The sequence below is a fragment of the Exiguobacterium sp. s26 genome, from assembly GCF_018618235.1.
Lineage (GTDB): Bacteria > Bacillota > Bacilli > Exiguobacteriales > Exiguobacteriaceae > Exiguobacterium > Exiguobacterium chiriqhucha.
This window is the reverse complement of sequence record NZ_JACSLS010000013.1, coordinates 1-43,672: the sequence shown is the minus strand read 5'-3', so window position 1 is coordinate 43,672 and position 43,672 is coordinate 1. Positions and strand designations below refer to the sequence as shown.

Here is a 43,672-nt window from a genome sequence, read left to right as displayed (position 1 = left end):
CACGGAAGTTAAGCGCTTCAGCGCCGAAAGTAGTTGGGGGTCTCCCCCTGTGAGGATAGGACGTTGCCAGGCCAACGCGAAAGACGATCAAGCATCCGCTTGATCGTCTCTTTTTGTATATAAGTCGCATCTATTTCGGATAGGAAGGTTGCCTATATGACTCGAAAACCTAAACATAATCCTTTCACATTTATGGAAACATTGGAGCAACATGTACGCGAAGATCGTGTCTCTTTTCATGTACCTGGTCATCACAATGGAACAGTAAGAGATGAGAAACTTCCGACTGTATTTCAAAAAATAATGCCGTACGATTTAACAGAACTCGGACACTTGGATGATTTACACCATGCTGAAGGTATTATTCTAGAAGGAGAGAGGGCGCTAGGATCTCTTTATCAAAGTAAAAGTAAATGGTTAGTGAATGGGTCAACGGCGGGAAACTGGAGTCTGTTGGCAGCAACTGTGAAACGGGGAGAACGAGTATATGTACAACGTAATTCCCACAAATCCGTGTGGAACGCCATTGAGTGGCTCGGTTTAGAACCCATTTTACTCACTCCTGAATTAGATAGAGGGAGCAGTTTACCGACTGTCGTCACATTAGAAACAATTCAAGATGCTGTCACGCAGTACCCAGGTGGGAAGGCCCTCCTACTGACGTCTCCTACTTATTACGGAGATATGGCAAACATCCCGGAGATCAGTGCTTATTTGCGTCCGTTGCATATTCCTCTCTTAGTTGATGAAGCACATGGCGCTCATTTGATTCATCCTACATTTCCAAAGCGATCCGCTATTTTCGAAGGAGCTAGCGCCGTTGTCCAGTCTGCTCATAAAACCCTTCCAGCGCTCACGATGGGTGCTTGGGTCCACTATAAGGAAGAGATTAATGAGAAACGTTTATTTCATGCACTCTCTTCTTTTCAAACGTCTAGTCCGTCTTATTTGATTATGGCTTCACTCGATTACGCTAGAGAGTATCTCGAAAATTTGAGTGAACGAGATTGGACACATATTCAAAAAAGTCATTTCGCATTCATCATGGAAATGAGACGAGCTGGCTTTTCAATCAAAGTGGGCGATGATTTTACCAAAATGACCGTACTGACATATCCGAAAAATGGTCTCATCTTTAGTCAACATTTGGCGTCAATCGGTATTGATGCGGAACTAGCTGCAGAAGATCATGTGTTATTCTGCCTGCCGTTAAGGGAATTAAAAAGCCAAGAGATTCAACATTGGGTAAAACTGATTAAAAATGCATCACAACATGTCCCGCTCATTGTCGAAGATGAAACAATTTATCCTTACCCGATGACAGAACGTGTTTCGGTGTTGCATGCTATTTCAGATGATGCAGATATCATTCGCAAATCGTTTGAACAAGCAATAGGAGCCGTCGCTGCAGAAACTGTTATCCCTTATCCACCAGGAATTCCGTGGATACTAAGAGGAGAAGTCATCACACACGAGAAAATTAGAGTATTGAATGAATGGATTTCACTAGGACGGAACCTGCAAGCGAGTAGGCATGTTATGATGAAACAAATTGATGTTATCGTAGAGGAGTTTTAATCGTGAAAGGTATGTTTATTACTGTAGAAGGTCCCGACGGTTCGGGGAAAACCACGCAGTTGCAATTGTTAGTTCGTTCATTGACTGAAAAAGGATACGAAGTAGTCGTCACTCGAGAACCAGGAGGGACCAAAGTCGGAAACAGTATTCGAGAGGTCTTATTATCACCAGAACATGATGAAATGACCCCACGCGTCGAGATGATGCTGTATGCCGCGTCCCGTGCCCAAAACATCGATCAAGTGATTCGACCTGCTCTTAAACGAGGGGCGATTGTTGTGTGTGATCGATTTGTCGATGCCTCGATTGCCTATCAAGGATATGGACTCCAATATGATTTGAATCAAATTCTATCACTGAACGAGTGGGCAACGGCCGGGATTAAACCCGATTTGACTTTCCTCTTTGATTTGACCCCTGATCAAGCGAGTCGTCGCATGAAAGATCGAGGTCAATTAGACCGTATCGAGAGCCGAGATGAGTCTTTCCATCAACGCGTATACGATGGGTTCAAAAAAATATTAGAACAACATCCGGATCGGATGGTTCGTATCGATGCGAACGCTACAATTGAAATGATTCAAGATGAAGTGTTAGACATTACGTTAGAACGATTAAATGAAAGAGGAGTGACGCAATGATGAAGATGGTAATCGCGATTGTACATGATAAGGACAGTGCTCGGTTGTCAGATGCTTTAATCGAAGAGGACTTCCGCGCAACAAAATTAGCCACAACGGGAGGCTTTTTGAAAGAAGGTAACACAACGTTCATGATTGGTGTACCAAAAGAACGGTTAGATGATTTGCTCGCGCTAATCAAATCGAATTGCTCGAGCCGAGATCAAATGATCACGCCGATTTCACCGATGGGCGGTCACGCTGATTCATATATTCCGTATCCGGTAGAAGTACAAGTTGGCGGAGCGACTGTGTTCGTCTTGCCGATTGAAGGATTCCATCAGTTTTAATGGGAACGGTCACGAATATGAGCTTTCAAGAGTTAGCGAAATCTCAAACGGTTATCGCCAAAGTGATTGAAAATTCGATTGTCGCTCAAAAGGTGGGTCACGCCTATATTTTCTCAGGAGATTATGAACCTTATTTAATTGAGACGGCGCAACTGTTTGCAAAATCCCTTTTTTGCGAGTCGCCTGACGGAGTAGAGCCGTGTGGCAGTTGTCGAAACTGTAGACGGATGGATTCGGGGAACCTCGTCGACTATATGGAAGTGGAACCGGATGGGGCCAGTATCAAAAAAGAACAAGTTCAACAATTGTTGAGCGACTTGTCGCTACGTGGAGCAGAAGGGGACCGTCAAATATATGTCATTCATCAAGCGCATAAAATGACACCTCAGGCGGCCAACAGTCTCTTAAAATTTTTCGAAGAACCGGGCGTTGGGAAACTGGCCATCTTGGTCACGACCCAGCCGCAACTCTTATTACCAACCATTCGCTCGCGGGCTCAGCATTTAGTGTTTCGACCGATTGATCGAGAACGGCTTGTGGAAACGTTGGTCGCAGACGTGCAATGTACGAGCGATTTAGCACGTCTTGCTTTAGAGACATATCCGAAATTCGAAGACGCCCGTGAGGCGCTTCACAACGACTGGTTTGTACAGGCGTATGGGCTAGTGGTACAATTAGTTGAAGTGTTGACAAAACGCCCGCAAGAATTGCTTTTATTCGCCCAAGAAAAATGGCTCGGTCATTTTAAAGGGCGGAATGAATTGCGAGTCGGTCTCGAGCTGTTCGGAAATTGGTTGGAGCAAGCGCTCCACTTCAAAGTGCGAACAGACTATGTTCCGGAGTTGTTTACGAAAGAACAAGCGCTATATACCGCGTTTGTAAAAGATCGTCCGGTTCATAAAATCGTCCATGCTATTGAATCTGTCCATGAGGCGATTCGACGGCTTGAGGCAAACGTCAATCCTCAATTAACGTTCGAACGGTTAACGTTCGATTTGCAGAAAGGATAGGAGAGCGTGCTTGAAGTAGTCGGAGTCCGTTTTAAAGAAGCGGGAAAAATCTATTACTTTTCACCAGGCGAAGCAACGCTTGAACGTGGAGACCATGTCATCGTAGAGACGGTACGAGGCATCGAATACGGTGAAGTCGTCCAAGTTGGTAAGCAACTGGGTGAAGACGAAGTAGTATTGCCGTTAAAGACAATCCTTCGTGTCGCCGATCAAAAAGATGCCGAAATCGTTCAAGACAATCGATTGGCAGCATTTGACGCTCACGCCGTCTGTGAAGAAAAAATTCGTGAACATCGACTTGAAATGAAGTTAGTAGATGTTGAGTATACATTTGATCGTAATAAAGTCATCTTTTATTTCACGGCAGAAGGGCGCGTTGATTTTCGGGAACTCGTCAAAGATTTAGCAAGTGTGTTTCGCACCCGAATCGAACTCCGTCAAATTGGAGTTCGGGACGAAGCGAAACTGCTGAGCGGAATCGGGCCTTGTGGTCGTGTGTTGTGCTGCTCCTCGTTTTTAGGGGAATTTGAGCCGGTATCGATTAAGATGGCCAAGGATCAGAACTTATCCTTGAATCCGAATAAAATCTCCGGTGTGTGTGGTCGTCTCATGTGCTGTCTGAAATACGAGAATGATACGTATGAAGAATTGAAGCGGGATTTACCAGACGTCGGAAAACGAATCAAAATTCCAGAAGGTGACGGACGTGTCATCGGTCTCAATATCTTGGATCAATTGATTCAAGTCGAGTTGAATGATCGGACCCGTGTTGTGACGTATACAATCGACGAGCTCGTCGAGGTCGGTGCAGTCAAACGAAAACCGTCGAAACAGTGATGGGGTGCTGAGCAGTGGAAAGAATGGATAAAAAGGAAGTCATGATGCGGGTCGATGCGATCGAGCAACAAATGCAATTGTTGACGGAGCATTTAGGGGTGCTCAAAGAGCAACTCGCCTATTTGCTCGAAGAAAACCAACACATGTATCTCGAAAACCATCATTTGCGTGAAAAAGTGGAGCAACTTGCAGAAGTCGAGACGCCTGATGGGAATCCCCAAATTGCGTTGTCCGGAAAAGGACAGAACAATCTGGCGGCGCTATACCAAGAAGGATTTCACATTTGTAATTTGCATTATGGACAAGTTAGAAAAGACGGAGACTGTCTCTTCTGCATGTCGATGCTAAATAAACATTAATAAGGGGCGATAGACGGGGGTATTCCCGTCCGTCGCCTTTGTACGTTATGTAGGAGGGAAATGGCGTGACTGTTAAACAAGGTGAACGTCTTGATGATTTGTTAGGGCGTCCCGGCAAGATCATTCAAAGTGATGACGTTTTTTCATTTTCATTGGATGCCGTATTACTCGCCGAATTTGTATGGGTGCCGATTCAAAAAGGGAAGCTCGTCGATTTGTGCGCCGGCACGGGGGCGATTCCGCTCTTTTTATCATATCGAACGAAAGGGACGGTCACGGGTGTTGAAATCCAGCCTCGCCTCGTCGACATGGCCAATCGCAGCATTGCCATCAATGAGTTGGACGAGAGGCTCCACATCGTTGAAGGGGACGTGAAAACCGCTGCCAGTCGATTAGGACATGCCCGTTACGATGTTGTCACGTGCAATCCCCCTTATTTTTTGGCGAACGAGACATCGTTACGCAATCAAAATGAACATCATACGATTGCACGCCATGAAGTCCTTTGCACTCTAGAAGATTGTATTCGTTCAGCCAGTCAACTCGTCAAACCGGGTGGGAAAGTGGCCTTCGTCCATCGTCCAGAACGATTACTCGACATTCTGACGCTCATGCGGGCGTATCGGATTGAACCAAAGCGAATGCAACTCGTTTATCCGAAGCAAGGTCGAGACGCGAACACATTGTTAATAGAGGGGTCGAAAGATGGAAAAGCAGGGCTCACAATCTTACCTCCGTTTATCGTTTATGAGGAAGATGACACGTATACGAGCGACATGCGGGCAATCCTCGATGCGTAAGCACTTTGCCTATATTCTCGAGTGCAACGATGGCACGTACTATACCGGATATACGACGGATGTGGATAAGCGGATGGAAGTGCATAACAACGGAAAAGGTGCGAAATATACACGGGCTCGTCTCCCGGTGACGTTGCGATATGTCAGGTCGTTTGCGACCAAACGCGAAGCCATGCAGTACGAATGGTCCATCAAACAACTCACGCGGGCTCAAAAACAGCAATTGATGGAGGGAACGAGTAATGAACTCACAGAAAAGTTACCAGACTGATGGGCCCACGCTCTATGTTGTGCCGACGCCGATTGGAAATTTAGAAGACATGACGTATCGGGCGGTTCGAATTTTAGGAGAAGTCGATTTGATTGCGGCTGAAGACACGCGCCAAACGATGAAACTCTGTCGCCATTTCGGCATTGAGACGAAACTGGTCAGCTACCATGAGCATAATAAGCACGTGAGTGGCCCTCGCTTAATCGAAGATATCGAGGCGGGCAAGTCGGTCGCCGTGGTCTCAGACGCTGGCATGCCGGGTATCTCAGACCCTGGGAGTGACCTCGTGAGGTTGGCCATTCAAGCGAGGCTCGCCGTCGTCGTACTCCCTGGAGCGAACGCAGCATTGACGGCTCTTATCGCCTCTGGTCTTGCGACCGAGCGGTTTTTGTATTATGGATTCTTGCCCCGTAAAAAGAAAGAGCGCCTCGATGTGTTGTCATCCTTACAATATGAACCGGGCACTATCATTTTTTATGAAGCGCCACATCGGTTAAAAGAGATGCTGACCGGGATTCAAGACGTGTTCGGCAACCGGCAACTCGTTCTCGGACGAGAGTTGACGAAAACGTTTGAAGAGTTTTTACGAGGGACGGTAGAAGAAGCGTTGGTCTGGTGCGAAGGCGAAGTACGCGGCGAATTCGTCGTCATGGTGGAAGGATCGACGGAAGCGGCACCGACACACGATTGGTGGGAGGCACTATCGCCCCTCGAGCACGTCGACCGTTACATTGAAGATGGCTTAAAACCGAACGCTGCCATTAAACAAGCCGCTAAAGAGCGGGGTCTGTCACGGAGTGAAGTGTATGACGCGTATCATCAAGTCGACAAAAAAGAGTAAGCAAGGAATCCCTTGCTTACTCTTCGCTATAGTAATTTTCGAGCATGTTTTTCAACTCGACGAGAACGCGTTGTGCGCCTTCTGGTGAAAGGATCAATTTACCGTCAGCCAACTTGAAGTTGTCATCCGATACTTCGCCCGTCACTTGGCAAGTCATGTTCGGTTTGTATTTTTTCAACACGATTTGATCGTTGTCGACGTAGATTTCAAGTGCATCTTTCTCAGCGATCCCGAGTGTGCGGCGCAATTCGATTGGAATGACGACACGACCGAGCTCATCAACTTTCCGTACGATACCTGTAGATTTCATTTTGTGTTTCCTCCTCCAATGGTGTCGAAATCTCTTGGTGACATGAGTCGTCAAAATTCGACAATGTTACTACAGCAAAAAGCATACTAAACTTTCCAATTGCAGTCAACTGCTTACTATTGGAAATCTACATTTTCGAAAAATGACGATGTAGGAGCGATATATACCTAAAATTCCCCGAAAGTTAGGACCTGAAACAAAGAAAGGGTTTTTTTGGAACATATTTTATGAGATAACAACAAAAAAATTCCAAACAATTGGTTTGGAAATTCTTTTGTCGAACCGTGTATAATGGAAATTGCAAATGTCGAAAGGATGGAGAACATACAATGGCGAAGCCTACTTTTTATATTACGACTCCGATTTACTATCCGAGTGCCAAACTACACATCGGTCACGCTTATACGACGGTGGCCGGCGATGCGATCGCGCGCTATAAGCGTTTGAAAGGTTTTGACGTTCGTTATTTGACTGGGACGGATGAACACGGTCAAAAAATTCAAGAAAAAGCGAAAGAAGCCGGTGTGACACCGCAAGCGTTCGTGGATGAAGTTGTCAAAGACATCAAAGTGTTATGGGACCGTCTCGAAATCTCATATGACGACTACATCCGTACAACAGACGCACGCCACAAAGCTGTCGTCGAGCATGTGTTCGAGACGCTTCTTAAAAATGATGATATTTATCTCGGAGAGTATGAAGGTTGGTACTCGATTCCTGATGAGACGTATTATACGGAGTCTCAGCTCATCGACGGGAAGAGCCCGGACAGCGGTCACCCAGTCGAACTCGTACGCGAAGAGTGTTACTTCTTCCGTCTCAGCAAGTATGCGGATCGTTTGATCGAGTACTTCGAGTCGCACCCTGACTTCATCTTGCCAGAATCGCGCAAAACGGAGATGATCAACAACTTCTTGAAGCCGGGTCTTCAAGACTTGGCTGTCTCACGGACGACGTTTGACTGGGGTGTACAAGTCCCATCGAACCCGAAGCATGTCGTATACGTATGGGTCGATGCCCTTACGAACTATATCTCTGCCCTCGGCTACGGGTCGGACAACGACGAGTTGTTCAACCGCTATTGGCCAGCCGACGTCCATTTGGTCGGAAAAGAGATCGTCCGGTTCCATACAATCATTTGGCCAGCGTTGCTCATGGCGCTTGACCTCCCGTTACCGAAACAAGTTTTCGCACATGGTTGGTTGCTCATGAAAGACGGCAAAATGTCGAAATCAAAAGGCAACGTGGTCGACCCGATTCCACTGATCGACCGATACGGACTCGACTCGCTCCGCTACTATCTTCTTCGTGAAGTTCCATTCGGGGCAGACGGCACGTTCACACCGGAAGCGTTCGTTGATCGCTTGAACTTTGATCTTGCGAACGACCTCGGGAACCTGCTCAACCGGACCGTGGCCATGATTAAGAAGTATTTTGATGGTGAAATTCCTGCTTATGCGGGCAATGTAACGGAATTCGATGCCTCATTGCTTCAAGTCGTCAACGAGACGAAAGCGAAGACGGAAGCGGCTATGGAACACATGGAGTTTTCGGTAGCGCTCACAAGCATTTGGCAACTCGTCAGCCGTGCCAACAAATACATTGATGAGACGCAACCGTGGGTTCTCGCGAAGGACGAAACGAAGCATGACGAACTGGCGTCGGTGATGACTCACCTCGCCGGCGTCCTCCGTCACGTCGCGGTGATGATTCAGCCGTTCATGACACGGGCGCCGAAAGAGATGTTCCGTCAGCTCGGTCTCGAAGGAAAAGATATGTCATGGGAAGCGCTCGATACGTTCGCAGCCTTCGATGGAGCCGTCGTCACAGACGGGACACCGATTTTCCCGCGTCGTGACGTCAAAGAAGAAGTCGATGCGATTCAAGAAATGATGCGTCAAGCGTCGCAAGCTCGTGTCGAAGAAGCCGAAGCGGAAGCGGGCGACGTCGAAGATGAGGACGTGCGTCCGGAAATCACGATTGACGTCTTTGACCAAGTCGAGTTCCGCGTCGGCCAAATCGTCGAAGCCGATAAAATCAAGAAGGCGAAGAAGTTGTTGAAACTTCAAGTCGATCTTGGCGGGGAGACGCGTCAAATCGTCTCGGGTATCGCGGAATGGTATACGCCGGAAGACTTGGTTGGCAAGAAAGTCATCGTTGTCGCCAACTTGAAGCCGGTCAAACTGCGTGGCGAATTGTCACAAGGGATGATTTTAGCGGCTGATAAAGACGGCAAGCTTGAACTTGCGACCGTATCTGAGAATATGCCGAACGGGGCCATCGTCAAATAATCGTTTGGGGGAGACTTCGGTCTCCCTCTTTGTCTATACAAGGAGGAACTATCATGTTGATTGATACACACACACATATCAATGCAGAACAGTTCAATGAAGACGTCGAAGCGACGATTGAACGAGCTCGTGCTGCGGGCGTTTCCCCGATGCTCGTCGTCGGGTTCGACAATCCGACCATCACGCGTGCCATCGAGCTCGCGGAAACGTATGAAGACATTTACGCGATCGTCGGCTGGCACCCGGTCGACGCCGTCGATTGCACGGAGGCCGACTTGGCAAGAATCGAGACGTTGATGGATCATCCGAAAGTGATGGCGCTCGGGGAGATCGGGCTCGACTATCATTGGGACAAATCACCTAAAGATGTTCAACAGCGCGTGTTCCGGCAACAAATCGCCATCGCGAAACGGACGAATATGCCGATCGTGATTCACAATCGGGAAGCGACCGCCGACGTGCTCGATATTTTAGAGGAAGAACACGCCGAAGAGGTCGGGGGTGTGTTCCATAGTTACAGCATGTCCGTCGAACTGTTGGAGCGCTGTCTGCGTTTGAACTTCTATATTTCTCTTGGGGGACCGGTGACGTTCAAGAATGCGAAAGTACCGAAAGCGGTGGCACAACAAGTCCCGCTCGATCGACTCCTCGTAGAGACAGACTGTCCGTATTTAACGCCGACGCCGTTCCGTGGCAAGCGGAACGAACCGGCTTACGTCACGTATGTCGCCGAAGAGATTGCATCGCTACGTGACATGTCTTACGACGCACTTGCTGAGGCGACGACCGCTAATGCGAAGCGCCTGTTCCGTCTCCCATGATGTTCAGACGGATCGTGTTAAGCGTCGGCGTCGTGGCCACCGCTGTGTTCGCCTATATGGCGATGCAACCAGAACCTGTCACCATCATCGATGACGGAGTGACGATGGTGCATGAGAGTCGGGGCGAGTCGGTGTTAGATGTGCTTGAAGAGACGGGGATTGTCGTTGACGAGTCAGACGTCGTGACGCCGGCTTTGAGTGCGGATATCCCGCTCGACCGAGTTATTCAGATTGAGCGGGCCCGTACCGTCTCGCTACAAATTGGTTACGGACAAATCGAAACGGTTGAGACGCGTGAACGGACTGTCGAAGACGTGTTGCTTCGTTATGGAGTGAGTGTCCGTGACGGGGACGATGTGTACCCGGGCGTCCGTACCCCGATTACATCGGGTATGACCATCCGGTATCAGCCTGTCGTCGCACTCGATGTCATTGTCGGCGCTGAGGCGAAGACGGTTCATACGATGGCTCAAACTGTCGAGCAGGCGCTACAGGAGGCGAATGTGACGGTTTCTGACAAGGATACTGTCGAACCGGCTCTGGCGACACCAGTGCGAGACGGGATGACAATCACGGTCAACGTGAGTCGAGACGTCGTGCAGTATGAGAATCGACTCATCCCATTTGAAATCGTCAGAGAAGAGGACGACACGCTTGCGCTCGGAGAAACCGAGGTTGTTCAAGTCGGTGTCCCTGGACTCGAACGGACGCGGTATGCACTGACAGTGGAAAATGGTACAATTACAAATCGGACCGAAACGAGCGTGGAAACGCTGCGAACCGTGCGCCCTCAAATCATAAAACTTGGAACGAGAATCGTAACTGAACCAGAGGCGAATCAAGAGACCGAGCAAGAACAAGAGGAGACGGCAACGACCGAACCGTCGAGCCCGTTTCGAGAGGAAGCAGAGATTAAAATCGAAGAGACGCCTCGAGCCGAGGACGTCTTAGATTTCACCTCTGCGAAACAGCTTCTCGTCGAGGCGACGGCGTATACGAACAATGCGGAAGATACGATCACGTTTGACGGCAGGGTACTGACGCGCAGCGGTTATGATGTGACGGACACGATTCTGTATGAAGGCATGCGAATCATTGCAGTCGATCCAGCCATCATCCCGCTCGGCACACGCGTGTACGTTGAAGGGTTTGGGATGGCGATTGCCTTAGATACAGGCAGTGCCATCAAAGGCAATAAAATCGATGTGATGATGGATTCGAAAGATGAGGCAGTGACGTTTGGGCGTCAGCCACTCACGATTTGGGTCATCCCCAAGCAAGAAGAGAAAGAAGGAACTGATGATGCGTGAAAAGATACAAGAAGTGATTGTCGTCGAAGGTCGAGACGACACGACGCGGCTACAAGAAGTGTATGACGTCGATACGATTGAGACGAACGGGTCGGCCGTTTCGAAGCAAACAATCGAGCGAATCAAACGTGCCCAAGAGACACGGGGCGTGATTATTTTGACGGACCCGGATTATCCGGGTGACCGAATCCGGGCCATCGTCGAGGAGCAAGTCAAAGGGTGCAAGCATGCCTATCTCCCTCGAGCCGAAGCGAAAGACAAGCGCGGTAAAATCGGGGTCGAGCATGCTTCTCCCGCGACGATTCGCCGTGTGCTCGAAGCGTTGTATGAACAGCGGGTTGAGATGGACATGCCGCTCGTCACCCGTCAGATGGTGCTCGAAGCCGATTTGATTGGCGGACCAGACGCGGCGCGGCGGCGCAAACGACTCGGGGTGTTACTTCGCATTGGTGAACCGAACGCGAAACAGTTTGTGAAACGTGTGGAAGCGTTACGGGTCACGATTGAAGAATGGGAACGAGCACTGGCTCAGTTAGAGGAGGAAAATCATTGAAAGACATCGCCACAATTCAACGCACGAAATCAATTCTAGAACGTCACGGCTTCTCGTTTAAAAAGTCGCTTGGGCAGAACTTTTTAATCGATTTAAATATTTTGAATAAAATCGTGGACGCCGCGGAGCTGGGAGAGGCGAGCGGGGTGCTCGAAATCGGTCCCGGTATCGGGTCATTGACGGAACAGTCTGCCAAGCGGGCTAAAAAGGTCGTCGCCCTCGAAATCGACCAACGTCTGCTTCCGATTTTGGAAGACACGATGTCTCCTTATCCACACGTGCATGTCATCCACGGCGATGCGCTCGAGCTCGATATTCAATCCATCGTCGAGCGTGAGTTTTTCAGTCAAGGTATCGAAGACATCTCGGTCGTGGCGAACTTGCCGTATTACGTGACGACGCCAATCATCATGCGTTTACTGGAAAGCCAAATCAAGTTCCGTTCACTCGTCATGATGATTCAAAAAGAAGTTGCCGAGCGGATCGGAGCGAAGCCTGGGACGAAAGCATACGGCTCTCTCTCGATTGCAATTCAGTATTACGCAGAGGCGAACGTGAGCTTTATCGTCCCGAAAAGTGTGTTCATGCCGGCGCCGAACGTCGATTCAGCGGTCATCACGTTGAAGATGCGCCCCAAACCGGCGGTCGACGTGAAGGATGAAGCCTTCTTCTTTGAGATTGCCCGTGCCAGTTTCGCGCAACGTCGGAAAACGATTTTGAATAACTTGACGAATCACCTGGGCAAAGATAAAAAAATGGAAATCGAACGTCTCTTGGGTGAGGCTGAAATCGATCCAAAACGGCGAGGCGAAACGCTTTCGCTTGAAGAGTTTGCACGGTTAGCGGACACAATTTTACCACTTAAAAACAGTTGACGACCGGATAGCGAATCGATATAATATTAATCTTTATTTTCATTTCTGAATGTGTTATACTTGTAACAGTGAGGTGAAGCGTATGCCAAAGACGTTGCAAGAAATCAGACAGAAACTCGAATCGCATGTTGGAGAACGATTGACGTTGAAAGCAAACGGCGGTCGTAAGAAAGTCGTTACTCGGTTTGGAACGCTCGTTGAGACGTATCCCGCGGTGTTCGTCGTCAAATTGGATGAAGACCATCATAACGTGGAACGTGTCTCATATAGCTACGCTGATGTCCTAACGGATACAGTTAAAATTGAATTCAGCAATTGAACGATAAATGAGAGGCGGATGCATTGGCAGCTGCTTCTTTTTTTGTGCGCTCGTTTACGGTACAATGGCGAACAGGAGATACATGGGAAGGGTGAACGATATGCGCACGATCAGTGTGAAAGCGCCGGCAAAAATCAATTTGACGCTTGACGTCCTTGGGAAGCGGGCAGATGGCTATCATGAAGTAGAAATGGTAATGACGACAGTAGATTTATCGGATCGACTGGAATTGACCGTCCTTGATACAGACGAGATTCGGATTCAATCTGAACATGCCTATGTGCCGAATGACCACCGGAACTTGGCGTATCGTGCAGCCGAGTTGTTGCGGAAGCGATTTGGCATCAAGCAAGGTGTCGAAATCGTATTGGATAAGCAGATTCCGGTCGCGGCAGGGCTAGCTGGCGGATCGAGTGACGCTGCCGCGACGCTTCGAGGTATGAACGACCTGTTCGATCTCGGCCTGTCGTTAGAAGAGTTGGCCGAACTTGGGGCCGCCGTCGGATCGGACGTATCGTTTTGTGTCATGGGGGGAACAGCCATCGCGCGCGGACGCGGTGAACAGTTAGAGACAATCCCGTCACCGCCACCGTGTTACGTCGTCTTGGCGAAACCGAAAATCGGGGTATCGACGGCCGACGTCTATCGCGCGGTAGAGATGGAGAAGATTGTGCATCCAAACACCGAGGCTATGGTCACGGCGATTCGTGATCGTGATTTTGACGGCATCTGTTCAAACTTAGGCAATGCCCTCGAGGCGGTCACGCTCGAACTTCATCCGGAAGTTCGCCAAATCAAAGAAACGATGCTCCACTGCGGAGCGGATGGGGTGCTCATGAGTGGAAGTGGTCCGACCGTATTCGCACTAATTGAGCATGAACAAAAAGCACATCGTGTCTATAACGGGCTGAAAGGATTTTGTCCTGAAGTGTTCGTCGTTCGGATTCTCGGCAAAAAACATTGAACAAAGACGAATGAGAATGATATATTCTGTTTAGAACATTCGTCTATTATTGAAGAAGTGAAGGGGAATCCGTATGAAAATTCGTAGAAGTGGTCGTCTCGTTGATATGACCCGTTATTTGCTGGACCATCCGCACCAGCTCGTCTCGTTATCGATGTTTTCGAGCCGTTATAAAGCAGCCAAGTCATCCATCAGTGAAGATTTGGTCATTGTCAGTGAAATGTTGGCCCACGATGGCACGGGTAAACTGGTCACGGTGCCAGGAGCGGCCGGTGGCGTCATGTTCATCCCAGGGTGGAGCAAAGACAAGTCGCTCTCGATGATCGACGGGCTATGTGAACAGTTGTCGAAGCCAGAACGGTTGCTCCCAGGAGGTTATCTCTATTTGACAGACGTCCTCGGTAACCCGCGTCAAGTGAAGCCGATGGGCCAAGTATTCGCCTCGGTGTTCGCTGATCGGAAAGTCGATGTCGTCATGACGATTGCGACGAAAGGGATTCCGCTCGCCTACGCTGTAGCCGAGCAACTCGGGGTACCGTTTGTCATCGTTCGGTCCGATAGTCGTGTCACCGAAGGTTCGACCGTGAGTATCAACTACGTCTCCGGTTCGTCGAAGGCGATTCGCACGATGGCGCTCGCGCGTCGCAGTTTGCCACGTGGCGCGAACGTGCTGTTGATTGACGATTTCATGAAAGCTGGCGGAACGATTCGCGGAATGATGAGTCTCTTGAACGAGTTCGAAGCGAACCTTGCCGGTGTCGGCGTACTTATGGAAGCAGAAGGCGCCGAGAAGAAAATGGTGAGCGAATACGTCAGTTTAATGAAATTGACGAACGTCGACTCGGATGAAGGTCTCGTCACGATTTCGCGTGGAAACGTCGAACAGTTCTTAAAGTGATTGGCAAAAAATTGATTTCGTTTTATGATGAAAGGGTATAAGATTCGTACGAATTCAATCGGTTCGCTTGGAATCATCTCAGCCTTTTAGAAAGTACACCACGGTCCAGACAACGATGAAAAGGGGATGCGAAACATGCAGATCACAGACGTAAAAATTCGCAAAGTCGCGACGGAAGGTAGAATGAAGGCACTGGCCTCCATTACACTCGACCACGAATTTGTGGTACACGACCTTCGAATCATTGAAGGGAGTACCGGTCTGTTCGTAGCGATGCCGAGCAAGCGGACGCCAGAAGGGATTTTCCGTGACATTGCTCACCCGATTAATGGAGATATGCGTCAGAAAGTCGAGGCTGCCGTTTTAGAGGCGTACGGTCAAGAGGACGTCGCCATCGCCGAGACGCAAGCCCAATATAATGCCATGAACGAGTAATATTTGACAGCGGATGGGGATCCTTCCGCTGCCTTTTTACGTTTCATTGGTTACGAATAGGTACAACGGTTGAAACCGCGTCATGGTTTCGATATAGTAGATACGGTGTAAATAAGGTTTGAATGTATAAAAAACCGAACATTTGAGTACATTACAGTCGATATGAGATAGGAGCGAATCAAGAATGGATCGTTTTGCAGTCATTTTGGCAGCAGGTAAAGGGACGCGCATGAAGTCGAAGCTTTATAAAGTACTTCATCCGGTCCTTGGAAAACCGATGGTCGAACACGTCGTCGATCAACTCGACAAAATCGGGGTCAGTCGTCAAATCGTCATCGTCGGCCATGGGGCTGAAGCGGTACAAGAGACGTTGGGCTCACGCGTGGAGTATGCGGTCCAAGAACAACAGCTCGGTACGGGCCATGCGGTACAGATGGCAGAAGCTGAACTCGCAGGCAAACCTGGCGCGACGCTCGTCGTTTGCGGCGATACACCGCTATTGACAGCGGAAACGCTCGAGGCGTTGTTGGCCCATCACGAGGCGCAACAGGCAAAAGTGACCGTGTTGACTGCGATTGCTGATGATGCGACTGGATATGGCCGCGTCATCCGCGGGGAAGACGGAAATGTCACAAAAGTCGTCGAGCATAAAGATGCGTCTGACACTGAACTAGAGATTCGTGAAATCAACACCGGAACGTACGTGTTCGATAACGAGCTCTTGTTTGATGCATTGAAGCAAGTCGGGAATAACAACGCTCAAGGCGAGTACTACTTGCCGGACGTCATCTCGATTGCGAAAGAAGCAGGCGAAGTCGTGGCAGCACACACGGCGCCGACATTCGATGAAACGATCGGCGTCAACGATCGTGTCGCTCTCTCACAAGCTGAAGCGGTCATGCGCAAGCGGACGAACGAACGCCTCATGCGTGAAGGTGTCACATTCATGGATGCAGCTTCGACATACATCTCACCAGATGCCGTCATCGGTTCGGATACGATCATCTATCCAGGGACGGTCATTCTCGGGAAAACGATTATCGGTTCAGAGTGCGTGATTGGTCCAAATTCAGATATCCGCAATAGCGTCATCGAAGACGGTGCGACGGTTCGTCAATCGGTCGTAAGTGACAGCCGTGTCGGAACTGAAGCACAGGTCGGGCCGTTCGCCCACCTTCGTCAACAAGCAGTCCTCGGCGCGAATACGCGCGTCGGTAACTTCGTGGAAATCAAAAAATCAACGTTCGGAGACGGTGCGAAAGCATCACATCTCAGCTATATCGGAGATGCTTCGATCGGGGAACGCGTCAACCTCGGCTGTGGCTCGATCACGGTCAACTATGACGGCAAGAACAAGTTCGAAACGGTCGTCGAAGCCGATGCATTCGTCGGCTGCAATGTGAACTTGATCGCTCCGGTGAAAGTCGGAAAAGGCTCAATCGTAGCAGCCGGTTCGACGATCACGGATGACGTTCCTGAAGAGGCGCTTGCGATTGCACGCGAACGCCAAACGAATAAAGAAGGTTACACGAAACGATAAGTTGCTGCCTATTATTATGGAAAACGATGGAGGAGAATCCTAAACATGTCTACTGTATATGAACGTGAAATTCGCCTATTTAGCTTAAACTCAAACCGCCCACTCGCCGAAGAGATTGCCAAGGAAATTGGCATCCCGCTCAGCGATTGCCAAGTGAAGCGGTTTAGCGACGGAGAACTTTACATCAACATCGAGGAGAGCGTGCGAGGCGATGATGTGTACATCATTCAATCGACGAGCTCACCGGTGAACGAAACGCTCATGGAGTTACTCGTCATGATCGATGCGTTGAAACGAGCATCGGTTCGGACGATTAACGTGGTCATGCCATACTACGGTTACGCTCGCCAAGACCGCAAGGCGCGCTCACGTGAGCCGATCACAGCGAAACTTGTCGCTGATTTATTGACGGTTGCAGGTGCCACGCGTTTAATCACGATGGACTTGCATGCTGCTCAAATCCAAGGTTTCTTCAATATCCCAGTAGACCAATTATTAGGTGTTCCACTCATCTCGACGTATTTTGAGACAGATGAATTTAAAGCGAAAGACATTGTCGTCGTTTCACCGGACCACGGTGGCGTCACGCGTGCCCGTAAGCTTGCCGAACGCTTGAAGGCTCCAATCGCCATCATCGACAAGCGTCGTCCTGAAGCGAACGTGGCTGAAGTCATGAACATCGTTGGCAGCGTTGAAGGCAAGACGGCCATCTTGATCGATGACATCATCGATACAGCTGGAACAATCACGCTCGCGGCCGATGCCATCGTCCAAGCTGGTGCAAAAGAAGTGTACGCCTCGTGTACACACCCAGTGTTATCTGGACCGGCAATGGAACGGATCGACAACTCGTCAATCAAGGAACTTGTTGTTTTGAACACGATCGATTTAGAAGGTCGCGAATGTTCAAGCAAAATCAAGCAGATGTCGGTTGCCCGTTTGCTTGGAGAAGCGATCATGCGTGTCCACGAGCACAAATCGGTGAGCACACTGTTCGATTAAAAAAACGAGGCCCGAAGGCGTTCGCCTTTGGGCTTTTTTGTTCAGGAGGAATAAGATGAAATGTATCGTCGGCCTCGGGAATCCAGGCAAAAAGTATGAGATGACCCGTCACAACGTCGGATTTTTGGCGATTGATCGCCTTGCAGACAAGCATGGGATCAAACTCGATGAAGCCAAGTTTAAAGCATTGATTGGAACGGGAAGAATCAATGGAGAACGTGTCGTCCTCGTCAAACCGCTCACGTATATGAATTTATCAGGCGAGTCGGTCCGTCCGATTTTAGATTATTATAAGATTGAGATTGACGACTTGCTCGTCATTTATGATGACTTGGACATGGTCCCAGGAAAGCTGCGGTTCCGTCCGAAAGGCAGTGCCGGCGGACATAATGGCATCAAGTCGTTGATTCAGCATTTAGGCACACAAGACTTTAAACGTCTGAAACTGGGGATTGGCCGTCCGCCGCATCCGATTAAAGTGGTCGATTGGGTGCTTATGAACTACCGTAAAGAAGACATGTCAGAATTAAAAGATACGCTCGATCAAGCTGTGTCCGCCGCAACCGATTTTGTGGATACTGAATGGATTGCGCTCATGAATCGATATAACTAAAGGGTCAACGTACCCTTTTTTGTCGTATGAGGTGGAGGAAAACAAATGAATGCTCTAGAGAAATTCATGGTGACGTTACCTGAGACGAACGTGATTCGGGAGCGGTTGCCAAAAGTCGATCGACAACTCGTCACCGGATTGACGACAAGTGCCAAGGCGCTTGTATTGGCGGGTTTGGCGAAAAATTCGCCAAGACGTCTCGTCGTCGTCACGCATAACATGTATCAAGCACAAAAAATGTACGATCAACTCGAGTCGCTCATCGGTCCGAGCAAAACGTTGCTTTATCCGATTGATGAGACGCTCGCTGGCGAACTATCCCTCACATCGAGCCCAGAATTGCTGGCCGCTCGGATTGAGGCTCGGACACGTCTCCTTGACGAAACGGGAGGCGTCATTGTCGTGCCGCTCGGTGGCTTGCGCCGTTATATCCCGAACCCGTCAGACTGGAAGATGAGCCATCATCACATCAAACCTGGACAAGAGCTCGATTTAAAGCCATTCGCCGAGACGCTCATTACGCTCGGTTATGAACGGACGGCCACCGTGACCGCACCGGGTGAATTCTCCGTCCGCGGCAGTATTTTAGACGTTTATCCGCTCACGGCAGCGCGCCCGTATCGTATCGATTTGTTCGACACCGAAGTCGATTCCATCTTTACGTTTGATGCCGAGACACAGCGTTCGCTAGGTGTCGTCGGCGAAGCGGTCATCCCACCCGCCACCGAGTTCATCGCCTCACGCGACCAGTTGCAGCAGGCCGGACAAGCACTCGAACGTCAATACGAGCGGACGCTCTCGCTCGTCGAGACCGAGACGATCCGGCAAGCGCTCGAAGATGGAATTGCCCGGGACATCGAACAGTTCGGTCGAGGCGAGGCTCCTGAAAAAGTTGGGAAGTACACACCGCTCCTGTATAGCTCGACGCTCCTCGATTATGTTGGGGCGGAAGCGGTGTTGATGTTAGATGAAGTGGCACGGATTGAAGATGCTGCCGACGTGCAAGACCGCGAAGAAGCGGAATGGTTCTCGTCGCTCATCGAACGAGGGGAGTCGGTCAGCAACTACACGCTCGCCGTCCCGATGCATAAAGTATTCCGTACGTTGAAGCAAGTCGCGTTCTCCTTGTTGCCGTCACGACGGTCCGGAATTCCGGAGACGAACACGGTCCACCTCAGCTGTCGCCCGCTCCCGGCGTTTCATGGCCAGATGCACTTATTGAAACAAGAAGTCGAACGGTGGCAACAAGGTGACCATCGCATCGTCTTCTTGGCAGGCGATCAAACACGGGCCGATAAAGTAGTGGAGTTGCTTGACGATTATGGAATCTCATCCACGTTCACAAATGTGGACGGTGAGCTGTTGCCGCGTCACGTCCATGTTATGATCGGCCAAATCGAAGGCGGCTTTGAACTCTCGACGAGCCGTCTCGTCGTCGTTTCCGAAGAAGAACTGTTCAAGCGCGTCACGAAGCGGAAACGTCAAACGAAGAATTTGACGAACGCCGAACGGATTAAAAGTTACCAAGAATTGAAGCCGAACGACCATGTCGTCCACATCCATCACGGAATCGGGAAGTACCTAGGCATCAAGACGATTGAAGTCGGCGGCATTCATCAAGACTACTTACATCTCGTCTATGCCGGCGACGATGCGCTGTACGTCCCCGTCGATCAAATCGATCTCGTTCAAAAGTATGTCGGGGCCGAAGGTAAAGAGCCGAAGATTTACAAACTCGGCGGAACCGAGTGGAAGAAGGTCAAATCGAAAGTCGCCAAATCGGTGGAAGACATCGCCGATGAACTGATCAAGCTGTACGCGGCGCGTGAAGCGTCCGTCGGCTATGCGTTCCCAGGTGATGACGAAGAGATGAGCCAGTTCGAAAGCTCGTTCCCGTACGCAGAGACAGAAGACCAAGTCCGCTCCATCGCCGAAATCAAAGCGGACATGGAACGGTCGCGGCCAATGGACCGTCTCCTTTGCGGCGATGTCGGTTACGGCAAGACGGAAGTGGCGATTCGAGCCGCGTTCAAAGCCGTGCTCGCCGGGAAGCAAGTCGCGTTCCTCGTGCCGACGACCGTGCTGGCGCAACAACATTACGAGACGATGCTCGAACGGTTCAGTGAATTTCCAATCAACGTCTCTGTCATGAGCCGCTTCCGCTCGAAAAGCGAGATGGCGGCGACGAAAAAAGGCTTGAAAGAAGGGACGATTGACGTCGTCGTCGGGACGCACCGCGTCTTGTCGAAAGATGTGACGTTCGCCGACCTCGGTCTCGTCATCATTGATGAAGAGCAGCGGTTCGGGGTCAAGCACAAGGAACGGCTCAAGCAGTTGAAGACGAATATCGACGTCTTGACGCTGACGGCGACACCGATTCCGCGGACACTCCACATGTCGATGATCGGCATCCGGGACTTGTCGGTACTCGAGACACCGCCGGAGAACCGCTACCCGGTGCAGACGTATGTCATGGAATACGATGGTATCGTCTTGCGGGAAGCACTTGAGCGCGAACTCGCGCGAGGCGGACAGGCATTCTTCCTCTACAACCGCGTCGAAGGCATCGAGCGGAAGGCAGAAGAGATTCGCGCTTTGTTACCGGAGGCACGCATTGCGACGGCACACGGTCGGATGACCGAGACAGAACTCGAGAGCCAGCTCATCAGTTTCCTAGAAGGGGAAGCGGATGTGCTCGTCTCGACGACGATCATCGAGACCGGCATCGATATCCCGAACGTGAACACACTCATCGTCCACGATGCGGACAAGATGGGGCTGTCACAGCTGTATCAGTTGCGCGGACGTGTCGGGCGTTCCAACCGGATTGCCTACGCCTACTTCACGTATCGGAAAGATAAGCGTTTGACCGAGGTCGCGGAGAGCCGGCTACAGGCCATTAAAGAATTCACGGAGCTCGGGAGCGGGTTCAAGATTGCGATGCGCGACTTATCGATTCGCGGCGCCGGCAATCTGCTCGGGGCCCAACAGTCCGGATTCATTGATTCGGTCGGATTCGACTTATACTCACAAATGTTGTCCGAAGCCATCGAGGAACGGAAAGACCGGATGCGCGGACAGGCGAAACAAGTCGTCTTCAAACCAGAAATCGCGTTCCAAGCGGATGCGTACATTCCGGACGATTATTTATCGGACAGCGAATTGAAAATCGAGATGTACAAACGCTTCAAGTACGTCGATACACCAGAAGCGTTGTTCGCCCTCCAGGACGAGTTGATTGAACGGTTCGGCGAATTCCCGGAACCGGTCGCGCTCCTCATCCAACTGACGCGTCTGCGCATCTATGGCGAGATGGCGAAAGTGGCACGCATCAAACAGTCTCCGGGCCGCATCGAGATGGTATTGTCGCTCGAATCGACGACGGCGCTCGACGTACCGTCATTCATGGAATGGACGATGCCGCTCGGTCGGAAACTCGGTGTCGGACAAGACAACGGTGCCCTCAAATTGTCGCTCAGTGGCCGCATGCCGGTCGTCGAACTGTTGAACGATGCCGATACGGTGCTTGAGGAGCTCGTGAAGAGGTTGGCGCATGCGGTCGCCAAGTAAGTTTGCGACCGGCGTCGTCTTATTTGCGCTCGCGGGCTATCTTTCAAAGTTCATCAGTTTCGCTTACCGAGTGCCTTACCAAAATATCGCCGGAGACTTCGGGTTGTATGCCTATCAGACGGTGTATCCATTTGCCGCGATCGTCGCTTCGCTCGGCATGTATGCGATGCCGGTCGTGATTGCCAAAATCGGTGTCGGGGCACATGGACCGAGGCGAAAGCTCGAAGTGTTATGGGGCAGTTTTTACGCCTTGCTCGGTTTAGCCGTCATCCTTGTCGTCACGATGTGGATGCTAGCACCTGTCATCGCCCGTCTCCTCGGGGACATGGAACTCGCACCGACGCTGCGGATCATCAGCCTGAGTTATTTACTCATGCCAGCTTTGGCGGTCCTCCGCGGTTCGTTTCAGTCCGTCGATGACTTGCGGCCGAGTGCGATTTCTCAAGTGCTCGAGAACCTCGTTCGCGTCACGGTATTGCTCGTCGCCTTGTTGATTGGCGTGCGCTTCGGTCAAGATGCCTATACACTCAGTCGATACGCGTATGGGGCGACGCTCGTCGGAGGTGTCATCGCCATCGTCATCTTGTCATTATGGGCGAAGCAGTTACGGCTCGTACCGGTACAACCCACGACGTTGCGGTCTGTCCTTCGAATCTTACTGACGACGGGGTTTGCCGTCGGTTTCGCCTCGCTCGGGATTTTATGGATGCAACTCGTCGACTCGTTCACGGTTGTCAATCTGATGGGCGGGGATTATGCGGCGAAAGTCGGCAAAGGGGTATTTGACCGAGGCTATCCGCTCGTTCAATTCGCGATTCTTTTCACGACGGCGCTCGGGATGGCAAACGTCCCGAACTTGGTGCGGCATTATCGTGCCGGTCGTATCGAAGCGACCTCTTCCGGACTCAGTTCGATGATTCGCGTGACGACAACGGTCGCAGCTGCGGCCACAATCGGCTTGATGGGTGTCATGTTCCCGTTGAATGTCGCGCTATTTGAGAACGCGGCCGGGACGACAGCGCTCGTCTTGCTCTCGACGAGTACGTTCGCCGCGTCGCTTGCCGTGGCGAGCATGACGTGTCTACAGGCGATTGATCGGGAACGCACAGCTGCTGTCGGTATGATTCTCGCCATCGGCGTGAAGCTCGGCAGCAACTTGTGGCTCGTCCCTTACTATGGCATCGCCGGGGCTGCCCTCGGGACCTCGATTGCCTTTTTAGCGATGGCCGCGTTCAATTTCAATCGGCTCGATCAAATCATCCCGCTCGGCATGCTCCGGTTTCGACATTATGGACGTCTCGTCAAAGCGGTGGCGCCGATGGGTGTCATCTTGCTCGGCTTGAACGTCATGGCGCTGGATGGCCTGACGCATCGTCTCGATGCCCTCATCTGGCTCGTCTTCATGCTCGTGCTCGGGGCCGGCATTTATGTCTGGCGGTTATGGAAAGAACAAATTTTGACGATAGAAGAATGGGAAATGATTCCGTTCGGAGGTCGTCTCATCAATCTGCTAGAAAAAAAGGAGAACTGATATGAGTTACGGAATTACGGTCGTCGGCCTCGGGTCTGGCGAACTTGATCAACTACCGCTCGGTGTCTATCGTCATTTGAAGCAGCAACCGCTCGTTTGGTTGCGCACGAAAGAACACCCTGTCGTCAGCGAACTTGAGGCGGAAGGCGTGACGTTCGAATCGTTTGATGCGATTTACGAAGCGAGTGACACGTTCGAGGACGTCTACCGACAAATCGTTGAGACGTTGCTTGAAAAGAGTGAAGAGCTAGCCATCACCTATGCCGTACCGGGACATCCGTTCGTGGCGGAGCGGACGGTCGAGTTGCTCGTCGAACAAGGTGCGGACGTCACGTTCCTCGGCGGTCAGAGCTTTTTGGACGCCATGTTCCAAGCCCTCCGCATCGATCCAATCAACGGCTTCCAATTACTCGATGCGACGGCGCTCGATGTCGAACGGATTCAAGTGACTCAACACGTATTGATTGGTCAAGTGTATGACGGGTTTGTGGCCGGAGACGTGAAAGTCCAATTGATGGAACGATATCCGGATGAGCATATCGTCAAACTCGTGACAGCCGCTGGGACAAAACATGAGCGGGTCAGTGAAATCCCGCTCTATGAGATGGACCGCGTGGCAGAAGTCGACAACTTGACGACGCTCTATGTGCCGCCATTGACGGACGAGACGCATTTGGCGCGCGAATTTTCGACGTTGAAGCACATCATTGCGACGCTCCGCGGTCCGGACGGCTGCCCGTGGGACCGGAAACAGACGCATGAGTCGCTCCGCAAATATTTGCTCGAAGAAGCGTACGAATTGATTGAAGCAATCGATACGGAAGACGATGATGCGATTGTCGAAGAGCTCGGTGATGTGTTGCTTCAAGTCATGCTCCACGCCCAAATCGGAGCGGACGAAGGCTATTTTGATATTCGAGACGTCATTGGCACCGTCAGTGAGAAGATGGTCCGCCGTCATCCTCATGTGTTTGGGGATGTGACGGTCGATGATGCCGATGAAGTGGTGATGAATTGGAATGCGATTAAACAAGTGGAAAAAGGGGAAAAGAGAAAATCGCAGCTAGACGGAGTTCTCATGACGCAACCTGGTTTGATGCGGGCCGAGCAATTGCAGAAGAAAGCTGCGCAAGTCGGTTTCGAATGGGACGATGTTCAAGGTGCGTTCGAGAAATTGGAAGAAGAACTCCACGAGTGGAGAAGTCAGCCTGAAGATGAACGAGAACTTGGGGATGTCCTCTTCTCAATCGTCAACGTGGCGCGCTATTTCAAGTTGAACGCCGAGCAGGCGCTCGAACGAACCAATCAAAAATTTAAGAGACGATTCGAATACATTGAAGCGAACGGCTCCCTCGAAGAGATGACGCTCGAAGAGATGGATCGGCTCTGGGATGAAGCGAAGGAGAAGGGAATATGAGACTAGACAAGTTTTTGAAAGTATCCCGCTTGATTAAGCGGCGTACGTTGGCGAAAGAAGTCGCCGACCAAGGCCGGATTCAATTGAACGGACAAGTAGCGAAAGCGAGCACCGACGTCAAAGTCGGTGATGAGTTACAAATTCGATTCGGGAACAAGCTCGTCACGGTCGTCATTGACTCGATTGCCGAGCATGCCCGCAAAGAGGATGCGAAAGAAATGTACCGCTTGCTCAAAGAAGAAAAGGTGAACAGTGGTACGGAAGCGTAAAAAAAAGGTATACTGAACGTAACAGGACAGGAGGAAGGTGATTCGATGAATGGACGTAACCCGATGGAACGCAAACAGCGGATTCGGGCTCTTGATGAACGGAGAGAACAGCTGGAAAAAGAACAGAACCGGCGACGTATCCATCTTCGACGCCGCCTGGCTGCGGCCTCACTTCTCTTTTTGTTAATGGTTGTCTTCATCGGTCAGAGTTACTTCTCGAAAGTCGGATATGTGTCCGAGCAAGAACGGAAACAAAATGAAGCGCAAGTCGAACTTCAGGAAACGAAGGACGAACAATCAGAACTGAAAGAGCAGGTCGAACGTTTACAAGACGAAGAATACATCGCCAATCTAGCGCGCAACGAGCTGTTGTTCTCGAAAGATGGCGAGATTATTTTTTACTTCTCACCAGAGGAATAAGTGGGTTCGTTGACCGTTGACGAATCGACTCGTATAATTGTAGGGAATCAATCAAAAAAAGGAGTACATTATTTTATGTCAATTGAAGTAGGAAGCAAGGTACAAGGTAAGGTTACAGGGATTACGCATTTCGGAGCGTTCGTAGAACTTCCAAATGGCAAAACGGGTTTGGTGCACATCAGTGAAGTGGCAGATTCTTACGTCAAAGACATCAATGAAGTGCTAACGGTCGGTCAAGAAGTGACGGTCAAAATCTTGAACGTCGAAACAGATGGCAAAATCGGGTTGTCTATCAAAAAGGCCGTCGATCGCCCTGTCAGTGAACGTCCAGAGCGTCCAGCCGGCGAGCGTTTCTCTCGTGGCCCACGCCCGGGCGGCCCGGGTCAAGGCGGCCCACGCCCAGGTGGTCCAGGACAAGGTGGCCCACGCGGTGGCGGCGGTCCACGCGGTGGCGGTCCACGTGGCGGCGGCGGACGTCGTGAAGTACGCCGTGAGCCAGAAACGTTCGATACGTTGATGAGCAAGTTCTTGAAAGACAGCGACGAGCGCTTGACGACGTTAAAACGTCAAACCGACTCAAAACGCGGTGGACGTGGAGCCAAGCGCGGGTAACCCTTCGTAAACCATCAGCTTCTACTCGTAACGATAGACGGTCTTCCTCAAGAAGACGACGAACCACAGACTTTTATAGTCTGTGGTTTTTTTTGATTCTTTTTTTGTTATGAAAAATAACTAAAAAGGGTTGCATTTTTTCGGGGAAGCGAGCACAATAGGGAACATGAAAAAATAGTTATGTTTTATAAGTGAAAGGTGAGAATGAAGATGAATGGATGGAAACTGTGGTTGGCGGAATGGAGAAGCATCGGGAAGAATCCTCGGGTCTGGGTCCCGATTCTCGCGGTCGCACTCGTACCGCTCATGTATGCCGGGATGTTCTTATGGGCGTTTTGGGATCCGTATGGACAGATGAAAGACTTGCCGGTGGCGATCGTGAACGAAGACCAGGGAGCGACGTTCGACGGGGAGCAACTTGCCGTCGGGGACGAACTCGTTGAGAAGTTAAAGACGTCTGAGGCGTTCGAATTTATCGAGACGACGAAACAAGAAGCCGAGTCAGGGTTGAACGATCATGACTATTACATGGCGATTGAGATTCCGGCAAACTTCTCAGAAAAAGCGACGACGGCGCTCAGCGAAAAACCTGAGAAGCTTGAACTCAAATATATCGCCAATGAATCGTATAACTTTTTAGCGGCTCAAATCGGCGGTTCCGCGATGGAGCAAGTGAAAGGTGAACTGTCGACCGAAGTCGCGAAACAGTACGTCAGTGCGATGCGTGACGGGATTCAAGATGCCGCTGCTGGACTCGATGAAGCGGCGGCTGGGGCGGGAAAACTAGCAGATGGATCGCAGACGGCCGAACAGGGGGCGACCCAATTGGCCGACGGGACCGCATTGCTCGCTTCAAAACAACAAGAATTGGCTGACGGGGCGAGTCGGTTGAATGAAGGTTTGGCCCAACTCGAGACAGGGACGACGGAGTTGGCGAAGGGAAGCCAGCAAGTTTATGCAGGTAGCGCCGCCTTATCAGACGGAGCACGTCAAGTGAATGAAGGGGCGTCTGCCCTTCAAGACGGAACGAGCCAACTTGTCGAAGGGACAGACACGTTCGCCTCGAAGTTGGAGGAATTGCACAGCGGGACGGCTTCTCTCAATCAAGGCGTTCAACAACTCGCGGCCGGGATTCAGCGTTCGAAGGACGGCAGTGAGCAATTGAGTGCCGGTTCAAATGAATTGGCGGCCGCGATGACGGCGGCGAAAGAAGGAAATGCCGCCTTGATGGCAGGAGAGACGGAACTCGTGGCCGGAATCGGTCAGATGAAGACAGAAATGTTGGCCAGTCAAGATCAGTTGATGACCCAGCTGTCAGCACTCGTCGAGGCAGGGCAACCTGCTTCACCAGAGATGCTACAGGCGATTGTGGCCCAATTGGCGGAAGGTCAAACAGCGACGGCCGCTGGATTCGATGCACTATCCACGGGAGCGACGCGTGTGAAAGAAGGACAGGCCGCGCTCGGTGACGGATTGACGCAAGCAGAGGCTGGTGCCAATGAACTCGCTTCGGGACTGGTGACGTTACGTGACGGACAAGCCGAGCTCGCAAGCGGGGCACAGGCGTTGGCGGATGGGTCGACACAAGTGGAACAAGGGGCGCAAACGGCAGCCGTGAGTTCGAAAGAGTTGGCTTCGGCAAGCAATCGCTTAAACGCCGGCGTCGGAGCGTTGAAAGACGGGACCGCCGAACTCGCGTCCGGCAGTACGCAGTTGACCGAGGCGACGGGGGCCTTGTCAGAGGGGAGTTCGAAACTCGCGGACGGGGCGAAGAGAGCCGGCGCGGGCACGAATACACTCGCGAACGGGGCTGTACGTTTGGCAGAGGGCGGTAAAGACCTCCAGTCAGGTAGCGACCAGCTCGCAGACGGAGTGTCCGAACTTGCGGCTGGTAACAGCAAGTTACGGGACGGGCTCGCCGATGGGGCCGAAGCGGCCGCGATCGACATCCGAGACGATAACGTCGACATGATGGCCGGACCGGTCACGGTCGTCAACGAATCGATTCACAAAGTCCCGAACTACGGAACAGGTTTTGCACCGTACTTCATGTCACTCGGACTATTCGTCGGGGCGCTCTTGCTCTCGATTGTCTATCCGCTGTACGATCCGGCTGGAAAACCGAAACGCAGCCTGTCATGGCTCGTCTCAAAATCAGGTGTGTTGCTCGTCATCGGATTTATTCAAGCGCTCGTCTTGGATGTGGCGATGGTCATGTTGCTCGGACTTGAAGTCGAGGCGCCGCTCCAGTTCTTCGGATTCAGTTGGCTCGTCAGCATCACGTTCCTCTTAATCGTGCAGCTACTCGTCACGACGCTCGGAAATCCGGGCCGTTTCGTCGCCATCGTCTTATTGATTCTTCAATTGACGACGTCGGCTGGAACGTTCCCGCTCGAACTGATTCCGAGCGCCCTCCAACCGTTTAACGCTTGGTTGCCGATGACATACACCGTATCGGGCTATAAAGAAATCTTGTCAGCGGACGGCTGGAGCTACCTGCAACAAGCAATCATCTATTTGGCATTCGTCTCAACCGCTTGCTTCTTCCTGCTATGGGGATATTTCCGCATCGCTTGGAAGAAAAAATATCGGCTGACGACGTCAGAAGCGTGATGCACAACGAACTGAAAATCGTGTATAGTGGATAAGACGACACTATACACGATTTTTTTGTGAAAAAACTTTTAAAAAAGAATTGACACTGGCGTGGGTACTGGTTATTATAGAAAATGTGCTTAGGACACAACAATAACATGGCGGTGTAGCTCAGCTGGCTAGAGCGTACGGTTCATACCCGTGAGGTCGTGGGTTCGACTCCCTCCGCCGCTACCATTTTATTTAGGCCCGTTGGTCAAGCGGTTAAGACACCGCCCTTTCACGGCGGTAACACGGGTTCGAATCCCGTACGGGTCACTTACCTAAGCGAAAAGAAGCCATCTCACTCGAGATGGCTTCTTTTGTTATATCAAGGAGGCGGACGGATGACGAGAGTATTGGTTGCCGTGTCCGGTGGAATCGATTCGGTCGTCTTGTTGGATCGGGTCATTCGGAACGGTATGGAAGTGGGCGTGGCCCATGTCCATCATGGACTGCGTCCCGAGTCGGATGAAGAGTATGAATTTGTGCGACGTTTGGCCGACAAGTACGACGTGCCATTTCATGGCAAACGGCTCGCTTTCCCGAACGGCGGTTCGCAGGCGAGTTACCGGACGGCACGATATGCGTTCTTTGAACAGGTTATGCAGAAGTTCGACTATACACAACTGATGACGGCCCATCACGCGGATGACCAACTCGAGACCGTCCTCATTCAACTGCAGCGTAACGTCGTCGAAGTGACGGGGATTCCTGAGCGTCGTCCGTTCGCAGGAGGAGAACTCGTTCGTCCGCTCTTATCGGAACCGAAGCGGGAACTGATTGCCTATGCCAAACGATACGGACTTGAATGGAGAGAAGATGCGAGCAACGCCACGACCGAATATTTGCGCAATCAAGTGCGGCATCAGATCGTGCCCCAGCTCCTCGCGTCGCAACCGAATCTTGTTCAAGTTGTGAGCGAAACAGCTCGGCATCAACGCGAATTGTGGCGGACCCGCTACCGACAGATGGAGAATTGGATCCAGGACAACGTGCGACTCGAGATGAAAGCGTTTCACGTGAAATCGGATAACTTGATGTGTCTAAATCCTGTCGAACGATACACCGTCGGGCGCCTGCTATCAATGCGCTACGGGGTAGAGGTGGGGACCGCGATCGACCGTCTGTTAACGAGTGCCCAAGGTTCTGGCCACTTCGACTTAGAGGGGTCATGGGGCCTGCGGAAACAAGACGGGCTCTTATCGTTACAGGCAACTGGTCAATCGCTCCTAGCCCCACACAAACAAGTGGTAACGACCTTCCCAGCGCATGTAGTGTTCGGGACTTCATTATTCTCACTAGACGTTGAGGATGATACGGACGGCATCCCGCTCGAGGCGATCGAGTTGCCGTTGATCATCCGCTCTGTCGAGGCTGGGGACGCGATGAAACTGTCCATCGGGACGAAAAAAGTCGCCCGCATCTTCATTGACGCGAAGATTCCGCGAGAAAAACGGCCATTCGTCCCATTGATAGTTGACGCAACGGGACGGATTATCGCTATAGTAGGGGTAAGAGTTTCCGATTTTCCGGATAAGTCGGGTGCGATGTGCCCACGATTAATGGTAAAATGATGATTGTGTCGGATAAGAAAGAGGAGGATTTTAAGATGTCATTAATGAACGATATGGAGAAAGTACTGATTTCAAGCGAAGAGATTCAAGGTAAAGTGAAAGAACTCGCTACAACACTTAGCGAAGAATATAAAGAAGAGTTTCCACTCCTCGTCTGCGTGTTAAAAGGTGCGATGCCATTCATGTCAGACCTCGTCAAAGAAATGGACATCCATTTAGAAATGGATTTCATGGACGTGTCGACGTACCATGGCGGAACGTCATCGACGGGTGAAGTAAAAATTGAGAAAGATTTAAATACATCTGTAGAAGGACGCGACATCTTGATTGTAGAAGATATCATTGATAGTGGACTTACGCTCGGCTATCTCGTCGACTTGCTCAAGTACCGCAAAGCCAAATCGGTTAAAATCGTGACGCTTCTTGATAAACCGACGGGCCGCAAGAACGGATTGTCGGCAGATTATAGCGGTTTCGTTATTCCGCACGAGTTTGTTGTCGGCTATGGTCTCGATTACGAAGAGAAATATCGTAACCTTCCGTACGTCGGTGTGCTCAAGCCGAGCATTTACGGGGGCTAACGTTTTTCTTTTGAAAATGCGTCGTGTTAAGATAAAAGAAATACCCAAAGTATACACATATACTGAATGGGCGAGAACATCGTTTCTCGGAATAGGAGGCAGAGAATGAATCGTGCAGTGAAAAACACCTTAGTTTTCGGTGTGATTTTCCTAGCCTTGATCTTGTTCCTTCAATATTTACAAAACCCGAATAGCCAGAGCGAGACGCTTACGTATTCGAAGTTCTTGGAATATGTGGAAGAAGGTCGGATTGAAACGGCAACCGTACAAGAAATTCCGGGAGCCATCTCAATTACAGGAGATCTAACAGGAGACGAAGATCAGCGTTTTGAAACGAATATCCCGGCCAACGAGGCCGAATACGCCGAAGTGCTCTCGTCACTTCGCGCGGATACCGACATCCAAATCGAAGAAGCAGAGTCGAGTGGTAGCTGGTTCAGCATCGTATTCGCGATCTTACCGTTCATCATCATCTTCATCTTATTCTTCTTCTTGCTCAACCAAGCCCAAGGTGGCGGTGGTGGTGGTCGTGTGATGAACTTCGGGAAATCGAAGGCGAAATTATACGATCAAGAGAAGCGCCGTGTGACGTTTGAAGACGTTGCCGGAGCGGATGAAGAGAAGCAAGAGCTCATCGAAGTCGTTGAATTCTTGAAAGACCCACGTAAGTTCTCGAAACTCGGGGCACGGATTCCGAAAGGTGTCTTGCTTGTCGGTCCTCCGGGAACAGGTAAAACATTGCTCGCTCGTGCAGCTGCAGGAGAAGCCGGTGTACCGTTCTTCTCAATCTCAGGTTCTGACTTCGTCGAAATGTTCGTCGGTGTCGGGGCGTCACGTGTACGTGACTTGTTCGAGAATGCGAAAAAGAACGCACCGTGTATCATCTTTATCGATGAAATCGATGCGGTCGGACGTCAACGTGGCGCTGGCCTCGGTGGTGGACATGACGAGCGTGAACAAACGCTTAACCAACTTCTTGTCGAGATGGATGGATTCAGTGACAACGAAGGGATCATCATGATTGCCGCGACGAACCGTCCGGATATTCTTGACCCGGCCCTTCTTCGCCCAGGTCGATTTGACCGTCAAATCACGGTTGATCGTCCGGATGTTAAAGGCCGTGAAGCAGTCCTCAAAGTTCACGCCCGCAACAAGCCACTTGATTCGACAGTCGACTTGAAGTCGATTGCGCAGCGGACACCTGGATTCTCAGGTGCTGACCTTGAAAACTTATTGAACGAAGCGGCGCTCGTCGCAGCCCGGTCTGACCGTTCAGCGGTATCAGTCGTGGATGTCGAGGAAGCGATTGACCGCGTCATCGCCGGTCCTTCTAAGAAGAGCCGTGTCATCTCGGAGAAAGAACGACAAATCGTCGCCTATCATGAAGCGGGTCATACGATTATCGGGATTGAACTTGAGAATGCAGATGAAGTGCATAAAGTGACGATCGTTCCTCGCGGTAACGCAGGCGGCTATGTCGTCATGCTTCCAAAAGAAGATCGCTACTTCATGACGAAACCTGAGCTTGAAGATAAAATCGTCGGTCTCCTCGGGGGCCGCGTGGCGGAAGACGTCATCTTCGGTGAAGTGTCAACAGGAGCAAGCAATGATTTCCAACGTGCGACTGGTATCGCCCGGAAGATGGTCATGGATTACGGGATGAGCGACAAGCTCGGGCCGCTCCAACTTGGGTCAAACCATGGTGGACAAGTCTTCCTTGGCCGTGACTTCCAAACGGAACAGAACTACTCGGATGCGATTGCACAAGACATCGACCTCGAGATTCGTGATATCATCAACCGTTGTTACGCGAAAGCGAAACAAATCTTGACGGATCGTAGAGACGATCTCGAACTCGTCGCGAAGACGTTGCTCGAAGTCGAGACGCTCGATTCGAAACAGATTCGTCACTTGATTAAGACGCGCGAATATCTTCCGCATGAACCGGAAGAGCCGTCTGAACCATCGAAAGATGATGCAAGCGACGAAGCGAAGAAAGATGAGGCGGCCGTCAAGCACGGACAAGTCATCGATCAGCCTGGAGTCGTTCAAGAAGCGAAGCCGGATGTTGTCCCTGAAGGCGATAAGCCGGAAGCGACACCGACGGAACGCCCGAACAACGAATCACGGTAAGTGTAAGAGACGAATGCCCTAAACAAGGCATTCGTCTTTTTTCGTGTTATAATTCGAGCGAACTGTAATTGACAACAAAGTGAGGAACGCTATCATGATTTTAGTGATTGATGTTGGGAATACAAATATTGTCCTTGGGATGTATGACGGCGAGACACTCGTCCATCATTGGCGCATCTCGACAGACCGCACGAAAACGACCGATGAATACGGCATGCTCGTGAAATCACTGTTCGATCATTCGAACGTCTCATTCGATCAGATTGACGGTGTGATTCTGTCTTCGGTCGTTCCACCGGTCATCTTTCCGCTCGAGCAGATGTCGCAGCGTTACTTTAACGTCCGACCGATTGTCGTCGGTCCCGGCGTGAAAACCGGTCTCGACATTCATGTTGATAATCCGCGTGAAGTCGGAGCGGACCGCATCGTCAACGCGGTCGCTGGAATCGCCAAGTATGATGGACCGCTCATCATCGTCGATTTCGGAACGGCGACGACGTACTGCTATATTGATGAGAACCGCCGTTATCACGGAGGCATCATTTCACCGGGGATCATGATTTCGGTCGAGGCGCTCTATCAACGGGCGGCCAAGCTGCCGCGCATCGAGCTCGCGACACCGCCTACGGTCGTTGGGAAAAATACAATTCAAGCGATGCAGTCCGGGACGTATTACGGCTATGTCGCACAAGTCGACGGGATTGTCGGTCGTATGAAGCGTGAAGTCGGAGAAGCGACCGTGATCGCCACGGGCGGCCTCGCGCGTTTGATTAGCGAGCATGCAGAGACGATTGATGTCGTCGATTCATTTTTGACGCTCGATGGGCTTCGTCTCATCTATGAGCGCAACCAGAAATAAACTTAAAGGAGTTACTCGATATGATTCAACCAGAACAACAAGCATTACTTGACCAAATGAAAGCCGATTACCTCGTCCGTGCCCTTGGGTTCAACGGGGAAGTCCGTGCGTTTGCCGTCCGGACGACGAAAACGATCTTTGAAACGCAACTCCGTCACCAGACGACACCGGTCGCTTCAGCAGCGCTCGGTCGCACGATGACGATCGGGACGATGATCGGTGCGATGCAAAAAGGCGCCGCTCGCGTGACGCTCAAAGTCGAAGGCGATGGACCGATTGGGAAAATCATCGTCGATGCCGATACGGCGGGAGACGTGCGCGGTTACGTGTCACATCCTCGTGTCGAAGGCGGCACGTTTGTGAACGATCACGGTTTGACGAAGTTGAAAGTCGGTGAAGCCGTCGGACGCGGGACGATCTCGGTCATTAAAGACCTCGGTTTGAAAGACTTTGTCGGCGGCTCGTCTGAGATTCAAACGGGTGAGATTAGCGAAGACTTCACGTACTACTTTGCGACGTCAGAACAAGTACCGTCAGTCGTAGGTGCGGGTGTGCTCGTCCTTCCAGAAGATGAATCGATTCTTGCGGCCGGTGGCATTATCGTTCAATTGATGCCGGATGCGTCAGAAGAGACGATTCAAGCGCTTGAACAGGCGCTCAAGACGTTCCCGCCAGTGTCGGTCCTCATCGGTGAAGAGAAGACACCGGAAGAGATGCTCCATATGCTCCTTGGCGACAGCCTCGAAGTGTTGGATCAAAAACCGGTCCAATTTAATTGCACATGTGGCCGCGACCGTATGGAAAGCGCGATTATCGGGCTCGGTGCCGAAGAGATTCGTCACATGATTGAAGAGGATGGCGGCGCTGAAGCGGTTTGTCACTTCTGCGGCGAGAAATACCACTTCTCGGCGGAACAATTAGAAACGATGAAACAACAAGCACGTTGACCGCTTTACTCCAAATTGCATATTTTGAATCTGATAGGGTATGATTACAATATCGGAATAGTCGGAATTATGGAGGAGGAAATGAAATGCGTATCGTAGATTCAGTAACAGACTTGATTGGAAAGACACCGATTGTGAAGTTGAATGGATTGACTGGCGCTGAAGATGCCACGGTTTACTTGAAATTGGAGTATATGAACCCGGGCTCTAGCGTAAAAGACCGGATTGCGCTCGCTATGATTGAAGCGGCGGAACGAGAAGGGGTCTTGAAACCAGGAGATACGATTATCGAACCGACCAGTGGGAACACGGGAATCGGTCTCGCCATGGTCAGTGCGGCCAAAGGCTATAAAGCGATTTTGGTCATGCCGGAAACGATGAGCATGGAACGTCGCAATTTGCTTCGTGGCTACGGTGCCGAACTCATTTTGACGCCGGGTCCTGAAGGGATGGGCGGAGCGATTCGCCGTGCGACGGAAGAGGCTGAACAAAACGGTTATTTCCTCCCGCAGCAGTTTAACAATGAAGCTAACCCGAACGTGCACGAGATGACGACAGGACCTGAAATCGTCGACGCGTTCGATGCGTCAGGCCTTCAAGTCGATGCGTTCATCGCCGGCGTCGGGACAGGTGGAACAATCACGGGAGCGGGTAAAGTGTTGAAAGCCCACTATCCGAACGTTCAAATCCTAGCGGTCGAACCGGTCGATTCACCGGTCTTGTCGGGTGGTAAACCAGGCCCGCATAAAATCCAAGGGATCGGGGCCGGGTTCATCCCGTCGATTCTAGATACGGAGATTTATGAAGGTGTCCTTCAAATCACGACCGATCAGGCGTTCGAATACGCACGTCTTGCGGCCAAAACGAACGGCGTGCTCGGAGGCATCTCATCTGGGGCGGCGATCGCAGCGGCTGTCGATACGGCGAAACGTCTCGGCAAAGGGAAAAACGTGCTGGCAATCATCCCGTCAAACGGAGAACGCTACCTCAGCACACCGCTCTATCAATTCGATGAAGAATCAGATAGCGTACGCTCGTAAACAAACGGCAGTTACCGGGAGACAACTTCTTTCGGTAACTGCCTTTTCTTGTGTACAATTAAAGGCATGAATCAGTGGAACGGGGGAATGTGGCGTGAGACAAACAGCGTTCAAAACCATGAGTATGACAAAAGAGAAGATGTACGACACATATATGACATTGACGGAAGGGAAGAAGCATTATGCGTGGTTAGAGAGCGGACGCGTAGGCCGCTATACAATGGCCGGGATTGAACCGTTCGCTACGCTTCACGTGAAAGATGGGGTCGGAACGTTCGAGACATCAGAGGCGACGGAAACACTTTACGGTGACCCGCTCGACATCGTCGAAACAATCCGGACCCGGTACGCCACCGAGCGGCCAGCTGGCGCTCCCCCGTTTTTTGGCGGGATGATCGGCTATGTAAGCTATGACGTAGCCCGAACGCTCGAACGTTTACCGCGGCAAGCGGCAGACGATTTGGCGACACCGGACGTCTCGTTCTTGCTGTTCGATGAAGTAGCGGTCTTCGATGAAGAAGAATCACTTTTATATATGCTCGTTACGACGGACAATCAGTTAGAAGTGAAACTCGATCGCTTTGTCGCCCTCTGGCACACCGAGACGCACTATTCGTTCCCACAGGTCGCGAGCGGAACGCTCGAACGTTCACGTTCATTGTCACAAGAGAATTTCGTGACGGCGGTGCAAAAGATTCAAGACTACATCGTCGAGGGCGATGTGTTCCAAGTGAACTTGAGCGTCCGGCAGTCGGAACCGCTACTCGCACACCCGCGTCACATCTACGACACGCTCCGGAAAGTGAACCCTTCACCGTATATGGGTTATTTCGTTGACGATTCGCTCACGATGGTGTCGGCTTCGCCGGAACTGTTGCTCGAGAAACATGGCGCCGCCATCTCGACCCGCCCGATTGCTGGGACGAGACCACGAGGACGAGATGAGGCGGAAGATCTGGAACTGGCTCGGACGCTGCTCGATAATGAGAAAGAGCGGGCCGAACACGTCATGCTCGTCGACCTTGAACGAAACGACTTGGGCAAAGTCGCGGCTTACGGGACAGTGCATGTCGATGAGCTGATGGTCATCGAGAAGTACTCGCACGTCCAACATATCGTCTCGAACGTGCGCGGTTTGATGCGGGACGGCATATCGGGAGCCGAAGCACTCGGCGCGATGTTCCCGGGCGGCACCATCACCGGGGCACCGAAAATCCGGACGATGGAAATCATCGAAGAACTCGAACCGGTCCGACGCGGGATTTATACCGGCTCATACGGCTGGCTTAGTTGGGATGATGACCTCGTGTTCAACATCACGATTCGGACGATGGTCGTCAAGGACGGAATCGCCCATGTTCAGGCTGGTGCCGGGATTGTGATTGATTCGGATCCTGAAGCGGAGTACGCCGAATCACTTTCCAAGGCGAAAGCGCTATGGACGGCGAAAGAAAGGACGGAGACGACGGTATGATTTTACTCATCGATAACTATGACTCGTTCACATACAATTTAGTTCAATACTTTGGGGAGCTCGGTGAACAACTCGTCGTCCGTCGTAACGATGACATCACAATCGAGGAAATTGAAGCGCTCGCCCCAAGTTATCTCGTCATTTCGCCTGGTCCGTGCACACCGAGTGAGGCGGGTATCAGCATCGATGCGATTCAGGCGTTTGCCGGTCGCATCCCAATTCTTGGCGTCTGTCTCGGACATCAAGCGATTGCTCAAGCGTTCGGCGGAAAAGTCGTCCATGCCGAGCGGCTCATGCATGGCAAGACGTCAGCGATTCAACATGACGGAAACACGCTGTTTAACGGCATCCCGCAACAGACAATCGTGACACGCTACCATTCGCTCGCGGTTGAACGAGATGCGTTACCGTCGTGCTTGAAAGTCACGGCCGAGACGAGCCTGGGAGAGATTATGGCACTCCGGCATGAAACGTTACCGATTGAAGGGGTGCAGTTTCATCCGGAAGCGATTTTGACAGAACACGGCAAAGACATGATTCGTAATTTCGTCGAGGTGTATCGTCATGTGGCTTTGGCATAACGGCGAACTGCGAGGCAGCTCTGAAGTAACGATTCCGGTGGAAGATCACGGATTTTTATATGGGATGGGCCTATTCGAGACGTTTCGAACGTTTAATGGCACCCCGTTCTTGTTTGATCTTCACTGGGAACGTCTCGAAAAGAGCTTAGCAGAACTATGGATCGACCTTCCTTACACGAAACAAGAAATCGAACAGGCGATTCAAGATGTCGTTCGTCAAAACGGGACCCCGAACCTGTATGTGCGCTTGAACGTGTCCGCGGGGGTGGCCCCACTTGGACTCTACGACGGACGCTACACTCGTCCGAACGTGACACTGCTCGTCAAGCCGTTACCGGAATCGTTCCAGCCCACGGAAAAACGGCTGGAAGCCATCCCGTTTCCGAGAAGTCGGCCCGAAGCAGCATTCCGCTTAAAATCCCATCATTATATGAACAATATATTAGGGAAGCGCATGCTCGTTGATCGGGAGGCGGAAGGACTGTTCGCCGATGACTCAGGACATGTCGTAGAAGGGCTTGTCTCGAATATCTTCTGGGTCGAAGCTGACCAACTTTGGACGACGCCGCTCGCGACGGGACCTCTGGCTGGGGTCACGCGACGTTGGGTGATGGATACGTTTGATGTGAAGGAACGTGATGTGACGTTTGCTGAACTTACACAGGCAGACGAGATTTGGTTGACCAATTCGGTTCAACAGATTGCTCCGGTCACAGACTATGCCGGGAACAGTTATCCAGGAAAAGACGGGGCAAAATTTAAAGCATGTTGGTCTGTCTTGTTGCATGCGATTGAGAGGGAAGAAACGCGATGACAAAAATCATGGGAATTTTAAATGTGACACCGGATTCGTTTTCGGACGGAGGACGGTATACGGCGCTCGAACAGGCGGTCGCTCACGCCAAGCAACTCGTTCAAGACGGAGCGGACGCGATTGATATCGGCGGGGAATCGACACGGCCGGGAGCCCGGTTCGTCTCGGCGGAAGAAGAAATCGAGCGAGTCGTTCCTGTCATTCGTCAACTGAAGCAAGAGCTCGACGTGCTCATCTCGATCGATACGTACAAACCGGTGGTGGCAAAGGCAGCATTAGAAGCCGGGGCCGATATCATCAATGACGTCTGGGGCTCGAAGTGGGGCGATCAATCGATGGCACAAGTGGCACGGGCGTTTAACGTTCCCATCATCTTGATGCACAATCGCGACAATCGAAATTATGGCCATTTCATTGAGGAGGTCGTCGGTGACTTGTATGAATCGATTGAAATCGCTCAAGCGGCAGGTGTGCCGGATGAGATGATTTGGTTAGACCCGGGAATCGGCTTTGCGAAAGACTATGCGCAAAACATGGAGTTGATGAATCGACTCGACGTGATCACGAACCTCGGTTATCCGGTGTTACTCGGAACGTCGCGGAAATCATTTATCGGGCAAGCGCTTGATTTACCGACCGAAGAACGACTGGAAGGGACACTGGCGACGACGTGTCTAGGCATCATGAAAGGCTGTGCGTGGATTCGGGTCCATGACGTACGAGAGAATAAACGAGCGTCACTCATGATGGACGCGATGCTGGGAGGCGGACAAATTGGATAAGATGTTTGTGAATGGGATGCGTTTTTACGGCTATCACGGTGTGTTTGCAGAAGAGAATCGACTCGGTCAACGGTTTAACATCGATTTGATGTGTGAGTTGGATTTGGCGCCGGCTGGACAATCGGATGATTTATCAGACGGGGTCAGCTACGCCGGTCTCTATCAATTGACGGAAGACATCGTCACCGGGGAGCCGGTCAATCTACTTGAGGCGCTAGGCGAGCGCATCACGACGGCTGTCTTGGCCCACAGCGACAAGATTCAAAGCGTCACCGTCAAAGTGATCAAGCCGGACCCGCCCATCCCGGGTCATTATGACTCAGTCGCAATTGAGATGACACGGAGACGGAACGTATGATGTACGTAGCGCTGGGCTCGAACATTGGGGAGCGTGCCAACTATCTGGCAGAAGCGATTCAAGCGATGGCGGTAAACGGTCTTCAGGTGACGAAAGAGTCATCCGTATATGAGACGGCACCGGTCGGATACACAGATCAGCCATCCTTCTATAATATGGTCGTCGAAGTCGAGCCGTCGCTTTCTGCGGAAGCGGCCTTGCTTCAACTCCAACAGATTGAACGGGACCTAGGGAGAGAACGACTATTCAAGAATGGACCGCGTACAATCGACCTTGACATCTTGGTCTATAACAGCGAAGATATACAATCGAAGCAGTTAACTGTTCCGCATCCACGGATGCATGAACGCGCTTTTGTCCTTGCCCCGTTCGCGGAGATTGCTCCGGCGGTCGAGGTAAAGGGAATGACGGTGCGGGCGTTGCTAGAAGCCCTTCCTGCGTCGGAACGACAAGATGTCGTCCGTCTGGGGCCGTTACAATCATTGGTCAGCTCGGTTTAACGTTAGCAAAGGAAGTGGAGAAGTGTCAGGGTTCAAAATTGGTAACATCGATATAAAGAACCGCGCCGTCCTTGCCCCGATGGCCGGAGTGACAAACCCTGCGTTTCGTTTGATCGCTAAAGAATTTGGCGCGGGACTCGTCTGTGCTGAAATGGTCAGCGATAAAGGGATTTTATTGGAGAACGCAAGAACGCTCCGGATGCTGTACGTCGATGAACGGGAAAAGCCGCTCAGCCTTCAAATTTTCGGCGGTTCGAAAGACACACTCGTCAGAGCGGCCCAGTACGTAGATCAAAACACGAATGCGGACATCATCGATATCAATATGGGTTGCCCGGTCCCAAAAGTCACGAAGTGTGAGGCGGGTGCCAAATGGTTGCTTGACCCGGACAAAGTTTACGAGATGGTGAACGCCGTTTCTAATGCGGTGGATAAGCCGGTCACGGTCAAAATGCGCCTCGGTTGGGACGAAGACCATATTTATATTCTCGACAATGTTCGGGCGGCTCAATCCGGAGGAGCGGCGGCGATTGCGATTCATGGTCGTACGCGGTCTCAACAATATGAAGGAACCGCAAACTGGGATTGGATTGGCGAAGCCAAGAAGATTGCGACGGTTCCGATTATCGGTAACGGCGATATCTCGACACCTCAAGAAGCAAAACATGCGATTGATCACTATGGTGTCGAGGCCGTCATGATCGGGCGGGCAGCGCTTGGTAACCCATGGATGCTGTATCAAACGGTGCAGTATTTGGAGACGGGTGATCTTCCGCCAGAACCAGCGGCGCGTGAAAAAATCGACATCTGTATGTTGCACCTCGATCGCTTGATTGCCATCAAAGGAGAAGTGACGGCCGTTCGCGAGATGCGTCAACATGCGGCGTGGTACTTGAAAGGGTTGAAAGGCAGCGGCCCGGTTCGGAAGCAAATCAACGAAACGGAATCGCGAGATGCTTTTGGCATCGTGTTGTATCATTTTGTGGAACAGCTCGAGCGACAAATGCAAGAAGTGTGAACTAGTGAAAAAAATTGATTTGTGGTAAGCTTGTTTGGCGAAAAAGTGAACCACACAAGCAAACGGTTTAGGCTGTGCTGTTGGCCGTGAGGCTGACAGTTTTTTATTAGACATCCCCAATACGTATAGAGGAGTGAATGGAGTAGTGAGTCACGAGTTGGAAATGAATGACCAAATGCAGGTTCGGTTTGAAAAAATGACCGAGATGCGTGAACAAGGGCTTGACCCGTTCGGACGTCGGTTCGAACGTTCTGCCCACGCCGGTGAATTACATGAACAATATGAGGCAATTGAAAAAGAAGCCTTGGCCGAACAAGACGTCGAAGTGACGCTTGCCGGACGAATCATGACGAAACGTGGAAAAGGGAAAGTCTTCTTTGCCCACATCCAAGACGTCACAGGACAAATCCAAATCTACGTGCGTAAAAATGACGTAGGTGACGAACCGTTCGATTTATTCAAATCATCTGACCTTGGTGACATCGTCGGGGTGAAAGGGAAGCTGTTCAAGACGAACGTCGGCGAATTGTCGATTCATGTTGAAGAGTTCGAACTCTTAACAAAAGCACTTCGTCCGCTTCCTGATAAATATCATGGCTTAAAAGATGTTGAGCAACGCTATCGTCAACGTTATTTGGATTTAATTACGAATAACGATTCGCGTCAAACGTTTATTCTGCGTAGCCGGATCATCTCGGAAATTCGGAATTTCTTGAACCATCGCGGTTACTTGGAAGTCGAAACGCCGATGTTGCATACAATCGCAGGTGGAGCGGCGGCCCGTCCGTTCTTGACGCACCATAATGCACTTGATATGGAATTATATATGCGGATCGCCATCGAGCTTCATTTGAAGCGCTTGATTGTCGGTGGTCTCGAGCGCGTGTATGAGATTGGCCGTGTCTTCCGTAATGAAGGGATCTCAACACGTCATAACCCAGAGTTCACGATGATTGAATTGTATGAAGCGTATGCGGACTATAATAACATCATGGATTTGACAGAAGAACTCGTAGCTCACGTAGCCCAAGAAGTTCTTGGCACGACGGACGTTCAATATGGAGAAGATACGATTCATTTGGCTGTCGGTTGGAAACGTGCGCACATGGTCGACTTGGTTAAAGAAGAAACAGGCGTCGATTTCTGGCAACAGATGTCTGATGAAGATGCACGTGCGCTTGCAAAAGAGCACGGTGTCGAGATTCAAGACCATATGACATTCGGTCACATCGTCAATGAATTCTTTGAGCAGAAAATCGAAGAAACATTGTTACAACCGACGTTTGTCACCGGTCACCCTGTCGAAGTATCGCCATTGGCGAAAAAGAACGATACAGATCCACGCTTCACGGATCGATTTGAATTGTTCATCGTTCGTCGTGAACATGCTAACGCCTTCACGGAATTGAATGATCCGATTGATCAGCGTGAGCGTTTCGAAGCTCAACTTCTTGAGAAAGAAGCAGGGAATGACGAAGCCCATGAATTGGATAACGATTTCCTTGAGGCACTCGAATACGGAATGCCGCCAACGGGCGGTCTTGGAATCGGAATCGATCGCCTCGTCATGTTGTTGACGAATGCACCATCGATTCGTGATGTTCTATTGTTCCCGACGATGAGACACCAACAGTAAAGAATCATTTTAACCTCTCGTTCTTACAGACGAGAGGTTTTTCTATGGAGAATGTTGCCGGTGTAAAGAGACTAAAAACTTTTTTAGAAAAACTTTTGCAAAAAGTCTTGCGTTCTATTTAGGGATGCGGTAAAGTAATAAACGTTGCCGCTGATGGCAGCGGAAAAGAATAAAAAAAGTGGTTGACAACTGTGTCGATGACTTGTATTATTTTAAGAGTCGCCAATGAGCGACAGACGAACTTTGAAAACTGAACGATGAGGCAAAAAAAGTTTTACAATTTTTGAATGAAGCGCAAGCTTCGTCATTTTTAAAGAGCTAT

The 43,672-nt window shown here is 51.0% G+C and carries 43 protein-coding genes and 2 tRNA genes; 44 read left to right on the top strand and 1 reads right to left on the bottom strand.

Going from position 1 to position 43,672, the window contains the following annotated elements:
- Positions 1 to 156 precede the first annotated feature (156 nt).
- The 9 genes from KNP82_RS14115 to rsmI all read left to right on the top strand — a co-directional run bounded on the left by KNP82_RS14115 (position 157) and on the right by rsmI (position 6,666).
- Positions 157 to 1,578: an aminotransferase class I/II-fold pyridoxal phosphate-dependent enzyme gene (locus KNP82_RS14115; protein ID WP_021065765.1), complete on the top strand. Its 1,422-nt coding sequence runs from the start codon at positions 157 to 159 to the stop codon at positions 1,576 to 1,578.
- Positions 1,579 to 1,580: 2 nt separating this feature from the next.
- A complete protein-coding gene (gene tmk, locus KNP82_RS14110; RefSeq protein WP_029594396.1) occupies positions 1,581 to 2,219 on the top strand; it encodes a dTMP kinase in 639 nt (212 codons plus the stop codon).
- A complete protein-coding gene (locus KNP82_RS14105) occupies positions 2,219 to 2,548 on the top strand; it encodes a cyclic-di-AMP receptor (protein WP_029594397.1) in 330 nt (109 codons plus the stop codon). Before tmk ends, KNP82_RS14105 begins: the two co-directional genes overlap by 1 nt.
- Complete coding sequence (locus tag KNP82_RS14100) at positions 2,548 to 3,558, top strand: DNA-directed DNA polymerase (RefSeq protein WP_021065762.1); 1,011 nt, start codon at positions 2,548 to 2,550, stop codon at positions 3,556 to 3,558. The genes KNP82_RS14105 and KNP82_RS14100 overlap by 1 nt, the downstream gene beginning before the upstream one ends.
- A gap of 6 nt (positions 3,559 to 3,564) precedes the next feature.
- Positions 3,565 to 4,395, top strand: coding sequence for a PSP1 domain-containing protein (locus tag KNP82_RS14095; protein ID WP_021065761.1), 831 nt, complete (start codon positions 3,565 to 3,567; stop codon positions 4,393 to 4,395).
- 23 nt (positions 4,396 to 4,418) lie between these two features.
- Complete coding sequence (gene yabA / locus KNP82_RS14090) at positions 4,419 to 4,754, top strand: DNA replication initiation control protein YabA (RefSeq protein ID WP_029594398.1); 336 nt, start codon at positions 4,419 to 4,421, stop codon at positions 4,752 to 4,754.
- 65 nt (positions 4,755 to 4,819) lie between these two features.
- Complete coding sequence (locus tag KNP82_RS14085; RefSeq protein WP_021065759.1) at positions 4,820 to 5,554, top strand: tRNA1(Val) (adenine(37)-N6)-methyltransferase; 735 nt, start codon at positions 4,820 to 4,822, stop codon at positions 5,552 to 5,554.
- The gene (locus KNP82_RS14080) at positions 5,547 to 5,825 is read left to right on the top strand and encodes a GIY-YIG nuclease family protein (RefSeq protein WP_021065758.1); all 279 of its coding nucleotides are present in this window, start codon (positions 5,547 to 5,549) and stop codon (positions 5,823 to 5,825) included. The genes KNP82_RS14085 and KNP82_RS14080 overlap by 8 nt, the downstream gene beginning before the upstream one ends.
- Positions 5,797 to 6,666 (top strand): 16S rRNA (cytidine(1402)-2'-O)-methyltransferase, encoded by an 870-nt coding sequence (gene rsmI / locus KNP82_RS14075; RefSeq protein WP_214828471.1) that lies wholly within the window; start codon positions 5,797 to 5,799, stop codon positions 6,664 to 6,666. The genes KNP82_RS14080 and rsmI overlap by 29 nt, the downstream gene beginning before the upstream one ends.
- 16 nt (positions 6,667 to 6,682) lie before the next feature.
- Here rsmI and KNP82_RS14070 read toward each other — a convergent pair whose 3' ends face one another.
- Positions 6,683 to 6,976: a transition state genes transcriptional regulator AbrB gene (locus KNP82_RS14070; protein ID WP_012727742.1), complete on the bottom strand. Its 294-nt coding sequence runs from the start codon at positions 6,974 to 6,976 to the stop codon at positions 6,683 to 6,685.
- A gap of 329 nt (positions 6,977 to 7,305) precedes the next feature.
- Between KNP82_RS14070 and metG the strand changes: the two genes are divergently transcribed.
- The 35 genes from metG (at position 7,306) to lysS (ending at position 43,350) form a co-directional block, all read left to right on the top strand.
- Entirely contained in the window at positions 7,306 to 9,267 is a 1,962-nt protein-coding gene (gene metG / locus KNP82_RS14065) for a methionine--tRNA ligase (RefSeq protein ID WP_214756926.1), read from the top strand.
- Between the two features lie 53 nt (positions 9,268 to 9,320).
- Positions 9,321 to 10,088: a TatD family hydrolase gene (locus tag KNP82_RS14060; protein WP_029594400.1), complete on the top strand. Its 768-nt coding sequence runs from the start codon at positions 9,321 to 9,323 to the stop codon at positions 10,086 to 10,088.
- Between the two features lie 14 nt (positions 10,089 to 10,102).
- Positions 10,103 to 11,398: a ubiquitin-like domain-containing protein gene (locus KNP82_RS14055; protein ID WP_353049068.1), complete on the top strand. Its 1,296-nt coding sequence runs from the start codon at positions 10,103 to 10,105 to the stop codon at positions 11,396 to 11,398.
- The gene (gene rnmV / locus KNP82_RS14050) at positions 11,391 to 11,951 is read left to right on the top strand and encodes a ribonuclease M5 (RefSeq protein WP_214799962.1); all 561 of its coding nucleotides are present in this window, start codon (positions 11,391 to 11,393) and stop codon (positions 11,949 to 11,951) included. The genes KNP82_RS14055 and rnmV overlap by 8 nt, the downstream gene beginning before the upstream one ends.
- A complete protein-coding gene (gene rsmA / locus KNP82_RS14045; protein WP_021065752.1) occupies positions 11,948 to 12,826 on the top strand; it encodes a 16S rRNA (adenine(1518)-N(6)/adenine(1519)-N(6))-dimethyltransferase RsmA in 879 nt (292 codons plus the stop codon). Before rnmV ends, rsmA begins: the two co-directional genes overlap by 4 nt.
- An 82-nt stretch (positions 12,827 to 12,908) precedes the next feature.
- Positions 12,909 to 13,145 (top strand): Veg family protein, encoded by a 237-nt coding sequence (locus tag KNP82_RS14040; RefSeq protein WP_021065751.1) that lies wholly within the window; start codon positions 12,909 to 12,911, stop codon positions 13,143 to 13,145.
- 100 nt (positions 13,146 to 13,245) lie between these two features.
- Complete coding sequence (ispE, locus tag KNP82_RS14035) at positions 13,246 to 14,109, top strand: 4-(cytidine 5'-diphospho)-2-C-methyl-D-erythritol kinase (RefSeq protein WP_034796941.1); 864 nt, start codon at positions 13,246 to 13,248, stop codon at positions 14,107 to 14,109.
- 73 nt (positions 14,110 to 14,182) lie between these two features.
- Positions 14,183 to 15,007, top strand: coding sequence for a pur operon repressor (gene purR / locus KNP82_RS14030; RefSeq protein ID WP_021065749.1), 825 nt, complete (start codon positions 14,183 to 14,185; stop codon positions 15,005 to 15,007).
- A 135-nt stretch (positions 15,008 to 15,142) separates the two neighbouring features.
- On the top strand, positions 15,143 to 15,442 hold the full coding sequence (gene spoVG / locus KNP82_RS14025) for a septation regulator SpoVG (protein WP_021065748.1): 300 nt from the start codon (positions 15,143 to 15,145) through the stop codon (positions 15,440 to 15,442).
- 184 nt (positions 15,443 to 15,626) lie between these two features.
- Positions 15,627 to 16,982, top strand: coding sequence for a bifunctional UDP-N-acetylglucosamine diphosphorylase/glucosamine-1-phosphate N-acetyltransferase GlmU (gene glmU / locus KNP82_RS14020; RefSeq protein ID WP_021065747.1), 1,356 nt, complete (start codon positions 15,627 to 15,629; stop codon positions 16,980 to 16,982).
- A 45-nt stretch (positions 16,983 to 17,027) separates the two neighbouring features.
- Positions 17,028 to 17,984, top strand: a complete 957-nt coding sequence (locus KNP82_RS14015) for a ribose-phosphate diphosphokinase (RefSeq protein ID WP_021065746.1) — start codon at positions 17,028 to 17,030, stop codon at positions 17,982 to 17,984.
- A gap of 55 nt (positions 17,985 to 18,039) precedes the next feature.
- On the top strand, positions 18,040 to 18,597 hold the full coding sequence (pth, locus tag KNP82_RS14010; protein ID WP_214756921.1) for an aminoacyl-tRNA hydrolase: 558 nt from the start codon (positions 18,040 to 18,042) through the stop codon (positions 18,595 to 18,597).
- 45 nt (positions 18,598 to 18,642) lie between these two features.
- A complete protein-coding gene (gene mfd, locus KNP82_RS14005) occupies positions 18,643 to 22,167 on the top strand; it encodes a transcription-repair coupling factor (RefSeq protein WP_214828465.1) in 3,525 nt (1,174 codons plus the stop codon).
- On the top strand, positions 22,151 to 23,698 hold the full coding sequence (locus tag KNP82_RS14000) for a polysaccharide biosynthesis protein (RefSeq protein WP_214828462.1): 1,548 nt from the start codon (positions 22,151 to 22,153) through the stop codon (positions 23,696 to 23,698). Before mfd ends, KNP82_RS14000 begins: the two co-directional genes overlap by 17 nt.
- A gap of 1 nt (position 23,699) precedes the next feature.
- Entirely contained in the window at positions 23,700 to 25,115 is a 1,416-nt protein-coding gene (gene yabN / locus KNP82_RS13995) for a bifunctional methyltransferase/pyrophosphohydrolase YabN (protein WP_214828459.1), read from the top strand.
- Positions 25,112 to 25,384, top strand: coding sequence for an RNA-binding S4 domain-containing protein (locus tag KNP82_RS13990; RefSeq protein WP_021065741.1), 273 nt, complete (start codon positions 25,112 to 25,114; stop codon positions 25,382 to 25,384). The genes yabN and KNP82_RS13990 overlap by 4 nt, the downstream gene beginning before the upstream one ends.
- Before the next feature lie 45 nt (positions 25,385 to 25,429).
- Complete coding sequence (locus tag KNP82_RS13985; RefSeq protein ID WP_214716299.1) at positions 25,430 to 25,804, top strand: FtsB family cell division protein; 375 nt, start codon at positions 25,430 to 25,432, stop codon at positions 25,802 to 25,804.
- Between the two features lie 75 nt (positions 25,805 to 25,879).
- On the top strand, positions 25,880 to 26,416 hold the full coding sequence (locus KNP82_RS13980) for a S1 domain-containing RNA-binding protein (protein WP_029594406.1): 537 nt from the start codon (positions 25,880 to 25,882) through the stop codon (positions 26,414 to 26,416).
- A 210-nt stretch (positions 26,417 to 26,626) separates the two neighbouring features.
- On the top strand, positions 26,627 to 29,029 hold the full coding sequence (locus tag KNP82_RS13975) for a YhgE/Pip domain-containing protein (protein WP_214828457.1): 2,403 nt from the start codon (positions 26,627 to 26,629) through the stop codon (positions 29,027 to 29,029).
- A 142-nt stretch (positions 29,030 to 29,171) separates the two neighbouring features.
- Positions 29,172 to 29,248, top strand: a tRNA-Met gene (locus tag KNP82_RS13970).
- Between the two features lie 9 nt (positions 29,249 to 29,257).
- Positions 29,258 to 29,329: transfer RNA gene (locus tag KNP82_RS13965), tRNA-Glu, on the top strand.
- Positions 29,330 to 29,397: 68 nt separating this feature from the next.
- Positions 29,398 to 30,627: a tRNA lysidine(34) synthetase TilS gene (gene tilS / locus KNP82_RS13960; RefSeq protein WP_021068187.1), complete on the top strand. Its 1,230-nt coding sequence runs from the start codon at positions 29,398 to 29,400 to the stop codon at positions 30,625 to 30,627.
- Positions 30,628 to 30,662: 35 nt separating this feature from the next.
- Positions 30,663 to 31,208, top strand: a complete 546-nt coding sequence (hpt, locus tag KNP82_RS13955) for a hypoxanthine phosphoribosyltransferase (RefSeq protein WP_021068188.1) — start codon at positions 30,663 to 30,665, stop codon at positions 31,206 to 31,208.
- A 105-nt stretch (positions 31,209 to 31,313) separates the two neighbouring features.
- Positions 31,314 to 33,341 (top strand): ATP-dependent zinc metalloprotease FtsH, encoded by a 2,028-nt coding sequence (ftsH, locus tag KNP82_RS13950; RefSeq protein ID WP_021068189.1) that lies wholly within the window; start codon positions 31,314 to 31,316, stop codon positions 33,339 to 33,341.
- 94 nt (positions 33,342 to 33,435) lie between these two features.
- Complete coding sequence (locus KNP82_RS13945; protein ID WP_021068190.1) at positions 33,436 to 34,200, top strand: type III pantothenate kinase; 765 nt, start codon at positions 33,436 to 33,438, stop codon at positions 34,198 to 34,200.
- 20 nt (positions 34,201 to 34,220) lie between these two features.
- Complete coding sequence (gene hslO / locus KNP82_RS13940; protein WP_051627654.1) at positions 34,221 to 35,147, top strand: Hsp33 family molecular chaperone HslO; 927 nt, start codon at positions 34,221 to 34,223, stop codon at positions 35,145 to 35,147.
- An 86-nt stretch (positions 35,148 to 35,233) separates the two neighbouring features.
- Positions 35,234 to 36,187, top strand: coding sequence for a cysteine synthase A (gene cysK, locus KNP82_RS13935; protein WP_021068192.1), 954 nt, complete (start codon positions 35,234 to 35,236; stop codon positions 36,185 to 36,187).
- 94 nt (positions 36,188 to 36,281) lie between these two features.
- Positions 36,282 to 37,661, top strand: coding sequence for an anthranilate synthase component I family protein (locus KNP82_RS13930; RefSeq protein ID WP_029594411.1), 1,380 nt, complete (start codon positions 36,282 to 36,284; stop codon positions 37,659 to 37,661).
- Positions 37,658 to 38,242: an aminodeoxychorismate/anthranilate synthase component II gene (pabA, locus tag KNP82_RS13925; protein ID WP_029594412.1), complete on the top strand. Its 585-nt coding sequence runs from the start codon at positions 37,658 to 37,660 to the stop codon at positions 38,240 to 38,242. The genes KNP82_RS13930 and pabA overlap by 4 nt, the downstream gene beginning before the upstream one ends.
- Positions 38,226 to 39,056 carry an aminotransferase class IV gene (locus KNP82_RS13920; RefSeq protein ID WP_029594413.1) on the top strand — a complete coding sequence of 277 codons (831 nt, stop codon included), beginning with the start codon at positions 38,226 to 38,228 and terminating at the stop codon, positions 39,054 to 39,056. Before pabA ends, KNP82_RS13920 begins: the two co-directional genes overlap by 17 nt.
- Positions 39,053 to 39,838 carry a dihydropteroate synthase gene (gene folP / locus KNP82_RS13915; protein ID WP_021068196.1) on the top strand — a complete coding sequence of 262 codons (786 nt, stop codon included), beginning with the start codon at positions 39,053 to 39,055 and terminating at the stop codon, positions 39,836 to 39,838. The genes KNP82_RS13920 and folP overlap by 4 nt, the downstream gene beginning before the upstream one ends.
- Complete coding sequence (folB, locus tag KNP82_RS13910) at positions 39,831 to 40,196, top strand: dihydroneopterin aldolase (RefSeq protein WP_021068197.1); 366 nt, start codon at positions 39,831 to 39,833, stop codon at positions 40,194 to 40,196. Before folP ends, folB begins: the two co-directional genes overlap by 8 nt.
- Entirely contained in the window at positions 40,193 to 40,696 is a 504-nt protein-coding gene (gene folK, locus KNP82_RS13905) for a 2-amino-4-hydroxy-6-hydroxymethyldihydropteridine diphosphokinase (RefSeq protein ID WP_021068198.1), read from the top strand. The genes folB and folK overlap by 4 nt, the downstream gene beginning before the upstream one ends.
- Positions 40,697 to 40,775: 79 nt before the next feature.
- Positions 40,776 to 41,714, top strand: coding sequence for a tRNA dihydrouridine synthase DusB (dusB, locus tag KNP82_RS13900; RefSeq protein WP_251128768.1), 939 nt, complete (start codon positions 40,776 to 40,778; stop codon positions 41,712 to 41,714).
- 145 nt (positions 41,715 to 41,859) lie between these two features.
- Positions 41,860 to 43,350 carry a lysine--tRNA ligase gene (lysS, locus tag KNP82_RS13895; RefSeq protein ID WP_214828453.1) on the top strand — a complete coding sequence of 497 codons (1,491 nt, stop codon included), beginning with the start codon at positions 41,860 to 41,862 and terminating at the stop codon, positions 43,348 to 43,350.
- The last annotated feature ends 322 nt before the right edge of the window (positions 43,351 to 43,672 follow it).

Coding starts and splice junctions, on each gene's coding strand:
- KNP82_RS14115 (WP_021065765.1), top strand. CDS start 157: ATGACTCGAAAACCTAAACATAATCCTTTCACATTTATGGAAACATTG.
- KNP82_RS14105 (WP_029594397.1), top strand. CDS start 2,219: ATGAAGATGGTAATCGCGATTGTACATGATAAGGACAGTGCTCGGTTG.
- KNP82_RS14100 (WP_021065762.1), top strand. CDS start 2,548: ATGGGAACGGTCACGAATATGAGCTTTCAAGAGTTAGCGAAATCTCAA.
- yabA (WP_029594398.1), top strand. CDS start 4,419: ATGGATAAAAAGGAAGTCATGATGCGGGTCGATGCGATCGAGCAACAA.
- KNP82_RS14080 (WP_021065758.1), top strand. CDS start 5,547: ATGCGTAAGCACTTTGCCTATATTCTCGAGTGCAACGATGGCACGTAC.
- rsmI (WP_214828471.1), top strand. CDS start 5,797: ATGAACTCACAGAAAAGTTACCAGACTGATGGGCCCACGCTCTATGTT.
- KNP82_RS14070 (WP_012727742.1), bottom strand. CDS start 6,976: ATGAAATCTACAGGTATCGTACGGAAAGTTGATGAGCTCGGTCGTGTC.
- metG (WP_214756926.1), top strand. CDS start 7,306: ATGGCGAAGCCTACTTTTTATATTACGACTCCGATTTACTATCCGAGT.
- KNP82_RS14060 (WP_029594400.1), top strand. CDS start 9,321: ATGTTGATTGATACACACACACATATCAATGCAGAACAGTTCAATGAA.
- rnmV (WP_214799962.1), top strand. CDS start 11,391: ATGCGTGAAAAGATACAAGAAGTGATTGTCGTCGAAGGTCGAGACGAC.
- KNP82_RS14040 (WP_021065751.1), top strand. CDS start 12,909: ATGCCAAAGACGTTGCAAGAAATCAGACAGAAACTCGAATCGCATGTT.
- ispE (WP_034796941.1), top strand. CDS start 13,246: ATGCGCACGATCAGTGTGAAAGCGCCGGCAAAAATCAATTTGACGCTT.
- purR (WP_021065749.1), top strand. CDS start 14,183: ATGAAAATTCGTAGAAGTGGTCGTCTCGTTGATATGACCCGTTATTTG.
- spoVG (WP_021065748.1), top strand. CDS start 15,143: ATGCAGATCACAGACGTAAAAATTCGCAAAGTCGCGACGGAAGGTAGA.
- glmU (WP_021065747.1), top strand. CDS start 15,627: ATGGATCGTTTTGCAGTCATTTTGGCAGCAGGTAAAGGGACGCGCATG.
- KNP82_RS14015 (WP_021065746.1), top strand. CDS start 17,028: ATGTCTACTGTATATGAACGTGAAATTCGCCTATTTAGCTTAAACTCA.
- pth (WP_214756921.1), top strand. CDS start 18,040: ATGAAATGTATCGTCGGCCTCGGGAATCCAGGCAAAAAGTATGAGATG.
- mfd (WP_214828465.1), top strand. CDS start 18,643: ATGAATGCTCTAGAGAAATTCATGGTGACGTTACCTGAGACGAACGTG.
- KNP82_RS14000 (WP_214828462.1), top strand. CDS start 22,151: ATGCGGTCGCCAAGTAAGTTTGCGACCGGCGTCGTCTTATTTGCGCTC.
- yabN (WP_214828459.1), top strand. CDS start 23,700: ATGAGTTACGGAATTACGGTCGTCGGCCTCGGGTCTGGCGAACTTGAT.
- KNP82_RS13990 (WP_021065741.1), top strand. CDS start 25,112: ATGAGACTAGACAAGTTTTTGAAAGTATCCCGCTTGATTAAGCGGCGT.
- KNP82_RS13985 (WP_214716299.1), top strand. CDS start 25,430: ATGAATGGACGTAACCCGATGGAACGCAAACAGCGGATTCGGGCTCTT.
- KNP82_RS13980 (WP_029594406.1), top strand. CDS start 25,880: ATGTCAATTGAAGTAGGAAGCAAGGTACAAGGTAAGGTTACAGGGATT.
- KNP82_RS13975 (WP_214828457.1), top strand. CDS start 26,627: ATGAATGGATGGAAACTGTGGTTGGCGGAATGGAGAAGCATCGGGAAG.
- tilS (WP_021068187.1), top strand. CDS start 29,398: ATGACGAGAGTATTGGTTGCCGTGTCCGGTGGAATCGATTCGGTCGTC.
- hpt (WP_021068188.1), top strand. CDS start 30,663: ATGTCATTAATGAACGATATGGAGAAAGTACTGATTTCAAGCGAAGAG.
- ftsH (WP_021068189.1), top strand. CDS start 31,314: ATGAATCGTGCAGTGAAAAACACCTTAGTTTTCGGTGTGATTTTCCTA.
- KNP82_RS13945 (WP_021068190.1), top strand. CDS start 33,436: ATGATTTTAGTGATTGATGTTGGGAATACAAATATTGTCCTTGGGATG.
- hslO (WP_051627654.1), top strand. CDS start 34,221: ATGATTCAACCAGAACAACAAGCATTACTTGACCAAATGAAAGCCGAT.
- cysK (WP_021068192.1), top strand. CDS start 35,234: ATGCGTATCGTAGATTCAGTAACAGACTTGATTGGAAAGACACCGATT.
- pabA (WP_029594412.1), top strand. CDS start 37,658: ATGATTTTACTCATCGATAACTATGACTCGTTCACATACAATTTAGTT.
- KNP82_RS13920 (WP_029594413.1), top strand. CDS start 38,226: ATGTGGCTTTGGCATAACGGCGAACTGCGAGGCAGCTCTGAAGTAACG.
- folP (WP_021068196.1), top strand. CDS start 39,053: ATGACAAAAATCATGGGAATTTTAAATGTGACACCGGATTCGTTTTCG.
- folK (WP_021068198.1), top strand. CDS start 40,193: ATGATGTACGTAGCGCTGGGCTCGAACATTGGGGAGCGTGCCAACTAT.
- dusB (WP_251128768.1), top strand. CDS start 40,776: ATGGCCGGAGTGACAAACCCTGCGTTTCGTTTGATCGCTAAAGAATTT.